General features: G+C 67.2%; 49 protein-coding genes. 32 read left to right on the forward strand and 17 right to left on the reverse strand.

Going from position 1 to position 49,799, the window contains the following annotated elements:
* From ACW6W5_RS16125 to ACW6W5_RS16160, 8 genes are all read left to right on the forward strand, one after another.
* Positions 1-265 (forward strand): hypothetical protein (locus ACW6W5_RS16125; RefSeq protein ID WP_458233662.1); only part of this gene is annotated, 265 nt, incomplete at its 5' end.
* Between the two features lie 30 nt (positions 266-295).
* The gene (locus tag ACW6W5_RS16130) at positions 296-820 is read left to right on the forward strand and encodes a contact-dependent growth inhibition system immunity protein (RefSeq protein ID WP_152154168.1); all 525 of its coding nucleotides are present in this window, start codon (positions 296-298) and stop codon (positions 818-820) included.
* A gap of 1,035 nt (positions 821-1,855) precedes the next feature.
* Positions 1,856-2,611, forward strand: a complete 756-nt coding sequence (locus ACW6W5_RS16135) for an N-acetylmuramoyl-L-alanine amidase (protein WP_152154165.1) — start codon at positions 1,856-1,858, stop codon at positions 2,609-2,611.
* 41 nt (positions 2,612-2,652) lie between these two features.
* On the forward strand, positions 2,653-3,780 hold the full coding sequence (gene mltA / locus ACW6W5_RS16140; RefSeq protein ID WP_428999847.1) for a murein transglycosylase A: 1,128 nt from the start codon (positions 2,653-2,655) through the stop codon (positions 3,778-3,780).
* Positions 3,781-3,871: 91 nt separating this feature from the next.
* Positions 3,872-4,930, forward strand: a complete 1,059-nt coding sequence (locus tag ACW6W5_RS16145) for a two-component system sensor histidine kinase NtrB (protein WP_152154162.1) — start codon at positions 3,872-3,874, stop codon at positions 4,928-4,930.
* Positions 4,923-6,374: a nitrogen regulation protein NR(I) gene (ntrC, locus tag ACW6W5_RS16150; RefSeq protein WP_152154160.1), complete on the forward strand. Its 1,452-nt coding sequence runs from the start codon at positions 4,923-4,925 to the stop codon at positions 6,372-6,374. The genes ACW6W5_RS16145 and ntrC overlap by 8 nt, the downstream gene beginning before the upstream one ends.
* A 93-nt stretch (positions 6,375-6,467) precedes the next feature.
* A complete protein-coding gene (locus tag ACW6W5_RS16155; protein ID WP_152154158.1) occupies positions 6,468-7,034 on the forward strand; it encodes a superoxide dismutase family protein in 567 nt (188 codons plus the stop codon).
* A gap of 53 nt (positions 7,035-7,087) precedes the next feature.
* Positions 7,088-7,723 carry a superoxide dismutase family protein gene (locus tag ACW6W5_RS16160; RefSeq protein WP_152154155.1) on the forward strand — a complete coding sequence of 212 codons (636 nt, stop codon included), beginning with the start codon at positions 7,088-7,090 and terminating at the stop codon, positions 7,721-7,723.
* A 102-nt stretch (positions 7,724-7,825) separates the two neighbouring features.
* Here ACW6W5_RS16160 and ACW6W5_RS16165 read toward each other — a convergent pair whose 3' ends face one another.
* On the reverse strand, positions 7,826-8,713 hold the full coding sequence (locus ACW6W5_RS16165; protein WP_152154154.1) for a hypothetical protein: 888 nt from the start codon (positions 8,711-8,713) through the stop codon (positions 7,826-7,828).
* A gap of 92 nt (positions 8,714-8,805) precedes the next feature.
* On the opposite strand from ACW6W5_RS16165, the gene ACW6W5_RS16170 reads away from it, so the two are divergent.
* Positions 8,806-10,101 carry an acetyl-CoA C-acetyltransferase gene (locus ACW6W5_RS16170; protein ID WP_121044474.1) on the forward strand — a complete coding sequence of 432 codons (1,296 nt, stop codon included), beginning with the start codon at positions 8,806-8,808 and terminating at the stop codon, positions 10,099-10,101.
* A 178-nt stretch (positions 10,102-10,279) separates the two neighbouring features.
* On the opposite strand, the gene ACW6W5_RS16175 is transcribed toward ACW6W5_RS16170, so the two are convergent.
* The 3 genes from ACW6W5_RS16175 to ACW6W5_RS16185 form a co-directional block, all read right to left on the reverse strand.
* The gene (locus tag ACW6W5_RS16175) at positions 10,280-11,602 is read right to left on the reverse strand and encodes a heme biosynthesis protein HemY (RefSeq protein WP_121044471.1); all 1,323 of its coding nucleotides are present in this window, start codon (positions 11,600-11,602) and stop codon (positions 10,280-10,282) included.
* 3 nt (positions 11,603-11,605) lie between these two features.
* Positions 11,606-12,583: a uroporphyrinogen-III C-methyltransferase gene (locus tag ACW6W5_RS16180; RefSeq protein WP_152154152.1), complete on the reverse strand. Its 978-nt coding sequence runs from the start codon at positions 12,581-12,583 to the stop codon at positions 11,606-11,608.
* A gap of 109 nt (positions 12,584-12,692) precedes the next feature.
* Positions 12,693-13,469: a uroporphyrinogen-III synthase gene (locus tag ACW6W5_RS16185; protein ID WP_152154150.1), complete on the reverse strand. Its 777-nt coding sequence runs from the start codon at positions 13,467-13,469 to the stop codon at positions 12,693-12,695.
* 43 nt (positions 13,470-13,512) lie between these two features.
* On the opposite strand from ACW6W5_RS16185, the gene ACW6W5_RS16190 reads away from it, so the two are divergent.
* The 5 genes from ACW6W5_RS16190 (at position 13,513) to ACW6W5_RS16210 (ending at position 16,629) form a co-directional block, all read left to right on the forward strand.
* Positions 13,513-13,983, forward strand: coding sequence for a YiiD C-terminal domain-containing protein (locus ACW6W5_RS16190; RefSeq protein ID WP_026070058.1), 471 nt, complete (start codon positions 13,513-13,515; stop codon positions 13,981-13,983).
* Between the two features lie 30 nt (positions 13,984-14,013).
* Complete coding sequence (locus tag ACW6W5_RS16195) at positions 14,014-14,448, forward strand: hypothetical protein (RefSeq protein ID WP_121044462.1); 435 nt, start codon at positions 14,014-14,016, stop codon at positions 14,446-14,448.
* A 79-nt stretch (positions 14,449-14,527) separates the two neighbouring features.
* Positions 14,528-14,965 carry a rhodanese-like domain-containing protein gene (locus ACW6W5_RS16200; RefSeq protein ID WP_121044459.1) on the forward strand — a complete coding sequence of 146 codons (438 nt, stop codon included), beginning with the start codon at positions 14,528-14,530 and terminating at the stop codon, positions 14,963-14,965.
* Between the two features lie 105 nt (positions 14,966-15,070).
* Entirely contained in the window at positions 15,071-15,586 is a 516-nt protein-coding gene (gene secB, locus ACW6W5_RS16205) for a protein-export chaperone SecB (protein WP_019184891.1), read from the forward strand.
* Between the two features lie 17 nt (positions 15,587-15,603).
* Positions 15,604-16,629 (forward strand): NAD(P)H-dependent glycerol-3-phosphate dehydrogenase, encoded by a 1,026-nt coding sequence (locus tag ACW6W5_RS16210; protein WP_121044455.1) that lies wholly within the window; start codon positions 15,604-15,606, stop codon positions 16,627-16,629.
* A 614-nt stretch (positions 16,630-17,243) separates the two neighbouring features.
* On the opposite strand, the gene ACW6W5_RS16215 is transcribed toward ACW6W5_RS16210, so the two are convergent.
* Entirely contained in the window at positions 17,244-17,816 is a 573-nt protein-coding gene (locus ACW6W5_RS16215; RefSeq protein ID WP_183073837.1) for an OmpO family porin, read from the reverse strand.
* Positions 17,817-18,094: 278 nt separating this feature from the next.
* A complete protein-coding gene (locus ACW6W5_RS16220; RefSeq protein WP_121044447.1) occupies positions 18,095-18,733 on the reverse strand; it encodes a response regulator transcription factor in 639 nt (212 codons plus the stop codon).
* Positions 18,734-18,807: 74 nt separating this feature from the next.
* Between ACW6W5_RS16220 and ACW6W5_RS16225 the strand changes: the two genes are divergently transcribed.
* Positions 18,808-22,362: an ATP-binding protein gene (locus ACW6W5_RS16225; protein WP_152154148.1), complete on the forward strand. Its 3,555-nt coding sequence runs from the start codon at positions 18,808-18,810 to the stop codon at positions 22,360-22,362.
* Positions 22,363-22,377: 15 nt separating this feature from the next.
* On the opposite strand, the gene ACW6W5_RS16230 is transcribed toward ACW6W5_RS16225, so the two are convergent.
* The 3 genes from ACW6W5_RS16230 to ACW6W5_RS16240 form a co-directional block, all read right to left on the reverse strand.
* Entirely contained in the window at positions 22,378-22,767 is a 390-nt protein-coding gene (locus tag ACW6W5_RS16230) for a c-type cytochrome (RefSeq protein WP_152154146.1), read from the reverse strand.
* Positions 22,768-22,865: 98 nt separating this feature from the next.
* Positions 22,866-24,542 (reverse strand): electron transfer flavoprotein-ubiquinone oxidoreductase, encoded by a 1,677-nt coding sequence (locus ACW6W5_RS16235; RefSeq protein ID WP_121044437.1) that lies wholly within the window; start codon positions 24,540-24,542, stop codon positions 22,866-22,868.
* A 232-nt stretch (positions 24,543-24,774) separates the two neighbouring features.
* On the reverse strand, positions 24,775-25,128 hold the full coding sequence (locus ACW6W5_RS16240; RefSeq protein ID WP_152154144.1) for a hypothetical protein: 354 nt from the start codon (positions 25,126-25,128) through the stop codon (positions 24,775-24,777).
* A gap of 215 nt (positions 25,129-25,343) precedes the next feature.
* Between ACW6W5_RS16240 and ACW6W5_RS16245 the strand changes: the two genes are divergently transcribed.
* Both ACW6W5_RS16245 and ACW6W5_RS16250 read left to right on the forward strand, forming a co-directional pair.
* Complete coding sequence (locus tag ACW6W5_RS16245; protein WP_152154142.1) at positions 25,344-25,607, forward strand: hypothetical protein; 264 nt, start codon at positions 25,344-25,346, stop codon at positions 25,605-25,607.
* 216 nt (positions 25,608-25,823) lie between these two features.
* On the forward strand, positions 25,824-26,987 hold the full coding sequence (locus ACW6W5_RS16250) for an acyl-CoA dehydrogenase family protein (RefSeq protein WP_152154140.1): 1,164 nt from the start codon (positions 25,824-25,826) through the stop codon (positions 26,985-26,987).
* Between the two features lies 1 nt (position 26,988).
* Here ACW6W5_RS16250 and trmL read toward each other — a convergent pair whose 3' ends face one another.
* Both trmL and ACW6W5_RS16260 read right to left on the reverse strand, forming a co-directional pair.
* Positions 26,989-27,468 carry a tRNA (uridine(34)/cytosine(34)/5-carboxymethylaminomethyluridine(34)-2'-O)-methyltransferase TrmL gene (gene trmL, locus ACW6W5_RS16255; protein ID WP_152154138.1) on the reverse strand — a complete coding sequence of 160 codons (480 nt, stop codon included), beginning with the start codon at positions 27,466-27,468 and terminating at the stop codon, positions 26,989-26,991.
* A 43-nt stretch (positions 27,469-27,511) separates the two neighbouring features.
* Positions 27,512-27,991 carry an XAC0231 family protein gene (locus tag ACW6W5_RS16260; protein ID WP_152154136.1) on the reverse strand — a complete coding sequence of 160 codons (480 nt, stop codon included), beginning with the start codon at positions 27,989-27,991 and terminating at the stop codon, positions 27,512-27,514.
* Between the two features lie 342 nt (positions 27,992-28,333).
* On the opposite strand from ACW6W5_RS16260, the gene ACW6W5_RS16265 reads away from it, so the two are divergent.
* The 4 genes from ACW6W5_RS16265 (at position 28,334) to ACW6W5_RS16280 (ending at position 33,759) form a co-directional block, all read left to right on the forward strand.
* Positions 28,334-31,213 (forward strand): M16 family metallopeptidase, encoded by a 2,880-nt coding sequence (locus tag ACW6W5_RS16265; RefSeq protein WP_152154134.1) that lies wholly within the window; start codon positions 28,334-28,336, stop codon positions 31,211-31,213.
* 127 nt (positions 31,214-31,340) lie between these two features.
* Positions 31,341-31,658, forward strand: coding sequence for a DUF4156 domain-containing protein (locus ACW6W5_RS16270; protein WP_152154132.1), 318 nt, complete (start codon positions 31,341-31,343; stop codon positions 31,656-31,658).
* Positions 31,659-31,770: 112 nt separating this feature from the next.
* On the forward strand, positions 31,771-32,787 hold the full coding sequence (locus ACW6W5_RS16275; RefSeq protein WP_019184878.1) for a 3-oxoacyl-ACP synthase III: 1,017 nt from the start codon (positions 31,771-31,773) through the stop codon (positions 32,785-32,787).
* Positions 32,788-32,868: 81 nt separating this feature from the next.
* Positions 32,869-33,759: an alpha/beta fold hydrolase gene (locus ACW6W5_RS16280; protein WP_152154130.1), complete on the forward strand. Its 891-nt coding sequence runs from the start codon at positions 32,869-32,871 to the stop codon at positions 33,757-33,759.
* 42 nt (positions 33,760-33,801) lie between these two features.
* Here ACW6W5_RS16280 and ACW6W5_RS16285 read toward each other — a convergent pair whose 3' ends face one another.
* Positions 33,802-34,230 (reverse strand): YkgJ family cysteine cluster protein, encoded by a 429-nt coding sequence (locus ACW6W5_RS16285; protein WP_152154128.1) that lies wholly within the window; start codon positions 34,228-34,230, stop codon positions 33,802-33,804.
* A gap of 103 nt (positions 34,231-34,333) precedes the next feature.
* Here ACW6W5_RS16285 and oleC point away from each other — a divergent pair, with 103 nt between their 5' ends.
* From oleC to ACW6W5_RS16300, 3 genes are all read left to right on the forward strand, one after another.
* Positions 34,334-35,989, forward strand: a complete 1,656-nt coding sequence (gene oleC / locus ACW6W5_RS16290) for an olefin beta-lactone synthetase (RefSeq protein ID WP_152154126.1) — start codon at positions 34,334-34,336, stop codon at positions 35,987-35,989.
* A complete protein-coding gene (oleD, locus tag ACW6W5_RS16295; protein ID WP_152154123.1) occupies positions 35,986-36,996 on the forward strand; it encodes a 2-alkyl-3-oxoalkanoate reductase in 1,011 nt (336 codons plus the stop codon). The genes oleC and oleD overlap by 4 nt, the downstream gene beginning before the upstream one ends.
* 63 nt (positions 36,997-37,059) lie before the next feature.
* Positions 37,060-37,215, forward strand: a complete 156-nt coding sequence (locus tag ACW6W5_RS16300; protein WP_019184873.1) for a DUF1328 domain-containing protein — start codon at positions 37,060-37,062, stop codon at positions 37,213-37,215.
* Between the two features lie 81 nt (positions 37,216-37,296).
* On the opposite strand, the gene ddlA is transcribed toward ACW6W5_RS16300, so the two are convergent.
* Positions 37,297-38,403 (reverse strand): D-alanine--D-alanine ligase, encoded by a 1,107-nt coding sequence (gene ddlA, locus ACW6W5_RS16305; protein WP_121044405.1) that lies wholly within the window; start codon positions 38,401-38,403, stop codon positions 37,297-37,299.
* 102 nt (positions 38,404-38,505) lie between these two features.
* Here ddlA and ACW6W5_RS16310 point away from each other — a divergent pair, with 102 nt between their 5' ends.
* The 3 genes from ACW6W5_RS16310 to ACW6W5_RS16320 are packed head-to-tail and all read left to right on the forward strand — an operon-like array spanning position 38,506 to position 41,545.
* Positions 38,506-39,147 carry a ubiquinone biosynthesis accessory factor UbiJ gene (locus ACW6W5_RS16310; protein ID WP_121044402.1) on the forward strand — a complete coding sequence of 214 codons (642 nt, stop codon included), beginning with the start codon at positions 38,506-38,508 and terminating at the stop codon, positions 39,145-39,147.
* The gene (ubiB, locus tag ACW6W5_RS16315) at positions 39,144-40,802 is read left to right on the forward strand and encodes a ubiquinone biosynthesis regulatory protein kinase UbiB (RefSeq protein ID WP_019184870.1); all 1,659 of its coding nucleotides are present in this window, start codon (positions 39,144-39,146) and stop codon (positions 40,800-40,802) included. The genes ACW6W5_RS16310 and ubiB overlap by 4 nt, the downstream gene beginning before the upstream one ends.
* Positions 40,799-41,545, forward strand: a complete 747-nt coding sequence (locus tag ACW6W5_RS16320; protein ID WP_121044535.1) for a pseudouridine synthase — start codon at positions 40,799-40,801, stop codon at positions 41,543-41,545. The genes ubiB and ACW6W5_RS16320 overlap by 4 nt, the downstream gene beginning before the upstream one ends.
* 87 nt (positions 41,546-41,632) lie before the next feature.
* On the opposite strand, the gene ACW6W5_RS16325 is transcribed toward ACW6W5_RS16320, so the two are convergent.
* A complete protein-coding gene (locus ACW6W5_RS16325; protein ID WP_226956706.1) occupies positions 41,633-42,139 on the reverse strand; it encodes a DUF2059 domain-containing protein in 507 nt (168 codons plus the stop codon).
* Positions 42,140-42,317: 178 nt separating this feature from the next.
* Between ACW6W5_RS16325 and arfB the strand changes: the two genes are divergently transcribed.
* From arfB to dcp, 3 genes are all read left to right on the forward strand, one after another.
* Positions 42,318-42,749 (forward strand): alternative ribosome rescue aminoacyl-tRNA hydrolase ArfB, encoded by a 432-nt coding sequence (arfB, locus tag ACW6W5_RS16330; RefSeq protein ID WP_121044396.1) that lies wholly within the window; start codon positions 42,318-42,320, stop codon positions 42,747-42,749.
* 46 nt (positions 42,750-42,795) lie between these two features.
* Complete coding sequence (locus ACW6W5_RS16335) at positions 42,796-43,356, forward strand: lysophospholipid acyltransferase family protein (protein ID WP_226956705.1); 561 nt, start codon at positions 42,796-42,798, stop codon at positions 43,354-43,356.
* Between the two features lie 146 nt (positions 43,357-43,502).
* Complete coding sequence (gene dcp / locus ACW6W5_RS16340; RefSeq protein ID WP_046272277.1) at positions 43,503-45,659, forward strand: peptidyl-dipeptidase Dcp; 2,157 nt, start codon at positions 43,503-43,505, stop codon at positions 45,657-45,659.
* Positions 45,660-45,899: 240 nt separating this feature from the next.
* Here the strand turns inward: dcp and ACW6W5_RS16345 are convergent, their stop codons facing one another.
* Complete coding sequence (locus ACW6W5_RS16345) at positions 45,900-46,349, reverse strand: 3-dehydroquinate dehydratase (protein WP_152154122.1); 450 nt, start codon at positions 46,347-46,349, stop codon at positions 45,900-45,902.
* A gap of 3 nt (positions 46,350-46,352) precedes the next feature.
* Complete coding sequence (locus tag ACW6W5_RS16350; protein WP_152154120.1) at positions 46,353-46,763, reverse strand: hypothetical protein; 411 nt, start codon at positions 46,761-46,763, stop codon at positions 46,353-46,355.
* A 178-nt stretch (positions 46,764-46,941) separates the two neighbouring features.
* Between ACW6W5_RS16350 and lepB the strand changes: the two genes are divergently transcribed.
* Positions 46,942-47,574, forward strand: a complete 633-nt coding sequence (gene lepB, locus ACW6W5_RS16355; protein WP_152154118.1) for a signal peptidase I — start codon at positions 46,942-46,944, stop codon at positions 47,572-47,574.
* 132 nt (positions 47,575-47,706) lie between these two features.
* A complete protein-coding gene (locus ACW6W5_RS16360) occupies positions 47,707-48,981 on the forward strand; it encodes an MFS transporter (protein WP_152154116.1) in 1,275 nt (424 codons plus the stop codon).
* Here the strand turns inward: ACW6W5_RS16360 and ACW6W5_RS16365 are convergent.
* The coding region (locus ACW6W5_RS16365) for a LysR family transcriptional regulator (RefSeq protein ID WP_458233663.1) at positions 48,971-49,799 on the reverse strand (829 nt) is incomplete at its 5' end. The two genes, ACW6W5_RS16360 and ACW6W5_RS16365, sit on opposite strands and share 11 nt — an antisense overlap.

Here is a 49,799-nt window from a genome sequence, read left to right on the forward strand (position 1 = left end):
TGGTGGCGGCGTGCCGATGAACGAGAAGGGCGGCGACAGCAGCACCACCTACGCCACGCTGACCGAAGGCAACATCGTCATCGGCGGCCAGAAGGTGACTGCCGCCGAGCCGAAGCCGGTATCGGCTTCAAGGCTGCCAACAGCAGCGCCGACAGCAGCAGCGTGGTTTCGCAGGGTTCCACCTTTCAGGCTAGTGGGCGGGTGCCAGCATCAACCTGCATGGAGTGAGATAATGAGAGCAGTTGCGTGCACGAGAGGCAGATGATTCTATTCAGAATAATTACGGTTGAATGAGATGAATAAATTAAGGAAGACTCAATGGGCATCTGTGAAGGCCAACCAAGATTTCGTTACGGTCCAGACTTTCTCAGGCTACAGAAGTTCCCGAATGGACCCGGAAGGAGTGAGACTTATACTTCCTCCGAACGTAGAAAACGAAGCCTTGGGAACAGCAGTGCTAGCCGCGCTTGACGCAAGTAGATTTGTTCTTGCGCAGCCACGTGAGGGTGTGTGGATTCATCCAGAGGCCACATTTGATAAAAGACTCTACGATCTAGAGTTTTTGAAAAATGCGTCAGACGAGTGGGTTGGTCTGCACATGCGAAAATTTGGCTACAAGACCCGCCGCGAACTGTTCAAAGAATTATTAGATTGCAACGTTGAGCGACGTGACCAAGAGATCATAATTTCTCCAACAGTCCATGAAAAGCTTGAGGGCTGGGGCGGAGTGCCCGAAGATCAGCATGTAGTACTCCCTGGATCCGTTACGCCTGCGGAAGTCGGAGAGGGTGTCCGTCTCGCGATGTCCCGATGCAGGTAATACGAAAGGAAACTATCTGCTGATCCGCGAGTCGGCTCAGGGTTCTCTGATTAGTTCACCCGCAATGTTCAGGAAGCCGGCAGATGTTCACGTTTGAGACGTTGTAAGGGGTCGTCGAGAATGGAGCTTGAGACTGACTGTAATGAAACGTCTTTGAATGGCCGTCTGAGAGCCAGCAGCTCGCTCTCCTCCCGTAGCTGTACTACGGCGCGAGAGGCCAAGTCGCGATGCAGGACGATGCGCCCGGTCGGAGCGACATTTTTCGTTCCCTGTATTGCAGGTTCTGGGAGATCAGGATACGGGTGGCCCTGGCTTCCAGGCGCGATGTGGAATGACGTCAGGACTCAGCTATGACTGCTCAATCATCTCTTCCTATAGCGGCGAGTTTGGTCTTGGCATTCTTGCTCCTTAGGGATCGCACCCGTGCTCAAGTGATGGCGGACGCTCTGAAGTTCATCCTCGAACGAGGCAACGAGCGCGGCGGTCCGGAGCAAGACGGTCGTAGCCTCGTGTTGTTTGCACTGTGGTTACACGATCAATGTGCGGGCCGTCCATCGTCTAATCGGAGTGGCGACCTGCGCGGCTTTTGCAATTACACCGAGGTGGCGCAGAACTGGGGTCGTTGCCGAATCACTGCCTGCGTTGCGCGAGTATCACCTCAGTCGTGTTGATGACGACGGTGATGGACTAGTACCTCTTTTCAAATGGTCGCCATTTGATGGAATTCCCTTCGAGATTCTGGCGATCATCAGCCTCGACGAGGCGCGGGTGTTAATTTCGCTACTCGGGATGAGATGGTTGCGATCAATGCACTCCTTGGCGAGCAAGAAGACATCGATCTGGAATCGCATCCTCATATCCAACAGGTAGTCGGCGTATTTAACATGTACGTCTTATGAGGCTGATTGTCGGCCGCCGCCTCCGCTGAGCGTGCTTGAGGTAAGGGAAGGCCCCTGGAAAGCTCGGATTCGCCAGGCGCGACGGCCAGCGCTGCCAGCCCCACGCGGTGCTCGCAGCGCCGGGTAGAATCCCCCCATGACCCGCTATCGCCTGTCGCTGTCCGCCCTGCTGGCGCTGTCCTTGGCTGCCTGCAGCACCATCCCGCTCGAGCAGCGCAGCCCGCTCGCCACCTGGGTGCCGTCGGCGAACCACAACGCGCGCGCGCCGGTCGTGATCGTGCTTCACCACACCGATCAGCATTCCGTGCAGCAGAGCCTGGACACGCTGCGTAGCGCCAACAGCGGCGGCAAGGTCAGCTCGCACTATCTGGTCGGCGCCGATGGCCACATTTACCAGCTGGTGGGCGATGACCGGCGCGCCTGGCATGCCGGTCCCGGGCGCTGGGGCACGATCACTGATCTCAACTCGGCCTCGATCGGCATCGAGATCGACAACGATGGCGACACGCCGTTCGCACCGGCACAGATCGCGGCCTTGATCCGCCTGCTGGATGACCTGTGCACGCGCCTGCGCATCCCGCGCAGCCAGATCATCGCGCATGCCGATCTGGCCCCGTCGCGCAAGCAGGATCCCAGCCGTTTCTTCCCGTGGCAGCAGCTGGCCGAAGCCGGTTTCGGCGTATGGCCGCGCGCGACCGATGGCCCGGCGCCGATGGGCTTCGATCCCTGGATGGCCCTTCAGACCTTCGGTTACCCGATGGACGACCGGGCGGCGGCCGTCGGCGCCTTCCATCGCCGCTTCCGCGGCCGCGACGATCTCCCCGCAGATCTCGATGCCGAAGACGCCCGCATCCTGCACTCGCTGCTGTTGCAACAGGAACGCCGCCCATGAAGTTCACGGCCGTCCTCTCCGTACTCAAGCACGCCGCGCTGATGGGCGTGGGATTGGCGCTGTTGAGTGCCTGCGCGGTCGCGCCGCAGCGCCCGGCATCACCGCCGGTGCAAACCAGCACCTACGCGAAGGCAAACTGGAACGCATTGCCCGCCGTCGCGGATGCCGATCTGCAGGCTGGCTTCGCGGCCTGGCGCAGTGCCTGCCCGCGCCTGAAGACGGAGGCCAACTGGGCACCCACCTGCGCAGCGGCGGCCAACGTTGCCACCACACCGGCCGGCATCCGCCAGTTCTTGCAGGCCAATCTCGACGTCTATGCGCTGCGTGCCGCCGGCAACCGGGCCGACGGCCTGATCACCGGCTACTACGAGCCGATCTATGCCGGCAGCCTCACCCGCACCGCGAAGGCATCGGTGCCGGTGTACGGCGTGCCCGACGACATGGTCAGCGTCCAGCTCGACAGCCTTTACCCCGAACTCAAGGGCAAGCGCCTGCGCGGCCGCGTGGAGGGGCGCGTGCTCAAGCCGTATGACGATGCAGCGCGGATCGCCACGAACGGCGTCAAAGCCCCCGTATTGGCCTGGCTGACCAGCCCGATGGACCTGCAGTTCCTGCAGATCCAGGGCTCCGGTCGCGTGCAGCTGGCCGATGGTCGTCAACTGCGGATCGCCTACGCCGACCAGAACGGCCATCCCTACCGCCCGATCGGCCGCTGGCTGGTGGAGCAGGGTGAGTTGAAGCAGGCCGACGTGAGCATGGCCGCCATCCGCGCCTGGGCCGATGCCCATCCCGCACGCGTGCCCGAGCTGCTGGCCAGCAACCCCAGCTATGTGTTCTTCACCCGTGGCCCGGACAGCGATGACGGCCCGCGCGGCTCGTTGAACGTGCCGCTGACCGCCGGCTACAGCGTCGCCGTGGACCGCAACGTCGTGCCGCTGGGCAGCCTGTTGTGGCTGTCCACCACGCGGCCGGACGGTACCGCGCTGGTGCGCCCGGTCGCCGCGCAGGACACCGGCGGTGCCATCACCGGCGAAGTGCGCGCGGACCTGTTCTGGGGCACTGGCGATGTCGCCGGCGAGCTGGCCGGGCACATGAAGCAGAAGGGCACGATCTGGATGCTGTGGCCGAAGGGTGTGGCGTTGCCGAAGGCGCCCGACCCCGCCAACTGACGGCGGGTGCACGCTGCCCGGGCGTTTGCCAGCGCGCCGCTGCGCGCAGCACAAGATCAACACGCCTGCCGTTTTGCACTACATTGGTGCAATGACCACCGCGCTCCTGCCCCCCGCCCTCGACGCCCTCGGCACTCCGGTTGCCTGGGCCGACGCCAGCGGCCGTGTGGTGGGCTGCAATCCGGCCTTCGCCCGCTGGCTGGGTGTGAGCGTGCGCCGCCTGCTGGGCCAGCCGCTGGCCTCGCTGGAGGCCCAGGGCGACGCCTTGGCCCACTTCCTCGCCCGCGATGAGCGCGACACGCTGCGCCTGCACCGGCTGGCCTTGGCGCTGCCGGGCGATGCACCCCGTTTTGCCGAGGGGTGGCTCAGCCGCTGGGACGAGGGCGGCTGGCTGCTGGAGGCGCATCCGGTCGATGAGTTCCCGGGGTTGGACCCCACCCAGGCGCTGCCCAGCGCGCTCAGTGCCGCGCTCAAAGGCCTGGCCCACGAGCTGCGCAATCCGTTGGCGGGATTGAAGGGCGCGGCCCAGCTGCTGGCACGCCGCAACGCACAGCGCGATCCGGACGAGCGTGAACTGATCGAGCTGATCGGCTCGGAAATCGAACGCCTGAACGGCCTGCTCGAGCAACTGCTGTCGCCCGCGCCGGCGGCACCGCATGCGGCGCTCAACATCCACGCCTCGTTGGAGCGAGTCCTGCGCCTGGCGGAGAGCGAGGGCGGCTGGGCGGTCCGGATCCAGCGCGATTACGACCCCAGCATTCCCGAGTTCGATGGCGATGCCGACCGCCTCACCCAGGCGGTGTGGAACCTGGTCCGCAATGCGATCCAGGCCGGTGCGGGTACCGTTACCCTGCGCACGCGCGTGGAGCACGGCGTGCGCATCACCGATCAACTGCATCCGCTGGCGCTGCGGCTGGAAATCGCCGATGACGGCCGTGGCGTGCCCGAAGACCTGGCCGAGCATCTGTTCCTGCCACTGGTCAGTGGCCGCGCCGAGGGCACCGGGCTCGGCCTGGCGCTGGCCCAGCAGGTCGCGCGCGAGCACCGCGGCACCCTGACCTACCGCTCGCGCCCGGGCCATACCGTATTCACCGTGCTGCTGCCGATCGGGCAGGGCACCCCCGCCGAGGACACTGCCGCCCATGGCTGACCAGGTCGACACCACCGCCCAGCGCGTCTGGGTGGTCGACGATGACCGCGCGGTGCGCTTCGTGCTGTGCACCGCGCTGCGCGAGGCCGGCTACCGCGTCGAAGGGTTCGACGGAGCGGCTGCCGCCTTGGCGATGCTGGCCGAGCAGGCGCCGCCGGATCTACTGTTCACCGATGTCCGCATGCCCGGCGATGATGGGCTGGTCCTGCTGGACAAGCTGAAGGCGGCGCATCCCCAGCTGCCGGTGATCGTGATGTCGGCCTATACCGATGTGGCGAGCACGGCCGGTGCCTTCCGCGGCGGTGCACAGGAGTTTCTGTCCAAGCCATTCGATCTGGATGACGCGGTCGCCCTGGCGCAGCGCGTCCTGCCGGCGCCGGATGTCACCTTTGCCGAGCCGAGCGAGACCGCCAGCGCGACCCCGCCCGATCAGCGTCCGCAGCTGGTCGGCGATACCCCGGCGATGCGCGCGTTGTTCCGCGCGATCGGCCGCCTGGCGCAGGCGCCACTGTCGGTGCTGATCAATGGCGAGACCGGCACCGGCAAGGAGCTGGTCGCGCATGCGCTGCACCACGAGTCGCCGCGCGTGCAGGGGCCATTCGTCGCGCTCAATACCGCGGCGATTCCCTCCGAACTGCTGGAAAGCGAACTGTTCGGCCATGAGGCGGGCGCGTTCACCGGTGCACAGCGTCGCCATATCGGCCGCTTCGAGCAGGCCAACGGTGGCACGTTGTTCCTGGATGAGATCGGCGACATGCCGTTGCCGCTGCAGACGCGCCTGCTGCGCGTGCTGGCCGAGGGCGAGTTCTTCCGCGTGGGCGGGCGCGAGCTGATCCGCGTCGATGTGCGCGTGATCGCCGCGACCCATCAGGATCTGGAAACGCTGGTGGCGCAGGGGCGCTTCCGCGCCGATCTGCTGCACCGGCTGGATGTGGTGCGGCTGCGGTTGCCGCCGCTGCGCGAGCGTCGCGACGATGTCGCGCAGCTGGCCGAGACCTTCCTGGCCGCGGCCGCACACAAACTCGATACGCCGCCCAAACGACTGACTGCTGCTGCGTTGCAGGCGCTGCGCGAACACGATTGGCCCGGCAACGTGCGTGAGCTGGAGAACGTGTGCTGGCGCATGGCGGCACTTGCCGCGGCCGACAGCATCGGCGTGGCCGACGTGGACAGCGCGCTGCATCGCGGTGCGGGTGCGCCACGCTCGCGCGGTGCCGGGGATCCGGGGCAGTGGGAAACGCTGCTTTCGGCGTGGGCGCGCCAGCGTCTGGCCGAAGGGGCCGAAGGCCTGCACGCGCAGGTGCGCGACCGGGTCGACCAGGCGCTGCTCGAAGCGGCCCTGCAGATCACCCATGGCCGCCGTGCCGAGGCCGCCGCGCGGCTGGGCATGGGCCGCAACACCCTCACCCGCAAGCTCGGCGCCGGCCGCCGTCGCGGCGGATGAACCGCATGTCCACACCGCGTGTGCGCCATGTCCGGGCCGCTTTCATGGCCTGTGGACGAGCACACGGTTAGTTTGCAACCAAGGAGTCTTCCCATGCGCAGTTCCCAAGTCGTCCTCGCTGCGGTGATCGCGGTCGGTCTGGCCGCCTGCGGCAGCACACCGCCGCCGCGCCCGGTCGCCCCCGTCGTACCGGTGGTCAGCACCGCGCAGATGGCCGAATCCAATCTGTCGCCGGCCTCGGCCAGTCTGGTCAGTGGACGCCTGGCGCTGGTGCCGGACGCCCATGGCGTGCACATCACCGGTGTCATCGGTGGTCTGCAGCCGCTGCAGGTGGCCGGGTTCCACGTGCATGAGCGCGGCGACTGCAGTGCAGTGGATGCCAGCAGCGCCGGTGCGCATTTCAATCCTGCAGGGCAACCGCATGGCCGCAACAGTGCCGGTGCGCATCACGCCGGTGACATGGACAACCTGCGCGCCGATGCGCAGGGCCGCGTCAACGTGGACATCCGCCTGCCAGCGGTTACCCTTGGCGGCGGCGCAGCCACCGATATCGCCGGACGTGCCCTGATCGTGCACGCCAACGCCGACGATTACCGCAGCCAGCCGGCCGGCAACGCCGGTGCCCGAATTGCCTGCGGCGTCATCCGGGTCGTGCGCTGATCGCGCAGTCCCATGACGTCGTTTCTTCCAACGCTACCCGCAAGGAGATCCACATGCGCCTGATCCACACCACGCTGTTCGCTGCCATCGCCGCGCTCGGCCTGACCGCCTGCAACAAGCCGGCCGACACCACCCCGGAAGCCACCCCGGCTGCCGAAGCCACGGCGTCCCAGCCAACCGCTGAAGCGACCCCCGAGGCACCGCCGGCAATGACCAGCGAAGCCCATGCCAACCACACCGCCAGTGCCGACCTTGCTGCCACCCAGGGCAACGAGGTCAAAGGCACCGTGACCTTCAGCGTCGTTGACGGCAAGGTCCACGTGAAGGGCCAGGTCAGCGGCCTGAAGCCGAACAGCGAGCACGGCTTCCACATCCATGAGAAGGGCGACTGCAGTGCGCCGGACGGCGCCAGCGCCGGTGGCCACTTCAATCCGGGCCAGGAAGACCATGGCAGCGTCGCCAGCGAGCCGCATCACGGTGGCGACATGCCCAACATCAAGGCCGACGCCCAGGGCAACGCCGTGGTCGATGCCCCGGTCTCGACCAACGTCAACATCGGCAAGGGCGATGGCTTCGACATCATCGGCCGCGGGCTGATCGTCCATGCCGATGCGGACGACTACAAGACCCAGCCGACCGGCAATGCCGGTGCTCGCCTGGCGTGCGCGGTGATCAAAGCGGCCCCGTAATCCGGGCCGTGTTTGACGAAAAACGCCGGCGAAAGCCGGCGTTTTTTTTAAATAACGGGGACGGAGGTAGTTAAGCCGCCGGCTTAACTACCTCCGTCCCTATTAACGAGCCAGCAATTCGCGCGCGTCCTGCCCGGCCTCGCAATGCACGAACAGCACCGGCAGGCCGTGCGCTTCCAGCACGGCGGCCATCTGCCGCTGGCGGATCAGGTACTGGTCGTAGATGCCCTGCAGGCGATCACAGTCGCCGGTGCCGTGGCTGTAGTACGCGCACCAGCCGGCGGGATCGAACAGCGCCATACGCACTTCGCCATCAGCGTATCGAAGCAGCGGCTCCGGCGCGGCATCCAGCCACTCTTCCACGTGCGGTGCCATCAGCGCGGTTTCGATCAGCGGCCACAGAATCGCCAGGCCCTGGTTGTCGTACTGCATGGACATCATCGCGGCGAGGTCATTCACCGTGAAATAGCGGGCGTGCTCGATCTGCGCGCCGAAGGCGTTCTTCGCCTGCAGCGCGGTATCGGCCTGCGCCATGCCCTGGGCCAGCAGCAGCTCTTCCAGCGCCTCGGCCACGGCCTGGGTCTGGACGACTTCGGTGCCGGTCAGCAGGAACGGGACGACCCGCAGGCCGCCGCCGGTGAGGCTGGCATCGGCCTGGAACGGCAGCGGGACATCGCCGTCGGCGCCGGCACCAAAGGCCAGCACGCGCGGGCCCTGGTTGCGGCCCGGGGCGCGCATCTGCAGTTCTTCCAGGCGCCGGTGCACCGGCCAGCCCGGGCGCAGGATTTCCGCCGGATCGAAATGGGCGCCGGCGAACACGAAGTCCAGCCCGCTGACGCCGGGCACCAGCTTGGCCAGATCGCGGCCGACGCGTTCGGCCAGTTCACCAGCCTGTTCGGAGGACAGCGCGGCATGGCGCGGGGCGTCGCCGCCGGCCAGTTCCAATGCCAGTACGCCAATGGCATTCATGCCGTGGTCGGGTTTGCTCATGGTTTCACGGTTGGCCCATCACAGGGCGGCAGCTACACTTGGCCCCATTATGCCTGCTCCTTCGTGCAGGCCATGTTGCAGACACCCCTCCCATGCCAGGTATCTCCATGCCCAACGCCCGTCCCGTCGCCATCCTCGGCGGCGTCCGCATTCCGTTCTGTCGCCAGAACACGGCTTATTCGGACGTCGGCAACCTCGGCATGTCGGTGCGCACCCTCGGTGCGCTGGTCGAACGCTTCGGCCTGCACGGCCAGCAGTTGGGCGAAGTGGCGATGGGCGCGGTGATCAAGCACTCCAGCGACTGGAACCTCGGCCGCGAAGCCACGCTGTCCTCGGGCCTGTCCCCGCTGACCCCGGGCATCACCATGCAGCGCGCCTGCGGCACCTCGCTGGATACGATCATCGCCGTGGCCAACAAGATCGCGCTGGGCCAGATCGATTCGGGCATCGGCGGCGGCTCGGATACCACCTCCGATGTGCCGATCGTCTACGGCAAGAAGCTGCGCGCGCGCCTGCTGGCGGCCAACCGCGCCAAGAGCACCGGCGACAAGCTCAAGGCGCTGACCCGCGGCTTCAAGCTGAGCGAGCTCAAGCCGGAATTCCCGGGCGTGGCCGAGCCGCGTACCGGCAAAAGCATGGGCGACCACTGCGAAGACATGGCCAAGGAGTGGAACATCTCCCGCGACTCGCAGGACGAGTGGGCAGTGTCCTCGCACAAGAAGCTGGCCGCCGCGTATGAGCGCGGGTTCTTCACCGATCTGATCGCGCCGTTCCGCGGCGTGGAGCGCGACAACATCCTGCGCGCCGATACCTCGCTGGAAAAGCTGGCCACGCTGAAGCCGGCCTTCGACAAGGTCTCCGGGCGCGGCACGCTGACCGCCGCCAACTCCACCCCGCTCACCGATGGTGCCTCGGCGGTGCTGCTGGCCAGTGAAGAATGGGCGCGCGCGCACGGCCATGAGCCGCTGGCCTACCTGCGTGATTCGCAGGTGGCCGCGGTGGATTTCGTGCACGGCGAAGGCCTGCTGATGGCACCGACCATCGCCGTGCCGGAGATGCTCAAGCGCAATGGCCTGACCCTGCAGGATTTCGACCTCTACGAAATCCACGAAGCGTTCGCCGCGCAGGTGCTGTGCACGCTGCGCGCGTGGGAAAGCGAAGACTACTGCCGCAACCGCCTCGGCCTGGATGCGCCGCTGGGCAGGATCGACCCGGCCAAGATCAATCCGCTGGGCTCCTCGCTGGCCACCGGCCACCCGTTCGCCGCCACCGGTGCCCGCGTGATCGCCACGGCGGCCAAGCAGCTGGCCGAACGCGGCGGTGGCCGCGCGCTGGTCTCGATCTGCACCGCCGGTGGCATGGGTGTGGTGGCGATCGTCGAGCGCTGATCGCCCTGCGCTTCATTGAACGAAGAAGGCCGCCCAAGGGCGGCCTTCTTTTTTGTATCCGGCGGAGGTGTGCACCCTTCGGCTCTGGTAGTGCCGGCCGCTGGCCGGCTCCTCAAATCCTCTCCGGGACTCCGCATTGCCGGCCAGCGGCCGGCACCACCGGGTGCCGCGTCGCACGTTACGGCAGACGTGGATTGCCGAACTCGTCGCGTTCCACGTGCAGGCGATCCTGCACCGGGGCCGGTTCGCCCATCAGCGATTGCTCTTCGATGGTGGCGCGTTCGGGCACGATCGGGTCCAGTGGCGTGGTGGTCGATGCACGGGCCAGCGCCACGCTGTCATCCCCACGCTGCTGGCGCAGGGCATTGGCGAAGCACTGCGAGGCCAGCGCGGTCTCGCCGCGATCCAGGAACACCTCGCCCAACGCTTCCCACGCGGCCGGGCCGGCGCCGGCGGCAATCGCGCGGTGCAGGTAATCCTCGGCCAGCGTGTGCTGGCGCTGACGGGCGGCAATGCGGCCCAGCGCCAGCAGCAATGCGGGGCTGGCGGGCTGCGTGGTCAACCAGCGTTGCAGGTTGGCCTGGCGCGTGGCCAGCTTTTCGACCGGCATCTGGCCGTAAAGCGTCACCACCGATTCGTCCCAGCGCGTGTCCAGGGCCTGTTCGAGGTTGAGCAGAGCCGGTTCGTCCCAGTCCAGTGCCACTGCGCGCAGCGCATAGGCGGAGACGACATCGGGATCGCTGCGCAATGCCTTCGGCGTGGCTTCCCACTGGGCGGCCAGCGCGTTGACGTCACCGGCTTCCAGCAGCGACTGTGCGGCCAGGCGGATTTCCAGCTCGGCCACGGCCGCATCCGGCAGGACCTTCTGCTTGCGCAGTGCGCCCAGCTGGCCATAGGCCTCATGCGCGCGATCGGCACGTGCCAGCGCTTCGGTGCGAAGCCACAGGCCACGCGGCGGCAGCGGCTGGATCGCGGCAACGTCCAGCACGTTGATCGCATCGACCGGGCGTTCCTGTGCCAGCAGGCGTTCGGCCAGCAGCAGGGCGTGGCTGGTGGCATCTTCGGTGGCCAGGCGCTGCAGGTACTGATTGACCGCAGCATCGTCATCGCGCGCCTGCGCACTGCGCACGGCGGTGACCAAGGCGACCGCGCTTACTTCCTTGTCCTCAGCAGCGCTGGTCAGCAGCTTTTCCGCGCGCTGCCAGTGGCCCTGTTCATGGGCCTGCAGGCCTTCGGTCAGGCGGGCGCGGCCCTGCTTGCGGCGGTAGCGGCCCCAGGCGCGGAACGGCGAGGCCAGCAGACTCCACAGCAGCCACAGCACCAGCACCCCGACCAGCACCATCAGCGCGACCTGGGGCACGGTAGAGCGGTAGTCGGTGCCGCCGTAGCGGTAGATCACTTCGCCGAACTGGCGCAGCTGTTCGGTGCCGAGCCACTGTGAGGCGATCACGCCCAAGGCCACGGCCAGGAGCAGGACCACCAGAGATTGAAAGGGCTTCATCGATTATCTCCCGTTACGCATCGAGCGCAGTTGCTGCAGGGTGCTGCCCAGTTCGGGCAGCGATGGACGCAGCTCGCAGGCGCGTAGTTGCTGCAGTTCAGCACGTTGCTCGCGCAGAGCAGGTGAATCCGGCCACAGCCGCGGCAACCACAGTGCAACGCGGTCCAACGCCTGGAGATACCCGGACGGGTCGCCGCGCTCCACCGCTGCCCGCGCCAAGGTCAGTTCCAGCTGCAGCGAATCCCACGCGGCCACGCGGTCGGCTTCGGTCAGCGGGCCCTGCAGGCGGGTGGGGGTGATGGTCACGAACGGCGCCAGCACCTGGTGCCACCATGGCGTGCCGGCAGTCGTATCGGCCGGGGCGTCGATCTGTTCGGGCAGGGTGGTCAGGGCCTGGGCGAACCGGCCCAACCGTGCCTGGGTCTGCGCGCGCACTCCGGGGCCGAGCGCCTCCACCGCATTGCGCTCCTGCATCAATGCCTGCCGCAGGTTCAGATACTCGTTGCCCTGCACGTCGTCCAGCGAGGCGGACGCCAACGCGTACAGGCGCTTGGCGCCCTCGACGTCATCGGCATAGGCCAGCCGCTGCCCGGCCTGGCTCAGCAGTAGCTCGGCTTCTTCCAGCTGCAGTGCCTGCGCGCCGTGGCGGGTGCTGTCGGCCAGCTTGGCCAGGTTCTCTTCGAGCAGCGCATTGCGCTGGCTCAGGCCGAGCATTTCATCGCGCAGCACGCGGTTGGTGGCGGCGGCGTCCTGCACGCGCTGGGAGGTCGAACGCTGGTCGCGGCGCAGTGCTTCCACGCTGTCCAGCAGGCCCTGCACCTGCAACTGGTCGTTCTGTTCGCGCAGTCGTTCCTGCGCCTGTCGCGACTGCCACTGCGTCCAGCCCCAGGCGCCGCCGCCGGCCAACACGACGAGCGCCGTGATCGGCACGATCCAGCGCAGGGGGCGGCTCGGAGAGGGGAGCGAAACAGGGTCATTCATACGGGCATCCTTGTCGCGCGCGCCGGGCAATCCGCTTGGCTGGCGAGCGACGTGGCACACAGCATCGCCCGCCGCCCAAGGCCCCTGCAAGACCGTCCCGGCTCCCTGTTCAGGAAGATGCGGGCGCGATGAGGGCGGCGTGTGCAGCCGCGACCAGCTGTGCCGGCAACGGCCCGGCTGCGACCCGTACCTGCCCGAAGCCTGCGGCGCGCGCCTGTGCGGCCAGCCGCTCGCTGGCGGCCACCACGGTGGCCGCGCGCAGCGGTGCCTGCAGATCGTCGGGTAACTGCACCAGCAACAGCGCCAGGGCCTCGCCGCTGCTCAGTGCCAGCACCCAGGGCATGGCCGCGCGGCGCAGGCGCTGCAGGGCGCGCGGGGCCAGCGGCAGCGGCTGGCGCGCATACACGTTGGCGCGCAGCAGTTGGGCACCGCGTTGCTCAAGGGTCTGCGCGATCACCCCGCGGCCGCCCGGGGCGGTAACCAGGCCCGCGCGCAGGCCGTGCAGGTCAGCCAATGCCGGCAACGCAAGCAGGCCCTCGCTGTCCATCCGTGCCGGTGCGGCGATGTCCTGCGCGCCCTGGCGGTGCAGCGCCGCCGCCGTGCCGGCGCCCACGGCAAGCCACTGCCCCGGGTGGGGCGCGGCCAGATCCACCAGGCGCGCGGCGGCCTGCACCGCGGCAGGGCTGCTGAAGACCACGCGCTCGGCCGCCAGCGCGGCGGTGAGGTCGGCGTGGGTGGCAGCATCGCGCTGGGCCTGCAGCGCCCACGGCGACAGCGCGATGAGGTGGGCGCCAGCCGCCTTCGCCGCACGGCGCAGCGGCGCATGCTGGCCACGCGGGCGCAGCGAGATCAGGGTCCAGGGCGCGACTTTCGTTTCGGTGTTCATTGCGGGCATTATGCGAGCCCTTCGATGTGACGTGATCAGCCAGATGTCCGCAACCGATTCCCTGCCGGCGCAATTGTCTGCGCTGCAGCATGTCCTGGATGCCATGCCGCCGGTGGCGGCCATGCAGATCCGGGTCCACGACTACCGCGATGGCGTCCTGCACATCCACGCTCCGCTGGCAGCCAACGTCAACGACAAAGGCAATGCCTTCGGCGGCAGCCTGGCCTCGGCGCTGACCCTGTCCGGATGGGCGCTGGTGACCCTGCGCCTGCGCCTGGCCGGGTTCGATGCGGATGTCTACGTGGCCGACAGCCATATCCGCTACCTCGCCCCGGTCTATGGCGATCTGCACGCACAGGCCCAGGCCGATGCGGAAACCGACTGGGACAGCTTCCTGGCCACCTTCGCCCAGCGCGGCAAGGCCCGCATCAGCCTCACCGCCCGCCAGCCGGGCGAAGGCGACAAGGCCGCCGCGGAACTGAGCGGCCGTTTCGTGGCCTTCGCCAGGCGGTAGGATGGGCGCCTTGCCTATTGGGGAATTCGCATGCGCCGTACGCTTCAGATCCTGCTGATCGCCTTGTTCGCGCTGACCAGCGTGAGCGCACTGGCCGCCGAGCAGAAGACCACCAGGAAGCAGCGCAAGGAACTGGAGGAGACCCAGGTCAAGTACGACGCCACGATGCGCTGGGGCACCGTCGAGGACGCGCTGCCCTACCTGGATCCCGACTATGCCCGCGCCCACCCGATGACCGACCTGGAACTGCGCCGCTTCGAGCAGGTGAAAATCTCCAGCTATCGCGCCGGCGACAACGTGCCGTTGCCCGATGGCCGGGTCGGGCGCAACGCCGAGGTGCGGGTGATCAACAACAACACCCAGTCCGAGCGGACGGTACGGGTCCGGGAGATCTGGCGCTGGGACGCCGAGGGCAAGCGCTGGCTCCAGGCCAACGGCCTGCCGGACCTCTGGCAGGAACGCTGACCCCCCGCCCGCACGGGGCTGGACGCCGATTCGCCCGCATGTGCGACAATCGGCGCCCGCTTATCGACCCGTGATCTTAGTGAATTACGAAGAGTTGCTGGCCTTTGCCGGCCGAAACCCGATGTTGTCGATGGCCCTGGTCGGCCTGACCGTGGCCATCATCGTGACCGAAGTCCGCCGCCTGTTCCGCGGCTTCAAGTCGCTCAAGCCAGCGGAACTGACCCAGCTGATGAATGCCGGTGGCGCCATCGTGGTCGATCTGTCTTCGAGCAGCGATTTCGAGAAGGGCCATATCGCGGGCAGCCGCAACGTGCAGCCGGCGCAGTTCGGTCCGGAGCACAAGCTGGTCGCCAAGGCCCAGCAGAGCCCGGTGGTGCTGGTGTGCCGCAGTGGCAATGCCTCCGAGACGGCCGCCAAGGCGCTCAAGAAGGCCGGTTTCACCCAGGTCAACGTGCTCGACGGTGGCATCCCGGCGTGGCAGCAGGCCGAGTTGCCGCTGGTCAAGGGCCGCAACTGATCCCCCTCGGATTGCAGCGCACGCCTTGTGCGCGGCCCACAGCGCCCCCATCGCAGGGCATGTAACAATCCGTTTTTACAGCATTCATTTTTGGAGCAACAGGAAATGTCCGAAGAGAACACCAACGGCGCCGTCGCGCCGGTCGACGCCGCTACCGGTCCCTCGTTCACCGTCGAGAAGATCTACGTCAAGGACGTTTCGTTCGAATCGCCGAACGCTCCGGCCGTCTTCAATGACGCCGTGCAGCCGGAACTGCAGCTCAACCTGAACCAGCGCGTGCAGCGCCTGGGCGAGAGCGCCTTCGAAGTCGTGCTGGCCGTGACCCTGACCTGCAAGGCCGGCGAGAAGACCGCCTACGTGGCCGAAGTGCAGCAGGCCGGCGTGTTCGGCCTGGTCGGCCTGGACCCGCAGTCGATCGACGTGCTGCTCGGCACCCAGTGCCCGAACATCCTGTTCCCGTACGTGCGTTCGCTGGTGAGCGAGCTGATCCAGGCCGGCGGCTTCCCGCCGTTCTTCCTGCAGCCGATCAACTTCGAAGGCCTGTACGCCGAAACCCTGCGCCAGCGTCAGGAACAGGGCGAGACCTCGCTCGCCGATTCCGAGCCGGCCGGCAACGCCTGATCGGCGCTGCAGTACGGATGAGCAACCACGCAGACAAAATCGCGGTTCTCGGCGCCGGCTCCTGGGGCACCGCCCTGGCGAGCCTGCTCGCGCGGCATGGTCATCCGACCGTGCTGTGGGGGCGCGATGCGGCGATGGTCGAGGCCATCGACCAGCGCCACGAGAACACCCGTTATCTGCCGGGCATTCCGCTGCCCGAGTCGCTGCGCGCGACCACCGATCTGGCCGCTGCCGTCAAGGACGCTGCCTGGATCCTGGTGGTGGTGCCCTCGCATGCCTTCGGTGAAACCGTGCGTGCGCTGGCACCGTTGCGGCCGGCCGATGCCGGCGTGGCCTGGGCGACCAAGGGCTTCGAACCAGGCTCCGGTCGGTTCCTGCACGAAGTGGCGCGTGAGGTCCTTGGGCCGGACGTGCCGCTGGCGGTGGTGACCGGCCCGTCGTTCGCCAAGGAAGTCACCCAGGGCCTGCCGACCGCGATCACCGTGCACGGTGACGCGCCGGACTTCGCCCAGCAGGTGGCCGATGCCATGCACGGTCCGGCGTTCCGCGCCTACACCGGCGATGACATGGTCGGTGCCGAGCTCGGCGGTGCGATGAAGAACGTGCTGGCCGTCGCCACCGGCGTCGCCGATGGCATGCAGCTGGGCCTCAATGCCCGTGCCGGCCTGATCACCCGTGGCCTCAACGAAATGCTGCGGCTGGCCGCGGCGATCGGTGCCAAGCCGGAAACCCTGATGGGGTTGGCCGGTCTGGGCGATCTGGTGCTGACCTGCACCGGCGATCTGTCACGCAACCGACGCCTGGGCCTGGCCCTGGGCCGCGGCCAGACGTTGACCGATGCGGTGCGTGAGATCGGCCAGGTGGTGGAATCGGTGCAGACTGCCGATGAGGTGATGCGCCAGGCGCGGCGTCACGGCATCGACCTGCCGATCTCTGATCGGGTGCGCGCGGTGCTGCACGGTGAGCAGACGCCGGAAGAGGGATTGCGTGCGCTGTTGGCGCGCGAACAGAAGCCGGAGTATCCGGACACGCTGTTCAAGTGATGCACGAAAAACCCCGGCAAGCGCCGGGGTTTTTTTGGTTCTTCTTCCATCCGCGTTGCAGGCATGAAGCGCGCTATGAGCCTCTTCAGGCGTGGCGGTGGATGGGTCGGGCGCTGGGCCGCGATGGCCTTGCCGGCGAATGTCCCCCGGCGTCGACCTGCGGCCGCCGCCTCCTCCTTTATTTCGCCCACAAGGCCATCGCGACCCACGTATCCAGACCACTTGGCGCCGACAGAAAGGCACGGTCTCCCGCACGCCTGACGCACGCTGAGTCCCCTATCGGCGGGTAGGTCCCTGGGCAAAATCAAGGAGGAGGCCGTCGCCGTCAGGCGTCGGCCGGGGGACATTTGCCAAGGGGCCTGCCCGCCGATAGGGGACCCTTACGCTCGCGGTAGACCTGAGCGGAGACAGCACCCGATCCACAATGCCCCTGAACTACCTGGTCACCGCCAGAACGAAACAACCCGGCGCAGGGCCGGGTTGTTTCGTGGCGTACCGACGAGGGCGTCGCCAAGTGCTGCATATAAGTGAAGCCCGGCGTGAGCCGGGCTTCATGGCGCAGGGGAGAGAGACCGCGCCATCCAACAACGTACCGCGGTATTGCGTCGTGCGTATTACCAGGTGAAGCGCGGACCGACGAACCATTCCTTGTCGCCGCCCTTGGCCAGCTTCACTTCGCCGGCCAGGCCCCAGTTCTGGTTGAGCTTGGCCTGGGCGCCGACGCGGCCGTAGAACTCGCCGTCCGGGTTGATGCCGTGCTTCTTGGTGTAATCCTCGTAACCGGCCATCACGTAGCCTTCGAAGTTCGGGGTGAACGCGCTGCGCACGCCGACTTCGGTCGAGTAGCCGTTGAAGTCCAGACCGTGCTTCGGATCGAACTTCTGGTAAGCAACGCGGGCGACCAGATCGGTGGTCGGGGCGATGCCGTAGTTGTAGCCGACACCGACCTTCCACTGGTCCACATCATTGCTGCCGCGCTTGGTTTCCTGCGCGTTGTAGTCACCGAAGACGTGGAAGTTCGGCGCCACGGCGACCGAGCCCTTCACCGCCCAACCGTCGGCGTCGCCGCCCTTGGCATCGGTGTTCACGTAGCCGCCTTCAACATAGTTGTACGACAGGCCATCGGTTGCCGAAGCAGCGAACGGCAGTGCAGCGAGCAGACCCAGGGCAAGCAGGGAAGTCTTCATCATCGGGGACACCTTTGTATTTTTTGGTTTTGTCCGCCAGCAGAGGGGAGGGAGATCGCTGCTGGCGACAGGTGTGAATTATCCGTTAGTCACCCCAATTAGCCCTGAATATCAAACTGAGCAGTACATAAATGCGGCCACATTCCGGGGAACTCTTCATGCGCGATCTGTTAGATGCGCGCGCAACACATCAGGCACGACGCAGCGCCATTGAAAGGGCGGTGTGGATCGCGCGTGCAGTGAAGCAAGCAGAGGTGCCGTCCGCAGGACGGCGGCGATCAGCGTTCGCCGTCGCGCAGGTAATCGAACAGCTCGGCATCGCCCTTCAGACCGAGCTTCAACATCGCATCGCCCTTCTGGCGGCTGATGGTGCTCACGCTCTTGTGCAGATGCATGGCGATCTCTTTGACCGTCATGCCGCTGCCGAGCAGGCGCAGCACTTCGACTTCGCGCGGCGATAGCGGCTTGGCCTCGCCTTCTTCCACGCTGTTCGTGCCGATCGCGTCAATGCGCTCTTTCAGTGTGAGGCTGACGTAGGCCATGCCGCGCTGCACGGTCTGGATCGCCAGCGGCAACTCGTCCATCGACGAGGTCTTGTCGACCAGGCCGAGCACACCCGTGGCGACCACCATGCGCAGGATCGCCAGGTTGTTGGAGACGCTGAGCATCAGCACCGGCAACGTGGGGAAACGCCGGCGGATCATGGCGATCATCGCAAAGCCATCGGCCTGCTGGCCGCCGGGCATGGAGTAATCGGTGACCAGGACATCGCACGGGTGATCGGACAGCGCGGCCATCAATTCGGCGACAGTACTGGCCTCGGCCACCACCTGGCCAACGCCGCTGGATTCGATCACGGCCTTCGTGCCGATCCGTACGACCGGATGGTCGTCGGCAATGATAATGCGCAGGGTCATGGACTAGTATTGCCTGTAAGGCAGCCGTCGGGCCGTGCCGGGGTGGGGACAACATTCTACGGAGATCAGGCAGCATGCGTATCCGCGTCGTTCGCTGGCTGGTGCTGCTCGTGCTTGCAATGGCAGCGGGCGTGTCGGTATCGGCCGCCAACCCCCTCGCCTTGTCGCCCCGGCAGAGCGAGTGGCTTGGCAAGCTCCCTACCATCATCCTGGGTATGTACGACAGCGGCTGGCCGCCGTTCGAATCCTTGCACGAGGGCAAGCCGGTCGGCCTGGGCTATGACTACCTGAGCCTGCTCACGCAGCAGCTGGGTGTGCAGGTGAAGGTGCGGATGTACCGCGACTGGACCGAGGTGCTGGATGCAGCATGCCGCGGCGAAGTTGATGTGGTGATGAACATCACCCTTACCGCCGACCGCACCCGCTGCATGGTCTATACCCGTCCCTACGCCGATGCGCCGCTGGCGCTGGTCGGTCGCCCCGGTGATACCCGGGCCTCGGCCGATCCGGACCTGCGCGGGCTGCGTGTGGTCACCGAGCGCGAGTTCGTCACCAGCGAAGAAGTCCGCGCGCGCTTTCCCGTTGCCCGCCGCGTGATCGCTGCAAACACCACGGCCGCGCTGGCCATGGTCGGCAAGGGCGAAGCCGATGTGTATATCGGCAATGCCTATGTAGCCACGTCGCTGATCGCCGAGCGAGGGCTCACCGATGTCGCGTTGCTGCGCCCCAGCGACCTGCCGCCGGAGCGTCTGCACTTCGGGGTGCCCAACGCCAAGCAACCCTTGGCCGAAGCGCTGGATCTGGGGTTGGCGGCGCTGGCGGACACCGAACGCGCGCGCCTGAAGCGGCGTTGGCTGCAGACGCCGGAATGGTCGGCGCAGTCGCAGATGATCCTGGGCAATGCCGAAAAGCGTGTATTGGCGACACCACTGCGGCTGGCATTCGCGCCGAATGCGGCACCGCTGGCGTTCATCGACGGCGCCGACCAGCCCAGTGGCGTGGCGGCCGAATACCTGCGCCTGCTGCGGAACGTGGGTGCCCAGCTCACCCGCGTGCCAGCGCATGACTGGTTCGAGGCGCGCGAACAACTGCGCCGTGGCGAGGTCGATGCCATCATGGGCATCCCCAATGACTCCACGTACCTGGGTGACGACTGGGTATTCAGCCAGCCCTTCATCACTGTGCCCAACGTGATCGTGACCGCCAGCGGCAGCCGGTCGGTGCTCGGCATCGGCGATCTGGACGGACGCAGCATCCTGCTGACCGATCCGGACCGGTTGCGGGGCTACATCCTGCAGCAGGCGCCGAACGCCCGCATCGTGCCGGCGCGCAGCACCGAACTGGCCTTGGCCCGGCTGGCGCATGGCGATGCCGATGCCTACATCGGCAATCTGGCCATCGTCGACCGGATCGTGCGCGAGCGCTATCCCGCGCAACTCCACGTTGCCGCACCCGCTGGCTTCAGTGATCGGTTGTCGCTGGCGGTCAAACGACGGTACGCGCCACTGGCGACCACGTTCGACCGCATGCTGGTCAACATGAGCGCGCGTGAGCACGAGGCGATCCGCAGTGACTGGCTCTCGGCCGAATACCGCAGTGACCTGGACTGGCGCGGCATTGCGCGCTGGGCGGTGCCGCTGGCGCTGGTCCTGTTGACGGCGCTGCTGGTGCACGGCTGGGGATACTGGCGGTTGCGCAATGAAGTGGCGATGCGCCGGCGGGTCGAGCAGCGCTTGGCCGAAGTCACCGACAACCTGCCGGCGATCGTCTACCAGGGCCGGCGCGAGCGCGATGGCCGCTTGTCGCTGCCGTATATCGCCGGCGACACGGACGCCCTGTTCGGGGTCACCGCAGCCGAGGCCATGGCTGACGAAAGCGCCTTGATGGACCGCATCGACGAGCGCGACCGCCCCGGTGTGCGCCAGGCCATGGAACGCGCCGCGCGCGACTTCACTCCGTTGGACATGGAGTTCCGCACCTCCCCACATGGCACGCTGCACTGGGTGCGCGCGCGCGCGCTGCCTTACGATGCCGAAGACGGCGCGCTGCTGTGGAGCGGCTACTGGGTCGATGTCACCGAGGCGCGCGCGCAGGCCGATGCGCTTGCGTTGGCCAAGGCCGCGGCCGAGCGCGCCACCGCTGCCAAATCCGAGTTCCTGGCCACGATGAGCCATGAGATCCGCACGCCGATGTCCGGGGTACTCGGCATGGTCGAGGTGCTCTCGCACACCGCGCTGGATGGGGAACAGCGCCGCATCATCAGCGTGATCGAAGACTCGGCGCAGATGCTGCGGCAGATCCTCGATGACCTGCTGGACTACTCCAAGATCGAGGCTGGCGCGCTGACGCTGCAGGCACATCCGGTGGCGCTGCGCGCATTGCTCGGCAACGTGCAGCAGCTGCTTGCACCGCAGGCAGTGGCCAAGGGACTGGACCTGCAGATCCAGATCGACGACGACGTCGCGGCCATGCATCTGGCGGACGGTATGCGCCTGCGCCAGATCGCGTTCAACCTGCTCAGCAACGCCATCAAGTTCACCCACGCCGGTGAGGTCGACATCGCACTGACGGTGCTCGGCATCGATAGCGATGGCGCGCAGCAGCTGCGGCTGACGGTGCGCGATACCGGCATCGGCATTTCGCCGGCGCAGCGCGAGCATCTGTTCGCCCCGTTCGCGCAGGCCGATGCAGCGACCAGCCGCCAGTACGGGGGCACCGGCCTGGGCCTGAGCATCTGCCAGCGCCTGGTCGCCCTGATGCACGGCACGCTCACGCTGCACAGCGTGCCCGGCGAGGGGACCTGCGTGGAGGTGCTGCTGACGGTACCCACGGTGCCGGTGGACGAACAGCCCGGCGCGGCGGAAGACCAGGCGCAGAGGCTGCCGGTGCCGGCAGCGCTGCTGCAGCGGCGGGTACTGATCGTCGAGGACCATCCCACCAACCAGGCACTGATGGGCTGGCGCATGCAGCAGCTCGGTCTGCCGCACGTGCTGGCCGAGAACGGCGAACAGGCGTTGGCGCTGCTCGCGCGGACCCGTTTCGATCTGGTCCTCACCGATTGCCGGATGCCGGTCATGGACGGCTATGCCATGACCCGGCGTATCCGTGAGCAGGAGCGCGACCGCGGCACCGCCCGGTTGCCGGTGATCGCGCTCACCGCCAGCGCGATGGAGGACGATCTGCAACGCTGCCGCGAGGCCGGCATGGATGATCTATTGGCCAAACCGGTGGCGCTGGCCGCCTTGCGCCAGGCACTGCTGCAGTGGTTGCCGGACGCGCCAGCTGCTGCGGATGTACAAGGCAGCCTCCCTGCGCCGCCCGACCGGGCCGCGCTCACGCGCCGGTTTGGATCGGCGCACGTGGCCGCGGTGTTGATCGAAAGCCTGTGCAGCGCCTCCGCGGAGGATCTGGTGCAACTGCAGGAGGCCCTGCGTGCGGCACCGGCGCTCGTGGATGTACTGCACCGGCTGGTGGGCGGGTTGGCGACGCTGGGGGCGGATGCCTTGGTGGTGGAGGCGCGCCATCTGATGGACAGCATCGACGACGACGGCGTGGCGGCGCATGCCGAGGCGGTCGGTGCGTTCGATGCGGCGTTGCGTGCCTACCTGGAACAGCTGCAGGCGTCCTGACCGGTTCCGTGGCGATCAGCGCTGCTGCTGCAGGTACTCGATCACCTGGCGCCGGCGCTCCGGGTCGGCGGTGGTATTGACCATGCGGGTGCCCGGCACCACATGCGTGGGCGAGCGCAGGAACGCATCCAGGGTCTGCTCGTTCCAGGTCAGCCCGGCCTCGCGCATCGCGTTGGAGTACGGGTAGCCGGTGACACTGCCGGCGCGCCGGCCGATCACCCCGTGCAGGTTCGGGCCGAAGCGGTGCACGCCGCCGGGGCTGACCGTGTGGCAGCCGGCGCAGATCGCGAACGCGCGCTGCAGCTCCTGCTGATGGGCCTGCTCGGGCGTCTGCGGTGCGCGCGAACACGCCGCCAGCAGCAGGCAGGCCAGTAACGGCAACGTCGATCGGAAAGCAGGGGCCATGGCGCAGCGGTCACGTCCAACAGGACGCTCAGGATAGCGAGCGCGGCGGTGACTGCCGCGCCCGATGACCTGCGACCGGTGGTCGCAGGCCGCGTCGATCACATGCCCGAATAGTTTGGGCCGCCACCGCCCTGCGGGGTCACCCAGACGATGTTCTGGGTGGGGTCCTTGATGTCGCAGGTCTTGCAGTGCACGCAGTTCTGCGCATTGATCTGCAACTGTTCGTGCCCGTCGCTGCCGACGAACTCGTACACGCCCGCCGGGCAGTAACGCGCTTCCGGCCCGGCGTATTCGCTCAGGTTGATCCGCACCGGCACACTGGCGTCCTTGAGCGTCAGGTGGCTGGGCTGGTCTTCGGCGTGGTTGGTGCTGCTCAGGAACACCGAGCTGAGGCGGTCGAAAGTGAGCACGCCATCGGGCTTGGGATAATGGATCTTCGCGTGTTTCGACGCCGGCTCCAGGCAGGCGTGGTCCGGGGTGCTGTGGCGCAGCGTCCACGGCGGGTTGCGGATGCCCAGCTTGGGCAGCAGCCACTGTTCGATGCCGGTCATCAGCGTGGCCACGGTCTGGCCCTTCTTGAACCACTGCTTGAAGTTCTTGGCCTGCTGCAGCTCGGCATGCAGCCAGCTGCTCTCGAATGCCTGCGGATAGGCGCTCAACTCATCGTGCTGGCGATCGGCGGCGAGCGCATCGAAGGCCGCATCGGCGGCGAGCATGCCGGTCTTGATCGCGGCGTGGCTGCCCTTGATCCGGCTGACGTTGAGGTAGCCGGCCTCGCAGCCGACCAGCGCGCCACCGGGGAACACCGTCCTGGGCAGCGACATCAGGCCGCCGGCGGTGATCGCACGCGCGCCGTAGCCGATGCGCTTGCCCCCTTCCAGGTGCTTGCGGATGTCCGGGTGCGTCTTGAAGCGCTGGAACTCTTCGAACGGGCTCAGCCACGGATTCTTGTAGTCCAGGCCGACCACATAGCCGATCGAGACCTTGCCACCCTCGGCGTGGTACAGGAACGCGCCACCGTAGGTGTCGTTGTCCAGCGGCCAGCCGGCGGCGTGCACCACCAGGCCCGGTTCGTGCTTGGCCGGATCGATCTGCCACAGTTCCTTGATGCCGATGCCGTAGGCCTGCGGATCCTTGTCGGCATCGAGCTGGAAGCGGGCGATCAGCTGGCGGCCGAGATGGCCGCGCGAGCCTTCGGCGAAGATCGTGTACTTGGCGTGCAGCGCCATGCCGCGCTCGAATGCCGGGCCGGGCTGGCCGTTCTTCTCGATGCCCATGTCGCCGGTGGCCACGCCGATCACCGCGCCATCGTCGCTGTACAGCACTTCCGCCGCCGGGAAGCCGGGGAAGATCGCTACCTCCAGCGCCTCGGCCTGCTGCGCCAGCCAGCGGGTGACCTCGCCCAGGCTGACGATGTAGTTGCCTTCGTTGTGGAAGCACTCCGGTAGCAGCGCGTTGGGCGTGCTGCGCGATCCGGCCTCGGTGAGGAACAGGAATTCGTCGCGGGTGACCTTCTGCTTCAGCGGTGCGCCGCGCTCGGCCCAGTCCGGGAACAGTTCGGTCAACGCGCGTGGGTCCATCACCGCGCCGGAGAGGATGTGCGCGCCGGGTTCGGACCCCTTTTCCAGGATGCAGACCGACAGCTCGCGGCCAGCCTCGATGGCGCGCTGGCGCAGCCGGATCGCCGTGGCCAGGCCCGCAGGGCCGCCACCGACGATCACCACATCGAATTCCATCACTTCACGCGGGGGCAGGACGTTGATTTCTTCGCTCATGGGGCTGCGTAACTCTTGGGTAGTGCCGCGGGTTGAACGGCGGCGGTTGCCTGGGAATCGCCCGTGTCACGTCACGGCGAAACGGTGGATCAATGCGCCAGAGTACCGGTCCTTCCCGTTCACGCCTAGGCAGCAGCCTCGCCATGGCACGCAAAGCTCGCCGCGGACGGTGGGTTGCTGCGATGCAGCATTGGTGACGGCCGCGCAGGGATCACGCCTCCTCAGGCGGCCATCACAACGGTGCGTTGCTTTGATCCTCGTCACGATAGGTGAAGGGCGCTGCGACACCTGCGCGCAGATCCACCCTGACGATGGGGACCCATCGGCCCGTCTCGTCGCGGAACCGTGATTGCAATGATCGTGCGGAACTGCGGGGCGTTTCGGTGCCGCCGTCGTACGGAAACACGCAACGAACCCTCAATGGATACCCCGAGTGGCCCGACATGTCCGCGATGAGTCCACCCTGCGTGCGATACGCCCATACTTCCTCGATGTTGAGGTCGGCACGAAGGTAGGAGAATGCCACGCCATCGCGCCGCGCTTGACCTTCAGTGGGCTCCCAGCGGCGCGCGGCACGCAGCATCACCCCGCTGCACCGATACGCCGGTAATCCCTGGGCGCATTCACCGACCCATGCCTACCGTGCCGCGCACAAGCGATAGGCCGACCAACTGCAACAGCACCTATCGATCAGTTCAAATGCGGCAGGCACCGGGAAGTGAGCGCTGCGTGCCTGAACGTTGCGTTGGAAATGGCCACCTTGATGCAGCTCCGCTTCGGAGCGAATATCAGGATCGCAACATGAACATGATCGCCTGCTGTGTCGGTGCCTCCTTGGCGCTGGCAGGACTGCTCGGTGCCAAGCCCGCCCAGGCGTACCCGGTCGGCTTGCCTGCAGCCATCAGCAGTAGTGCCGAGCTCCAGAGCTATTGGTGCTGGGGCGCGAGCCCAGGTAATCCGCAACGTTACGTGATGTCCACGTCGGTAACAGAGGCCCGATGGATCTATGCGGCGGACGTGGGCATCCCGCCCAGGCAGGCCAACTGCCGCCGACAGGATCCGTAATCCGGCCACAGCGCCCGACATCGCCACGCTCCGGGCACGCACACGTTCGTATCTGGCCGGGGCGTGGCCATAAGGGATCAGGACATCCCGGCGATCGGGTGGCCGGCTGGATCGGCGCCCGGATGGAGCAGCCAGCTCCTGCTGCGCCAGCCCTTGGCCCCTACCTGCACAACGCCCACAATGGGGCCCTGTTCCACCGCCACCTGCCGGGATGCCATGTCACTCAATCCGTTCGATCTGTTCGATATCCGTTCGCTGCTGAGCGAGGAGGAGCTCGCGGTGCAGGCGACGGTGGCGCGCTTCACTGATACCCGGGTGCTGCCGATCATCGGCGATGCATTTGATGAAGGCCGCTTTCCCGACGAACTGATCCCGGAGATCGCTGCACTGGGTCTGCTCGGCTCCAGCCTGCCCGAACAGTACGGCGGCGGCGGACTGAACGCGGTGAGCTACGGCTTGATCTGCCAGGAACTGGAGCGCGGCGATTCGGGGCTGCGCAGTTTCGTCTCGGTACAGAGCTCGCTGTGCATGTACCCGATCTACGCCTACGGCAGCGAAGAACAGCGCGTGCGCTGGTTGCCGGACATGGCCACCGGCAAGGTCATCGGCTGCTTCGGCCTGACCGAGGCGCATGGCGGCTCCGATCCGGCGGCGATGAAGACCCGCGCGGTGCGCGACGGCGGCGACTGGCTGATCAACGGCAGCAAGATGTGGATCACCAGTGGGCCGGTGGCGGACATCGCGATCATCTGGGCGCATACCGAAGACGGCATCCAGGGCTTCGTGCTCGAGAAAGGCATGCCCGGCTTCAGCACGCAGGAGATCAAGCACAAGATGAGCCTGCGCGCCTCGCTCACCGGTGCGCTGTTCTTCGACAATGTGCGCGTGCCCGACCGTAACCGGCTGCCTAACGTGCAGGGCCTGAAAGGCCCACTGGGCTGCTTGAACCAGGCACGCTACGGCATCAGCTGGGGCCCGATCGGTGCCGCGGTGGCGTGCCTGGATGAAGCGCTGGCCTACACCAAGCAGCGGGTGCTGTTCGGCCGGCCGGTGGCGGCCACGCAGAGTGCGCAGATCAAGCTGGCCGACATGGCGCGCCGGATCACCACCGCGCAGTTGCTGGCATTGCAGCTGGGGCGCCTGAAGGATGCCGGCCAGCTGCAGCCGCAGCAGGTAAGCCTGGCCAAATGGAACAATTGCCGCATGGCCATCGACATCGCGCGCGAGTGCCGTGATCTGCTCGGTGGCGCGGGCATCACCACCGAACATGTGGCGATCCGGCATGCACTCAATCTGGAATCGGTGATCACCTACGAGGGCACCGAGACCGTGCACCAGCTGGTGATCGGGCGGGAGCTGACGGGCATCAACGCTTTTTGAGTCATTGCCCGCCGGCAAACCCGTTCTGGCGCCACGCCTCGTACATCACCACCGCAACGGTGTTGGACAGATTGAGGCTGCGGTTGCCCGGTTGCATCGGCAGGCGCAGGCGGCGGCCGTGGGGCAGGCTGTCGAGCAGGTCCTGGGGCAGGCCGCGGGTTTCCGGGCCGAACAGGAAGGCATCGCCATCTTCAAATTGCTGGGTATCGTAACGCACGCTGCCGCGGGTACTCAGCGCGAACAGGCGCTTGGGCGCAATCACCTGCAGGGCGGTCTCAAGATCAGGATGGACCTGCAGTCGGGCGTATTCGTGATAGTCCAGGCCGGCGCGCTTGAGCTGCTTGTCGCTCAGGTCGAAACCGAGCGGCTCGATCAGGTGCAGCCGCGCGCCGGTGTTGGCGCAGAGGCGGATCACATTGCCGGTGTTCGGCGGGATTTCTGGTTGGAACAGAACGACATGGAACGTGGGCGTGGCAGTCATCGGCGAAGTGTACGCCGTGGCTGCGGGGGACCGCAGCTACGGCTTACTGGCGGATCAGGGTCGAGGCGGCGGCAGCGGCGGTGTCCAGCGCCAGGGCCTGCAGATCGGCAGCCGACGGACGCACCTGCAGGGTCGGCAGGTTGATGATCACTTCATTGGCGACGGCGGTGGCCGCAGCGGTGAAGGTGGCGACGTAGCCGCGGTCACGGGTCTGCTCGGCAGCCAGGGCCTGGCGCTGTTCGGCGGTCGGGCGCACTTCAACGGTGGCCAGCGTGGTGACGCGGCGGTTGGCGGCCAGTTCGGCGCGGTAGTCAGCGATCAGGCCGGCGGTCGGGCGGACTTCCACGACGGCCAGGGTCGGGATGCTGCTGGTGCGCTCAACCTCGGCCTGGGCGATCTGGTCGGCCGAAGGGCGGACCTGCACGGTGTCGAAGGTGACGATGGCGGGGGCGGCCTGCACCGACGAAGCAAATGCGGAGCCGGCGGCGAGGGCGATGGCGATGGCGAGCATCTTGGTGTTCATGGCGAGGTCCTGTTTAGTGTTGGTGAGCAGTGGTGTGGTAGTAAGGTAGTGCACCGATTCGGGGCGTGCAAGAACAATTTGATCTTTCTTGTTTTTGTTCAGCATCCAGTCAGTTTCGATTTGATCCTTGCTTCCCTTGCCCAGTACCACGCAGGACGCGTGCCAAGTTCTATCTGTTGATTTCAAAGGGTTTTTATCGATGTCGCGGTGTCCGCTGTCCGGACAGTTGTCCGCCGCAGGGCCTGCAGGCTGTCCGTTTTGCCCCCAATGACTGTTGGCCGATGCCTTTTGCCTGGGCGGCGCGCTAGCATCCGGCTTCACTTTCATGACCAAGGAACCGGAATGACCGTCCAACTCCGACCGCGTGCCGCGCTGCTGGCTGTAGCGCTCTCCGCCGCATTGGGCTCACTGGCGCCCGCACCGGTCCTGGCCAAGCCGGCCACGGTGGCCAAGGTCGACATTCCGTTCGAGCAGTTCACCCTGCCCAATGGCCTGCGCGTGGTGGTGCACACCGACCGCAAGGCGCCGATCGTGGCCGTCAACATCTGGTACCACGTCGGCAGCAAGGACGAACCCGCCGGCCGCACCGGCTTTGCGCACCTGTTCGAACACCTGATGTTCCAGGGCAGCGAGAACCACGACGGCGAGTATTTCGAGCCCTTCAAGCAGGTGGGTGTCACCGGCCAGAACGGCACCACCAACACCGACCGCACCAATTACTTCGAGAACGTGCCGACCACGGCGCTGGACATGGCGCTGTGGATGGAGTCCGACCGCATGGGCCATCTGCTCGGCGCGATCGACCAGGCCGCGCTCGACGAACAGCGCGGCGTGGTCCAGAACGAAAAGCGCCAGGGCGAGAACCAGCCGTATGGCCAGGTCTGGGAAAAGCTGACCCGCGCGATGTATCCGGAAGGCCATCCGTATCACCACAGCGTGATCGGCTCGATGAACGATCTCAACGCGGCCTCGCTGGACGACGTGAAAACGTGGTTCCGCACCTGGTACGGCCCCAACAATGCAGTGCTGGTGCTGGCCGGTGACATCGATGTGGCCACGGCGAAAGAAAAGGTCGCCAGGTACTTCGGCGACATCCCGGCCGGCCCGAGCATGGCCCAGCCCAAGGTGGACGTGGCCAAGCGTGAGAAGAGCACGCGCGAAGTGATGACCGACAAGGTGCCGCAGGCGCGCATCTACCGCGCGTGGAACGTCGCCCAGGTCGGCACCACCGACATAGACCAGCTGCAGCTGTTCGCGCAGGTTCTCGGCGGTGCGAAGTCCTCGCGTCTGGACCAGCGCCTGCTGCACCAGGACAAGCTGGTGGACAACATCAGTGCCGGCGCCTACAGCTCGCAGCTGGGCTCGAACTTCGTGATCATGGCCAGCGTCAAGCAGGGCGTGGACCCGGCCAAGGTCGAGGCGATCATCGATGAAGAGGTGAAGCGCCTGACCAAGGACGGCCCGACCGCCGATGAGCTCAGCCGCGGCAAGACCGCCTTCCGCGCCGGCTTCATCCGCGGCATCGAGCGCATCGGTGGCTTCGGCGGCAAGGCCGACGCGCTGGCCGAGTGCACCGTGTACGAAGGTGACCCGGGCTGCTTCCGCACGTCGCTGGCCACCATCGATGCGGCCACTGCCGCGCAGGTGCGCGATGTCGGTGCCAAGTGGCTGGGCGCCGGCGACCACACCATCGTGGTCGAGCCGGGCGCGCGCGTTGCCTTGGCCGAACTGCCGTCGGAAACGCCCAAGCCGTTCACCGTGCCCGCCGTGGACCCCAGCTTCACGACGCTGGCCAAGCAGGTCGACCGCAGCACCGGCGTGCCGCAGACCAAGACCTTCCCGGACCTGAAATTCCCGGAACTGCATCGCGCCACGCTGAAGAATGGCACCCAGGTGATCCTGGCCGAGCGTCACGACATCCCGGTCGTGCAGTTCAGCTATGAGTTCCCGGGTGGCTTCACCGCCGACCAGGGCCGCAAGTCCGGCACCGCCAACTTCACCATGGGGCTGCTCACCGAGGGCGCCGGCAAGCTGGGCGCGCTGCCCTTCGCCGATGCCGCCGATGCACTGGGCGCCAAGCTCGATGCCTCCGCCTCGCTGGACAGCACCAGCGTGTATCTGTCCGCGCTGAAGGAAAACTTGGCCCCGTCGCTGGCCCTGTATGCGGACATGCTGCGCCAGCCGCGCTTCGACCAGACCGAGATCGATCGTGTCAAGGCGACCTGGATCGCCGGCATCCAGCAGGAGAAGGTCAACCCCAGCGCGGTCGCGATGCGCGTGATGCCGACCCTGCTGTACGGCGCCGGTCATCCGTATGCGATCCCGTTCACCGGCAGCGGCAATGAAGTGGACATCCAGTCCATGACCCGCGAGGACCTGGTCGATTTCCACCGTGATTGGCTGCGCCCGGAGCAGGGCACCCTGATCGTGGTCGGCGACACCACGCTGAAGGACCTCGTGCCGCTGCTGGAGCGCCAGTTCGGCAACTGGAAGGCCGAGGGCCCGGCCCCGCAGGTGAAGGCCCCGGTGGACGTGGCACGGCCGACCCAGGCCCGCGTGTACCTGATCGACCAGCCGGGTGCGGTGCAGGCCAACCTGTTCGCCAGCCAGGTGGTGCCCTCGTCCAAGGACCCGGGGTCGACCCGCTTCGACATCGCCAACGGCGTGCTGGGCGGCGACTTCACCTCGCGCCTGAACATGAACCTGCGTGAGCAGAAGCACTGGTCCTACGGTGCCGGCAGCAGCGCCAGCAACACCCTGGGCCAGCGCCCGTGGGGCGCCCGCGCACCGGTGCAGATCGACAAGACCGCCGAGGCGATGCAGGAGATGCGCAAGGAGATCGCCGAGTTCGCCAGCGGTGCCAAGCCGGCAACCCCGGCCGAGGTGGCGCGCATCCGCAACATCCAGAACCTGAGCCTGCCCGGTGCCTACGAGACCGCCAGCGCGGTGATGGGCACCATCAGCGGGATCGTGCGGTACCAGCGCCCGGACGACTATGTGGTCCAGCGCAAGGCCGAGATCGAGGCAATGACCCCGGCCCAGGTGCAGCAGGCCGCGGCCACGCTGGACCCGAACGCGCTGACCTGGGTGGTGGTCGGTGATCTCAAGCAGACCGAGGCACCGGTGCGTGCGCTCAACCTCGGCCAGGTGCAGGTGATCGATGCCGAAGGCAAGGTGGTGGCTCCGGCTGCTCCGGCTGCAGCGGCACCGAAGGCCCGGTGATGCCGACAGCGGGTCAGCCATCGTGCTGACCCGCGCCTCAGGTGCCGGGAACCCTCCCGGCCCCTGATCACCCCCGATTCAGTTGTTTCCCGCACACTCCCTTACGTATTCCAGCCAGGCCTTGTCCATGCGCATTCTGCTTCTGTCCGCCCTGATCCTCAGCGTTTCCGCCTGCACCTGGGTGCCGATCGAGTCGTCCGGCAAGACGGTCCGCGTGCTGCCGGGCGGTGCGGTTCCCAGCGGCTGCCAGAGCAAGGGCGAGGTGGTGGTGACCGTGAAGAGCAAGGTCGGCTTCTACAACCGCAACCCGCTGCGCGTGCAGGAAGAGCTGGAAACCCTGGCCCGCAACGAGGCGCCCAGCGCCGGTGCCAATGCCGTGCAGGCCTCTGGCCTGCCCGTCGATGGCAGCCAGCGCTTCCTGGCCTTCCAGTGCCCGCCACGCTGAACCCTTCACCCTGCGTCCGGACCATACGCCCGGGCGTGAATTCGTAAAGGTGCGGTGAAAGCCGTGCCGGCTTACAATAACGCCCCCTTTGCCTGAGCCTTGGCGCTAACTGATGCTCTTCAAGAATGTCTCGATCGCCGGCTTGGCGCACATCGACGCGCCGCACACGCTGACGTCCAAGGAAATCAACGAACGGCTGAAGCCGACGCTGGATCGCCTTGGCATCCGTACCGATGTGCTCGGCGATATCGCGGGCATCCACGCCCGCCGCCTGTGGGATGCCGACATGCTGGCCTCCGACGCCGCCACGCTGGCTGCCCGCAAAGCACTGGAAGACGCCGGGATCGGCGCCGACAAGATCGGCCTGCTGGTCAACACCTCGGTCAGCCGCGACTACCTGGAGCCGTCCACGGCCAGCATCGTCTCGGGCAACCTGGGGGTCGGCGACGAATGCATGACCTTCGACGTCGCCAATGCCTGCCTGGCCTTCATCAACGGCATGGACATCGCCGCCCGCATGCTCGAACGCGGCGAGATCGACTACGCGCTGATCGTCGACGGTGAAACCGCCAACCTGGTGTACGAGAAGACCCTCGAGCGCATGGCCCTGCCGGGCGTGACCGCCGATGACTTCCGCAACGAGATGGCCGCCCTGACCCTGGGCTGCGGTGCCGCGGCGATGGTCATGGCGCGCACCGAGCTGGTGCCCGATGCCCCCCGTTACCGCGGTGGCGTGACCCGCTCGGCCACCGAGTGGAACCAGCTGTGCCGGGGCAACCTGGACCGCATGGTCACCGACACCCGCATGCTGCTGATCGAAGGCATCAAGCTGGCACAGAAGACCTTCGTGGCCGCCCGTGAAGCACTGGGCTGGGCCGTGGAGGAACTGGACCAGTTCGTGATCCACCAGGTCAGCCAGCCGCACACCGCCGCCTTCATCAAGAACTTCGGCATCGACCCGAAGAAGGTGATGACGATCTTCGGCGAGCACGGCAACATCGGCCCGGCCTCGGTGCCGATCGTGCTGAGCAAGCTCAAGCAGCTGGGCAAGCTGAAGAAGGGCGATCGCATCGCACTGCTCGGCATCGGCTCGGGCCTGAACTGCTCGATGGCCGAAGTGGTCTGGTAAACCAGTCGCCGCAGGCTGCTGCGGCGTTGGAATTGAACATCAAGGGCCGGTTCTGCCGGCCCTTTTCACAGGTGCGTTTGCATGCCCCAGCTGCCCGGTTACCCCGCCCATCCGCACCGCTTCGAGGTGCGCCCCGGCCTGTCGATGAACTATCTCGACGAAGGCCCGCGCGATGGCGAGGTGGTGGTGATGGTCCACGGCAATCCGTCGTGGAGCTATTACTGGCGCACCCTGGTGACCGGCCTCTCGGACAAGTACCGCTGCATCGTGCCGGACCATATCGGCATGGGCCTGTCGGACAAGCCCGATGACGCGCACTACGACTACACCCTGCAGTCGCGCGTGGATGACCTGGAGGCGCTGCTCGCGCACCTGGGCATCACCGGCCCGGTGACCCTGGCCGTGCACGACTGGGGCGGCATGATCGGCTTCGGTTGGGCGTTGTCGCACCACGCGCAGGTCAAGCGCCTGGTGGTGCTCAACACCGCCGCCTTCCCGATGCCGGCCGCGAAGAAGATGCCGTGGCAGATCGCGCTGGGTCGCCACTGGAAGATCGGCGAGTGGCTCATCCGCACCTTCAACGCGTTCTCGTCCGGTGCCTCGTGGCTGGGCGTGGAACGGAAGATGCCGGCCGAGGTGCGCCGCGCTTACGTGTCGCCGTACAACAGCTACGCCAACCGCATCAGCACCATCCGCTTCATGCAGGACATTCCGCTGTCACCGGCCGACAAGGCCTGGTCGCTGCTGGAGCGTTCCGGCCAGACCCTGCCCAGCTACGCCGACCGTCCCGCCTTCATCGGCTGGGGGCTGCGTGATTTCGTGTTCGACCACCACTTCCTGAAGGGCTTCCAGGCCGCACTGCCCCAGGCGCAGGTGCATGCCTTCGAGGATGCCGGGCATTACGTGCTGGAAGACAAGCACGAGGTGCTGGTGCCGAAGATCCGCGCCTTCCTGGACGCGAACCCGATCTGATCGGCGTGACGACCAACGGTCGTCACCTGCCCATGCCGATCTTTACGCCGCGATCGGTGCCTGCGGCGGCGCCGGGGAATTGCCGTTGTCGTCAGGATGATCATCGTCATTGTCCGCCTCGTCCCGCCAGCGCCAGTCGGCCAGGGTCAGCGCCGGCATGCCGTGCGCCACGCGCGCCTTGTCGCACTGCGGGCTGGCCTTGCCGTACTCCCACGAGGCATCCACCTCGCGGCACACGCTGGGGCGGTTGGGATGGATGCTGCAGCGCGAATACACCCCGATCTCCGCATCCAGCGCCACGCAGTAGACCGGCTTGGACAGGGTGCCGCGCATGCACAGCCGGTGCGGGTCCAGCACCTGGGTGAGCTCGTGCGGGACCCCACCGGGGGTGACCTCGTCCGATTCCATCCAGTGGAAGGCCACACGGTATTGGGTGCAGCAGGCGCCGCAGGTGAGGCAGGGATGGGGCATGGGGCACCGGCCTTGGGCGGCAGCGAAGCAGGAGGGAAGGGCGCGAATTTTCCACGCCACCGGCCGGCGCGCAAGATTTTTCTGCAGCGGCGACAATGAACGGATGAACAGCGCCATCAATATCGCCGCGCGCCTGCCCGAGCTGGCCCGTGAACGCCCCGACCAGATCGCCATCCGCTGCCCCGGCAAGCCCGGGCCCGGCGGCATGGCGCGTTATGACGTCACCCTGGATTACCGCACCCTCAACGCCCGCAGCGACGCGATGGCGGCCGGCCTGGCCGCGCACGGCATCGGCCGCGGCGTGCGCGCGGTGGTGATGGTGCGGCCCTCGCCGGAGTTCTTCCTGCTGATGTTCGCGCTGTTCAAGAACGGCGCGGTCCCGGTGCTGGTCGACCCGGGCATCGACAAGCGCGCGCTGAAGCAATGCCTGGACGAGGCCCAGCCGCAGGCCTTCATCGGCATCGGCCTGGCCCACGTGGCGCGCCTGGTGCTGCGCTGGTGCCGCTCTGCGCGCCTGCTGGTGACCGTCGGCCGCCGCTGGGGCTGGGGTGGCACCACCCTGGCCCGGCTGGAAGCCCAGGGCGCCACGGCGGCGCCTGCGCTGGCCCCGACCGATGGCGAGGATGTCGCGGCGATCCTGTTCACCAGCGGCTCCACCGGCGTGCCCAAAGGCGTGGTCTACCGCCACCGTCATTTCGTCGGCCAGGTCGAGCTGCTGCGCGCCGCCTTCGGGATGGAGCCGGGTGGGGTGGATCTGCCGACCTTCCCGCCGTTCGCGCTGTTCGATCCGGCACTGGGGCTGACCTCGGTGATCCCGGACATGGACCCGACCCGCCCGGCCCAGGCCGATCCGCGCAAGCTGCATGACGCCATCAACCGCTTCGGCGTCACCCAGCTGTTCGGCTCGCCGGCGCTGATGCGGGTCCTGGCCGATCACGGCCAGCCGCTGCCGAGCGTGCGCCGGGTGACCTCGGCCGGGGCACCGGTGCCGCCGGATGTGGTCGCGCGGATCCGCCGCCTGCTGCCCGACGACGCCCAGTTCTGGACCCCCTACGGCGCCACCGAGTGCCTGCCGGTGGCGGTGATCGAAGGCCGCGAGCTGGAGAACACCCGCCAGGCCACCGAGGCCGGCGCCGGTACCTGTGTCGGCCGCGTGGTCGCGCCGAACGAGGTGCGCATCATCGCCATCGACGACGCGCCGCTGCCGGCATGGTCGCAGGCCCGTGTGCTGGCCGCCGGCGAGGTGGGCGAGATCACCGTGGCCGGCCCGACCGCCACCGACAGCTACTTCAACCGCCCGCAGGCCACCGCGGCGGCGAAGATCACCGAAACCCTGGCCGATGGCAGCACCCGGGTCGTGCACCGGATGGGCGATGTCGGCTACTTCGATGCGCAGGGCCGGCTGTGGTTCTGTGGGCGCAAGACCCAGCGCGTGGAAACCGCGCAGGGGCCGCTGTACACCGAGCAGGTCGAGCCGGTGTTCAATGCGCTGGACGGCATCGCCCGCACCGCGCTGGTCGGCGTGGGTGCGCCGGGTCGGCAGCGGCCGGTGCTGTGCTACGAACTGCAGCCCGGCACCATCGATTCGCCCGCCCTGGTCGAGCGCCTGCGTCGTGAAGCGGCCGCACATGCGCACACCGCGCGCATCGAGCAGTTCCTGCCGCACCCGGGCTTCCCGGTCGACATCCGCCACAACGCCAAGATCGGCCGCGAGAAGCTCACGGTATGGGCCACCGCGCAACTGGAGCAGCACGCATGAAGATCCTCGTGACCGGCGGCGGCGGCTTCCTCGGCCAGGCCCTGTGCAAGGGACTGATCGAGCGGGGTCACCAGGTGCTGGCGTTCAACCGCGGCCACTACCCTGCGCTGCAGGCGATGGGCGTGGGCCAGATCCGCGGCGACCTGGCCGATGCGCAGGCGGTGATGCATGCGGTGGCCGGGGTCGATGCGGTCCTCCACAACGGGGCCAAGGCCGGTGCGTGGGGCAGCTATGACAGCTACCACCAGGCCAACGTGGTCGGCACCGACAATGTCATCGCGGCCTGTCGCGCGCACGGCGTGGGCAAGCTGGTCTACACCTCCACGCCCAGCGTGACCCATCGCGCCACGCATCCAGTGGAGGGCCTGGGCGCGGACGAGGTGCCGTATGGCGAGAACTTCCAGGCGCCGTACGCGGCCACCAAGGCCATCGCCGAGCAGCGCGTGCTGGCGGCCAACGATGCGCAGCTGGCCACGGTCGCGTTGCGGCCGCGGCTGATCTGGGGCCCGGGCGACCAGCAACTGGTACCGCGTCTGGCTGAGCGCGCCCGCGCCGGCCGCCTGCGCTTCGTCGGCGATGGGCAGAACAAGGTCGATACCACCTACATCGACAACGCCGCACTGGCCCACTTCCTGGCCCTGGAGCACCTGGCCCCGGGCGCGGCCTGCGCCGGCAAGGCGTACTTCATTTCCAACGGCGAGCCGCTGCCGATGCGCGAGCTGCTCAACAAGCTGCTGGCCGCGGTGGATGCGCCGCCAGTGACAAAGTCGATCAGCTTCAAGGCGGCCTACCGGATCGGCGCGGTCTGCGAGCGGCTGTGGCCGCTGATGCGCCTGCGCGGCGAGCCGCCCATGACCCGCTTCCTGGCCGAGCAGCTGTGCACCCCGCACTGGTACAGCATGGAACCGGCCCGCCGCGACTTCGGTTATGTCCCCTTGGTCAGCATCGAAGAAGGGCTGGCCCGGCTGGCATCTTCATCGAACGCACAGGATTCCATCACTCCCTGAACACCGCAGGTTGGTGAACATGGCCCCACGCCAACTCCGGCACGCATCAACGCGAGGGTCGACATGCTGCATTACGCCGTCATCTTTTTTGTCATCGCCATCATCGCGGCGGTGCTTGGTTTCTCGGGCATTGCCGGCGCCGCCAGCAACGTCGCCTGGATCCTGTTCGTCGTTTTCCTGATCCTGGCGGTGGTTTCGATGTTCCGCAAGCGGACCTAGTGTCCGGCGCGTCCCGCGCTACCTCTCTCCGGCGTGGGACGCCCTGCGGAAATAATGACGGCCTGACATCGGCAACGATGTTCAGGCCGTCGTTGCGATGGCGCTGCGCAGATCGCGCTCACGCGCATGCCGGTCCATCGCCAGTTCCAGCAGCCGCGTGATCAGGGCGGTGTAATCCAGCCCACTGGCTGCCCACAGCTTCGGGTACATGCTGATGCGGGTGAAGCCGGGCAACGTGTTGATCTCGTTGATCACCACCTCGCCGGCCGGCGTCAGGAATACATCCACGCGTGCCAGGCCGGCACACTCCAGTGCCTGGTAGGCCTGCACGGCGATCTGCCGGATACGGGACTGCTCCGCATCGGTGATGGCCGCCGGCACCACGATGTCGGCACCGGTCTCGCTGATGTATTTGGTGTCGTACGAATAGAAATCATCGTGCACGACCACCTCGCCACAGACGCTGGCTTCGGGGTGTTCGTTGCCGAGCACCGCGCACTCGATTTCGCGGCCGTCGATCGCCGCTTCCACCAGCGCCTTGTGATCGAACGACAGCGCCAGCGCGAGGGCGGTATGGAAGTCCGCCTCGTTGCGCACCTTGCTCACACCCACCGAGGAGCCCTGGTTGGCCGGCTTCACGAACAGTGGCGTGCCCAGCGCGGCGACCAGCGCGGCGTAATCGGCCCGCGCCGCAGTGACCCGGTTGAAGCAGGCGAACGGCGCCACCGCCAGCCCGGCATCGCGCAGCAGGCGCTTGGCCACGTCCTTGTCCATCGCCACTGCCGAGCCCAACACGCCTGAGCCCACGAAGGGCAGGTTGGCCATGCGCAGCAGGCCCTGCAGCGAGCCGTCCTCGCCCAGCGTGCCGTGCACGATCGGGAACACCACGTCGATCTGCTCCAGCGCGGTGGCCGGATCGGTGGGCACCAGCTGCTGGCGCTCCAGGCCCGGCCGCACCGCCACCGCATTGCCCGAGCGGTGCAGCGCGATCCGTGCCGGGTCGCCGGCATTGAGCAGGAAGTCGCGCGGGTCGCTCACGTGCCACTGGCCCTGCTTGTCGATGCCGATCAGGCTGACCTCGAAGCGGTCCTTGTCCAGCGCATCGAGGATGTTCTTCGCCGACTGCAGCGAGACCTCGTGCTCGGCCGAACGGCCGCCGAAGATGATGCCTACCCGGGTCTTGCCCATGCCTGTTGCCGCTCCTGTCACTGTGTTGGGGTGCCATAGCATGAACCGAGTCGGCGCCCGGGAGCACGCCCGCCGTTCAAGGGCACACGGTAGAATGCGGTGATGGCCCGTTCCCTGCTCTCTTCCCTCAAGCCGCTGGCTGGCAATGCGCTGCAGCTCACGCTCAACCGCGCGCTGGCGCTGGACCCGGACACCCGCAGCGCGCTGGCCGCGCTGGATGGCCGCCACATCGCGCTGACCCTGGAATCGCCTGCGTTGGCGATGCGGATCGGGGTGGACGGGGAGCGCCTCACGGTCGGCCCGGTCGATCCGCAGCAGGTGCCGGACCTGGCCGTGCGCAGCACGCTGGGCGGGGTGCTGGCCCAGCTGCCGTTCCTGGCCAATGCACGCCGTGGCGGTGATGCGCCGGCCGGGCGGGTCAAGGTCTCCGGCGATGCCGAGCTGGCCCGCCGCCTGCAGCAGCTCGCGACCCGTTTCGATCCGGACTGGCAGCAGCCGTTCGTGCGCGTGTTCGGCGAGGTGATGGGCGTGCAGATCGCCAACACCCTGCGCTCGGCACTGCAGCACGCGCGCCGCGGCGCGTCCGACCTGGCGCACAGCGCCGCTGAATTTGTCACCGAGGAGTCGCGCGACGTGGTACCCCGAGCAGAACTGGATGCCTTCCACGACGATGTGGACGTGATGCGCGACGACGTTGAACGCATGGCCGTGCGCGTCCAGCGCCTGCGGCAGGTGGGCGCATGAAGGCGATCTTCCGCGCCAGCCGCATCGGCCGCATCATCCTGCGCTACCGCCTCGACGATCTGCTCCAGGGCACCCCGGCCGAACGCTGGCTGCGCCTGGCCAAGCCGTTCGTGCCACGCGCCTCGGCCGACATCGCCGCACAGTCGCGCGGTGCGCGCCTGCGCCTGGCGCTGCAGGACCTCGGCCCGATCTTCGTCAAGTTCGGCCAGATCCTCTCCACCCGCCGTGACCTGATCCCGGCCGACGTCGCCAACGAACTCACCCTGCTGCAGGACCGGGTCAAACCGTTTGATGGCGCTACCGCGCAGGCCATTGTCGAGCGCGCGCTCGGCCGCCCGGTGAGCGAAGCCTTCGCCAGCTTCGATCTGCAGCCGCTGGCCTCGGCCTCGATCGCACAGGTGCACGCGGCGACGCTCGCCGATGGCCGCCAGGTGGTGGTCAAGGTGCTGCGCCCGGACATCGAAAAGCAGATCGACGCCGACATCGCGCTGCTCAAGTCGGCCGCCGCGCTGATCGAACGCGCGCACCCGCGCGCCGACAAGATCCGCCCGCGCGAAGTGGTCGCCGAAGTCGAAAACACCCTGGCCGCCGAACTGGATCTGCAGCGCGAAGGCGCCAATGCCAGCGTGCTGCGCCGCAACTGGATCGACTCGGACGATCTGTACGTGCCCGAGGTGATCTGGAGCCACACCGCCGAGCGCGCGCTGACCCTGGAGCGGGTGTGGGGCATCCCGTCGGACGACATCGTCGCGCTGGACAAGGCCGGCATCGACCGCAAGGCGCTGGCCGCCAAGGGCGTGCGGGTGTTCTACACCCAGGTGTTCCGCGACAACTTCTTCCACGCCGATGCGCACGCCGGCAACATCTGGGTCGACACCGATCCGGCGCGCCGCGACAACCCGCGCTTCATCGCGCTGGATTTCGGCATCATGGGCCAGCTGTCCGAAGAAGATCAGTACTACCTGGCCGAGAACTTCATGGCCATCTTCAACAAGGACTACCGGCGCATGGCCGCGCTGCATGTGGAAGCCGGCTGGATGCCCAACAACGTGCGCATCGATGAACTCGAAGCGGCCGCGCGTTCGGTGTGCGAACCGTATTTCACCCGCCCGCTGTCGCAGATCTCGCTGGCCGAGGTGCTGATCAAGCTGTTCCGCGTGGCCCAGCGCTACGAGCTCACGCTGCAGCCGCAGCTGATCCTGCTGCAGAAGACACTGCTCAACATCGAAGGTGTCGGCCGTCAGCTCGATCCGGAACTGGATATCTGGGCGGTCGCGCGGCCGGTGCTGGAACGCATCCTGCGCGAACGCTACAGCCCGCGCCGGGTGCTGAAGGAAGTGCGCAAGCGCCTGCCCGAAATCATGACGCATACGCCGGACATGCCGCGCCTGGTCCACGCCTGGCTGCGCCAGCAGGTGGAAGGTGATCATGAACTGTCGATGCGCTCGCGTGATCTGGCGGCGCTGAACGTCAGCGTGCAGAAACTGCAGAAGCGCGCGGTGGCCGCGATTGCCGGCGTCGGCCTGATGATCGTCGCCGCGGTGCTGTATGGCCTGCAGCCGGGTGGCTGGTACTTCGGCGATGCCCCGGTGTGGAGCTGGGTGACCGGCGCGGCGGGGGTGTTCTCGCTGGCCAGTGCCTGGTGGCGCCGATGAGCGTGATCGAGCTGCCGGCAGCGGCCCTGGCCGAGCCGCCGGTGGCGCTTCCGCCCCTGCAGCTGCTGCACCTGGACGACCAGCTCGCCGTGGTCAACAAGCCCGCCGGGCTGATGGTCCACGACAGCAAGCTTGCCCGGGGCGAAGACGACTTCCTCGCCGACCGCCTGCGCGAACAGCTCGGCAAGCCGATCTTCCTCGTCCATCGTCTGGACCGCGCCACCAGCGGCTGCCTGCTGCTCGCCTTTGATCGCGAAAGCGCCAGCGTGCTCGGCAAATCGCTGATGGGCGGCGACGTCACCAAGGATTACCTCGCGATCTGCCGCGGCTGGCCGGCCGATGAGGCCTTCACCGTCGACCACGACCTCGATGGCGGCCCCGGCAAACCGGTCAAGAAGCAGGCGATCACCCACTTCCAGCGTGTCGCCGTGGGCGAGATCGCGATTCCGATGGGCGAGTTCGAGACCTCACGCTACGCCCTGCTGCGCTGCCAGCCGCAGACCGGCCGGTTCCGCCAGATCCGCCGCCACCTCAAGCACCTCTCGCATCACCTGATCGGTGACACCAGCCACGGCGACGGCCGCCACAACCGCAGCTTCCGCATGCAGGGCATCCACCGCATGCTCCTGCACGCCGAGCGCCTGCGCTTCCCGCATCCGGATGGCACGCCGATGGACATCAGCGCGCCGGTGGACGGCGAATTCCGCAAGGCGATGGATCTGTTCGACTGGGAAGTGCGCTGACCTGGGCTGCCCGGCTTACTCATCCATGGAAAACGAACAGCTGCCGTACGCGGACTGACACGTAACCCTCTGTGATCCCGAGCCCGATTACTTCTTCGCCGGTGCGGCCGCAGGCGCCGGCTCGTTCACGATCGCCTCCAGGTCCTTCTGCAGATCCACGAACAGCGGCTGCATCTTGGCCTGGATCGCCACCATCACGTTCTGCATCAGCGCCGGCGTCTTGTCCAACAGGCTCTGCCCCGCCGAGCTCTCATAGAACTCCGCCATCGCCAGCACGTCTTCCTTGCTGAAGGTCTGCTTGTACAGATCCACATACATCGGCCGCAGCTCCTTCCAGGACAGCGCCTGGCGCACCGTCTGGCTGGTCCGTTGCTCGATCCGCTGCAACTGCGCCTGCTGCGTCGCATCCAGCTGACGCTGCTGCGCCACCTGCTGGAACTGCTGGCGCTGCATCGCCTCGATCTGCGGCAGCATCGTATCGAGCATGCTCTGCGCGCGCGAGGCGGCCAGCAGGCGGTTGATGTCGGCATCCGAAGGCGGCGCGGCGATGGCCGGCGCGATCGCGCCCAGGCCCAGCGCCAGGGCGAATGTCATGCGGATCAGGCCACGGCGGGCCATCGGGCGGATCGGGAACATTGCGGAGCATCCTGCGTTGCGGGAAACCGGAGAATACCTGCGATGGCGTCATCAGACCGTAATTGAGGACGTTATCGGCGACATCCACGCACGTTGCAGTCACCCGGCCGGCGGTCCTCCCCTTACAATGCCGCCCATGGGCAACGGGCCAGTCACCATCAGCGCGCACCTGACGATTCCGGATACGGAACTCGTCGAGCGGTTCGTGCGCGCCAGCGGCGCCGGTGGCCAGAACGTCAACAAGGTCTCCACCGCCGTCGAGCTCCGCTTCGACGTGGCTGGCTCGCCTTCGTTGCCCGAGCCGTTGCGCGCGCGCCTGCTGGCCCGCCGCGACCGGCGCATGACCGGCGAAGGCGTGCTGGTCATCGATGCACAGCGTTTCCGTACCCAGGACCGTAACCGCGAGGACGCGCGCGATCGACTGGCCGCCTTCATCCAGGCGGGGCTGAGCGTGCCCAAGGCACGCGTGGCCACCAAGCCGACCTACGGGTCGAAACTGCGTCGTCTGGACGCCAAAAAGGGGCGCGCGCAGATCAAGCGCGGGCGCACCACACGCAATTGGGAGTGATTGCTTGAACAACCGAAGTCCGTTGTTGCCGGTGGTTCCGCCGAACATGCCGCAGGTCAAACCGAACCGCTTCCTCCGCTGGCTGGCCCGCTGCACGCTTCGCCTGGGCGGCTGGAAAGTGACCGGCACCCTGCCCGATGTGCCCAAAGTGGTGTTCATCATCGCCCCGCATTCGTCCAACTGGGACGGCTTCTGGGGCATGGCGGCGAAGATCGCGCTGGGCATGCAGGTCAAGGTGCTGGGCAAGGCCTCGCTGTTCTGGTGGCCACTGGGGCCGCTGCTGCGCAAGCTCGGCGTCATCCCGCTGGACCGCAGCTCACCGCAGGGCACCGTGGAGCAGGCAGTCAGCCTGATCCGTGGCTCGGACCGCCTGTGGTACGCGATCACCCCGGAGGGCACGCGCAAGGCAGTGCAGCACTGGAAGGCCGGCTTCCTCAAGATCGCGCGCATGGCCGATGTGCCGGTGCTGGCCGCGTACTTCCACTACCCGGAAAAGACCATCGGCATCGGCCCGTTGTTCCATCCCACCGGCAACGACGCGGCCGACATGGCCGCGATCCGCGCGTACTACCGCCCCTGGCAGGGCAAGACCCGCGGCACCGTCTGAGCGCCGCCGGGCGGGCCGGACCGGGTAGCCCCCACGGCCCGCACAGCCACGCGCCACGACCGGCACATGCCGCCTGCGGGCTTTGGGAGTAGGGTGATCGGCTGCGGGATTTCACGTCCCGCGCCCTCATCCAAGGAGCCCGTTTCATGTCGCGTACCGTAGTTTTGGCCGCTGCCATCAGCCTGGCGCTGGCGGCCTGTTCCGGCAAGGAGTCCACCCCCGTGACCGATACCCAGCCCGCCCCGACCCAGCAGCCGGCCGATGCGTCCGCCAACCCGCTGTTGAGCGCCAGCACGCTGCCGTTCCAGGCGCCGCCGTTCGACAAGATCAAGGACAGTGACTACCTGCCGGCCTTCAACGAAGGCATGAAGCAGCACCTGGCCGAAGTCCGCAAGATCGCCGACAACCCCGAGCCGGCCACCTTCGACAACACCATCGAAGCGCTGGAGCGCAGCGGCGAGACCCTGACCCGCGTGTCGCGCATCTTCTTCGGCCTGGTCCAGGCCGACACCAACGATGCACGCCAGAAGGTGCAGGAAGAAGTCGCCCCGAAGCTGGCCGAGCACCAGGACGAGATCAACCTCGACCCGAAGCTGTTCGCCCGCATCAAGACCATCTACGACCAGCGCGATGCGCTGGGCCTGGACCCGGTGCAGAAGCGCCTGGTCGAGCGTGATTACCAGGAGTTCGTGCGTGCCGGTGCGCAGTTGAACGATGCCGACAAGGCCTCGCTGCGCAAGCTCAACGTCGAAGAAACCACGCTGGCCACGCAGTTCCACACCCGCCTGGTCGCCGCGACCGCCGCCGGTGCCGTGGTCGTCGATGACAAGGCCAAGCTGGCCGGCCTGGATGAGGATGCGATCAACACCGCCGCCGCCGATGCCAAGGCCCGCAATCTTGATGGCAAGTACCTGCTGCCGCTGCAGAACACCACGCAGCAACCGGTGCTCGGCTCGCTGAGCGACCGCGAGCAACGCGCCGCCGTGCTCAAGGCGTCGGAGACCCGTGCTGAAAAGGGCGACGCCAACGACACCCGCGAGACCATCCAGCGCCTGGCCCAGCTGCGCGCGCAGAAGGCCAAGCTGCTCGGCTTCGAGAACTACGCCGCCTACAGCCTGGCCGACCAGATGGCCAAGACCCCGGCCGCCGCGCTCAAGCTGCTGACCGACACCGTGCCGGCCGCGACCGCCAAGGCGCGTGGCGAGATCAGCGAAATGCAGAAGGTGATCGACGCGCAGAAGGGCGGTTTCAAGCTCGCTGCCTCCGATTGGGACTTCTACGCCGAACAGGTGCGCAAGGCGCAGTACGACCTGGACGAATCGCAGATCAAGCCGTACTTCGAGATGGACAACGTGCTGCAGAACGGCGTCTTCTACGCCGCCACGCAGCTGTACGGCATCACCTTCAAGCCGCGTACCGACATCCCCACCTACCACCCGGACATGAAGGTCTACGAAGTGTTCGACAAGGACGGCACCTCGCTGGCCCTGTTCTACACCGACTACTTCAAGCGTGACAGCAAGTCCGGCGGCGCCTGGATGGATGTGTTCGTCGAACAGGACGGCCTGACCGGTGCCAAGCCGGTGGTCTACAACGTGTGCAACTTCACCAAGCCCGCCGCCGGCCAGCCCGCGCTGCTGAGCTTCGATGATGTGACCACGATGTTCCATGAGTTCGGCCATGCGCTGCACGGCATGTTCTCGAAGGTGAAGTACCCGTCCATCGCCGGTACCAGCACCTCGCGCGATTTCGTCGAGTTCCCCTCGCAGTTCAACGAGCACTGGGCGCTGGACCCGAAGGTCTTCGCCAACTACGCCAAGAACTACAAGACCGGCGAGCCGATGCCGCAGGCGCTGGTCGACAAGATCCTCAAGGCCCGCACCTTCAACCAGGGCTATGCGACCACCGAGTACCTCTCGGCCGCCCTGCTCGACCTGGCCTGGCACACCCAGCCGGCCGACGCCAAGCTGCAGGACGTCGCGCCGTTTGAAGCGGCCGCGCTGAAGAAGTTCAAGGTCGACCTGCCGCAGGTGCCGCCGCGCTACCGCACCAGCTACTTCGACCACATCTGGGGGGGCGGTTATTCGTCCGGTTACTACGCCTACTTCTGGGCCGAAGTGCTCGACCATGACGCCTTCGAGTGGTTCAAGGAGAACGGCGGCCTGACCCCGGAGAACGGCCAGGTCTTCCGCGACAAGATCCTCTCGCGCGGCAACAGCGTGGAGCTGGCCGATCTGTACCGCGAGTTCCGCGGCAAGGATCCGTCGGTGGAACCGCTGCTGGTCAATCGTGGCCTGAAATAATCGCGGCATCCCGGTAGGTACCGACCGTTGGTCGGTACGCTTGCCACCAGTGCGCGATGATATTGAAACGGCAGGGGAAACCCTGCCGTTTTTTTGGGTTGCTGCTCCGCTGGGCCGGGCGCTGGACCCCCATGCCCTTTCCGGCGAATGTCCTCCGGCGTCGGCCTGCGGCCGCCCCTCCCCCTTTATTTCGCCTCCAAGGGCATGGGGGCCCAGCGCCCGCCCCACCGGCCCCGCGCATCACGTCCCCACGTGCACGCCCTCGGCGATCTCACTGCGTCCCAGGTGATCCAGCGCGATCTCCAGCGCGTGCATGTAACTCTGTGCGCAGTACCCGCGCGCCACGCCGATGCGCTGGCCCACATGCGCCGGCAGGCATGCCTCCGGTGCACGCGCATCGTCGTCGTGCACTTCCACGTAGGCGTTATGCAGATGCGGCAGCAGGCGCTGCAGGCGCGCGCTGTCCACGCACGCACCCGGATCAAGCAGGGTGACTTCGCCGCGGCTGTGGTCGGCCACGCGCAGGGCATCCAGCAGTTCCTGCTCCGAGCCACACGCGCGGATCGCCACCGTGGTGCCCGCATCGATCGCGCGATGCACCAGGGATTTGAGAACGAGTGCCGGTAGCGGCTGTGCGGTACGGATCAGTTGCCCGGCCGCTTCCGGCCCCCGGATGATGAAGATCGACATGGCTCAGCCCTCCACGGCCTGCAGGCGATGGGCGGCGATCGCCAACGACAGGCGACACGCATCCTGGGGGCCGCTGCTGCAGACCACCCGCGCGGCCGGGGCATGCTGCGGATGCAGGTGCTCGTCCAGCGCGTCGTCGTCGTTGCTGGACATCTCGATGTACGGCATCGGCAGGTCCTCCAGCGCGGTGCGCAGCGCCTGGCCATAACGGGCCCACTGCGGCGCATCGACCGCCGCGGTGGCGATCAGGACCAGCGCCGGGCGGCTGCGCTGGGCACGCTGCAGGCAGCGCACCAGGGCCGGCAGGGAGTCGCAGTCGCGGCAGGCCAGGCGGTGCCCGGCGACCCGCGCAGGCAGCGGCGACGCGTCCGGCACGGCGTTCGACGGTGTGTGCCGGATCAGCAGGATGGTCATGGAACGTCTCTTCGAAGCGCCCTGCGGCGCGGTGTCGCCACGATGCGGCCGCGCCCCGTAAAACCACGATGCCGACCGGGCGGCCCCCGCGTAAACAGTGCGTAGCTTTTTCAGGCCCGGGCAGGGAACTTGCCCGCCGTCCGTCCGGTCACAGCCACACACTTCCTGGAGCGCCCGTATGGATACCCCCGCCGCCGCCTCTGCCCCCACCGACCATCGCCTGCTGCGCTGGCTGAAGAAGGAAGCCCTGCCGTTGCTGGTGATGCTCGGCCTGCTCGCTGCGGCGCGCGACACCTTGGCCAATCACTACCAGGTACCCAGCGGCTCGATGCAGCACACGCTGATGCCGGGCGACCGGGTGGTGGTGGACATGCGTGCCTACGGCGTGCGCCTGCCGTTCACCTCGATGGAGTTGCTGCACATCGGCCAGCCGCAGCGCGGTGACGTGGCGGTGTTCGATTCACCGCAGGACGGCACCCGGCTGATCAAGCGCATCGCGGCGGTCGGCGGGGATCGGGTCGAGCTGCACGACGGTCACCTGAGCATCAACGGCCATCCGCTGGCCCAGGCCGGGGTCGGTGAGATCGAAGACTTCGGCCAGCATCTGGCCCAGCTGGATCTGGGCCAGGGGGGTGGCCCGGACATCACCGGCTTGACCGTACCCGCCGGGCAGGTGCTGATGCTCGGCGACCACCGCGGCAACAGTGCTGACGGACGTTTCTTCGGCCTGGTCCAGGCCAGCGCGCTGTACGGCAAGGCCTCGCATGTGTACTACCGGCGCGGCGAAGGCCTGACCTGGCAGGCGCTGTAACCGCGCCCGCGATCTGAATCGATATCTGAAACATCTCGATTCAGACCTATCAGGTTATGGATCGACCTACCGACGCTGCCTATCCTGAGCGCTGACTCCTCGCTCCGGCCCGTCTACGCGGGCCTTACCGGCATGAATGGCGACACCGCAGCGGTCCCCGACCGCAGCCCCCTGACCAGCACCGCAGCGGCCGCGGGCGATCAGATCCAGCAGGGCACCCCGGCCTTCCGGCGCACGGCGGCCGCGCTGTTCCTGGCCGGCTTCTCCACCTTCGGGCTGCTGTACACGGTGCAGCCGCTGCTGCCGGAATTCAGTCGCCACTTCGGCGTCTCCGCAGCCAACAGTGCGCTGACCCTGTCGCTGACCACCGGTCTGCTGGCGGTCTCGATGCTGATCGCGGGATTGATCTCCGACCGCGTCGGGCGCCGCAGCGTGATGGTCGCAGCGCTGCTGGCCTCCAGCGTGTTGTCCGTCGCCACCGCGATGGTGGATGACTGGACCACGCTGCTGGTGCTGCGCACGCTGCTCGGCATCGCGCTCAGTGGCGTACCGGCGGTGGGCATGACCTACCTCGCCGAGGAGATGGACAGCCGCGCGCTGGGCTTGGCGATGGGCCTGTACATCGGCGGCAACGCGATCGGCGGCATGAGCGGTCGTCTCATCGCGGGCATCGTCGCCGACCATTGGGGCTGGCGCTGGGGCATTGGCGTGGTCTCGTTGATTGCGCTGCTCAGTACCGTGCTGCTTTGGATCCAGCTGCCGCCGTCACGCCACTTCCAGAGCCGTCGCGGCGGACTGCGCGAACTGCCTTCGCGCTGGCGCAGCCTGTTCGGCGATCCCGGGTTGCCGTGGTTGTTCGCCACCGCGTTCGTGTTGATGGGTGTGTTCGTCACCCTCTACAACTATCTCGGCTTCCACCTGCTGGCGCCGCCGTATGGCCTCAGCCAGACCGTGGTCGGCCTGATCTTCAGCGTGTACCTGGTCGGTACCTTCAGCTCGGCGTGGATGGGGCAGCAGGCCAACCGCCATGGCCGCAGCCGCGTGCTGGCGATCTGCTATGGACTGATCGCGCTGGGCATCGTGCTGCTGGCGATGCCGTGGCTGGGCTGCATGGCCGCTGGCATCGCCTTGGTGACGTTCGGCTTCTTCGGCGGCCACTCGGTGGCCAGCAGCTGGGTCGGCAGCCGCGCCGGTGCGATGCGCGCCGAAGCGTCCGCCCTGTATCTGTTCGCCTACTACCTGGGCTCCAGCGTGGCCGGGGTGCTTGGCGGCGTGTTCTACACCCACTGGGACTGGCTGGGCGTGTGCGGTTTCGTCGGGGTACTGACCGTGGCCGGTGGCGTGATCGCCTGGCGTCTGGGCCAGCGCGTGCAACCGGCCACCGTCGCGCTCGCGCTCAGCCGCTGACCCCCTGCAGCAGCCGGGTGAAGTGCCCGATCAACGGCGACGCCGCACCACGCCGGCAGGCCACGTGCACTTCCGAACTGGCGGCACGATCGCTGAGTGCGACGAAGCGCGCCCCGTCCACCTGGATATGGCTGCACGAGGCGGGTAGCACCGTTACCCCCAACCCTGAGGCCGCCAGGCTGATCAACGTCGAGGCTTCCCCGGCTTCCTGCACGATGCGCGGCGTGAAGCCGGCGCCCCGGCACAACGCGATGAAGTGATCGTGGATGCCCGCACCGACCTCGCGCAGGAACCCGACGAACGGCTCATGCGCGAACAGCCGCAGCGCCACCGCCGCATCGGCGGGCAGCTCACGCACCAGCGGATGCTGGCCGTGCACCACCAGCGCCAGCGGATCACTGAACAGTTTGCGTGACATCAGCGGCGCGGGCAGGGCACGTTTGCGGATCAACCCGACATCCAGTTCGCCGGCCATCAGCGCATCTATCTGCTGCAGGGTGTTCATCTCGCGCAGCTTCAACTGCACCTGCGGGAACTGCTGGCGGTAAGCGAAGATCGCGCGCGGAATCTGCGTGGACAGTGGCGTGGCCCGGGTCAGCCCGATGCGCAGCTCGCCGGTTTCCCCGCGCTGCGCGCGCTGGGTCAGATCGATCGCGGTCTCCACCCGGGCCAGCACCTCGCGCGCCTGTTCCTGCAGCACGCGCCCGGCATCGGTGAGTTCCACGCGACGGTTCGCGCGCAGGAACAACCGCGCGCCGAGCAGCGTTTCCAGCTGACGGATCTGCTGGCTGAGCGGCGGCTGCGACATCCCCAGCCGC

It is taken from the genome of Stenotrophomonas sp. IS26, assembly GCF_054188265.1.

What these genes read in the sequence shown, in the direction of transcription:
- ACW6W5_RS16130 (WP_152154168.1), top strand. Translation starts at nt 296, where the DNA reads ATGAATAAATTAAGGAAGACTCAATGGGCATCTGTGAAGGCCAACCAA.
- ACW6W5_RS16135 (WP_152154165.1), top strand. Translation starts at nt 1,856, where the DNA reads ATGACCCGCTATCGCCTGTCGCTGTCCGCCCTGCTGGCGCTGTCCTTG.
- mltA (WP_428999847.1), top strand. Translation starts at nt 2,653, where the DNA reads ATGGGCGTGGGATTGGCGCTGTTGAGTGCCTGCGCGGTCGCGCCGCAG.
- ACW6W5_RS16145 (WP_152154162.1), top strand. Translation starts at nt 3,872, where the DNA reads ATGACCACCGCGCTCCTGCCCCCCGCCCTCGACGCCCTCGGCACTCCG.
- ntrC (WP_152154160.1), top strand. Translation starts at nt 4,923, where the DNA reads ATGGCTGACCAGGTCGACACCACCGCCCAGCGCGTCTGGGTGGTCGAC.
- ACW6W5_RS16155 (WP_152154158.1), top strand. Translation starts at nt 6,468, where the DNA reads ATGCGCAGTTCCCAAGTCGTCCTCGCTGCGGTGATCGCGGTCGGTCTG.
- ACW6W5_RS16160 (WP_152154155.1), top strand. Translation starts at nt 7,088, where the DNA reads ATGCGCCTGATCCACACCACGCTGTTCGCTGCCATCGCCGCGCTCGGC.
- ACW6W5_RS16165 (WP_152154154.1), bottom strand. Translation starts at nt 8,713, where the DNA reads ATGAGCAAACCCGACCACGGCATGAATGCCATTGGCGTACTGGCATTG.
- ACW6W5_RS16170 (WP_121044474.1), top strand. Translation starts at nt 8,806, where the DNA reads ATGCCAGGTATCTCCATGCCCAACGCCCGTCCCGTCGCCATCCTCGGC.
- ACW6W5_RS16175 (WP_121044471.1), bottom strand. Translation starts at nt 11,602, where the DNA reads ATGAAGCCCTTTCAATCTCTGGTGGTCCTGCTCCTGGCCGTGGCCTTG.
- ACW6W5_RS16180 (WP_152154152.1), bottom strand. Translation starts at nt 12,583, where the DNA reads ATGAATGACCCTGTTTCGCTCCCCTCTCCGAGCCGCCCCCTGCGCTGG.
- ACW6W5_RS16185 (WP_152154150.1), bottom strand. Translation starts at nt 13,469, where the DNA reads ATGAACACCGAAACGAAAGTCGCGCCCTGGACCCTGATCTCGCTGCGC.
- ACW6W5_RS16190 (WP_026070058.1), top strand. Translation starts at nt 13,513, where the DNA reads ATGTCCGCAACCGATTCCCTGCCGGCGCAATTGTCTGCGCTGCAGCAT.
- ACW6W5_RS16195 (WP_121044462.1), top strand. Translation starts at nt 14,014, where the DNA reads ATGCGCCGTACGCTTCAGATCCTGCTGATCGCCTTGTTCGCGCTGACC.
- secB (WP_019184891.1), top strand. Translation starts at nt 15,071, where the DNA reads ATGTCCGAAGAGAACACCAACGGCGCCGTCGCGCCGGTCGACGCCGCT.
- ACW6W5_RS16210 (WP_121044455.1), top strand. Translation starts at nt 15,604, where the DNA reads ATGAGCAACCACGCAGACAAAATCGCGGTTCTCGGCGCCGGCTCCTGG.
- ACW6W5_RS16215 (WP_183073837.1), bottom strand. Translation starts at nt 17,816, where the DNA reads ATGAAGACTTCCCTGCTTGCCCTGGGTCTGCTCGCTGCACTGCCGTTC.
- ACW6W5_RS16220 (WP_121044447.1), bottom strand. Translation starts at nt 18,733, where the DNA reads ATGACCCTGCGCATTATCATTGCCGACGACCATCCGGTCGTACGGATC.
- ACW6W5_RS16225 (WP_152154148.1), top strand. Translation starts at nt 18,808, where the DNA reads ATGCGTATCCGCGTCGTTCGCTGGCTGGTGCTGCTCGTGCTTGCAATG.
- ACW6W5_RS16230 (WP_152154146.1), bottom strand. Translation starts at nt 22,767, where the DNA reads ATGGCCCCTGCTTTCCGATCGACGTTGCCGTTACTGGCCTGCCTGCTG.
- ACW6W5_RS16235 (WP_121044437.1), bottom strand. Translation starts at nt 24,542, where the DNA reads ATGAGCGAAGAAATCAACGTCCTGCCCCCGCGTGAAGTGATGGAATTC.
- ACW6W5_RS16245 (WP_152154142.1), top strand. Translation starts at nt 25,344, where the DNA reads ATGAACATGATCGCCTGCTGTGTCGGTGCCTCCTTGGCGCTGGCAGGA.
- ACW6W5_RS16250 (WP_152154140.1), top strand. Translation starts at nt 25,824, where the DNA reads ATGTCACTCAATCCGTTCGATCTGTTCGATATCCGTTCGCTGCTGAGC.
- trmL (WP_152154138.1), bottom strand. Translation starts at nt 27,468, where the DNA reads ATGACTGCCACGCCCACGTTCCATGTCGTTCTGTTCCAACCAGAAATC.
- ACW6W5_RS16260 (WP_152154136.1), bottom strand. Translation starts at nt 27,991, where the DNA reads ATGAACACCAAGATGCTCGCCATCGCCATCGCCCTCGCCGCCGGCTCC.
- ACW6W5_RS16265 (WP_152154134.1), top strand. Translation starts at nt 28,334, where the DNA reads ATGACCGTCCAACTCCGACCGCGTGCCGCGCTGCTGGCTGTAGCGCTC.
- ACW6W5_RS16270 (WP_152154132.1), top strand. Translation starts at nt 31,341, where the DNA reads ATGCGCATTCTGCTTCTGTCCGCCCTGATCCTCAGCGTTTCCGCCTGC.
- ACW6W5_RS16275 (WP_019184878.1), top strand. Translation starts at nt 31,771, where the DNA reads ATGCTCTTCAAGAATGTCTCGATCGCCGGCTTGGCGCACATCGACGCG.
- ACW6W5_RS16280 (WP_152154130.1), top strand. Translation starts at nt 32,869, where the DNA reads ATGCCCCAGCTGCCCGGTTACCCCGCCCATCCGCACCGCTTCGAGGTG.
- ACW6W5_RS16285 (WP_152154128.1), bottom strand. Translation starts at nt 34,230, where the DNA reads ATGCCCCATCCCTGCCTCACCTGCGGCGCCTGCTGCACCCAATACCGT.
- oleC (WP_152154126.1), top strand. Translation starts at nt 34,334, where the DNA reads ATGAACAGCGCCATCAATATCGCCGCGCGCCTGCCCGAGCTGGCCCGT.
- oleD (WP_152154123.1), top strand. Translation starts at nt 35,986, where the DNA reads ATGAAGATCCTCGTGACCGGCGGCGGCGGCTTCCTCGGCCAGGCCCTG.
- ACW6W5_RS16300 (WP_019184873.1), top strand. Translation starts at nt 37,060, where the DNA reads ATGCTGCATTACGCCGTCATCTTTTTTGTCATCGCCATCATCGCGGCG.
- ddlA (WP_121044405.1), bottom strand. Translation starts at nt 38,403, where the DNA reads ATGGGCAAGACCCGGGTAGGCATCATCTTCGGCGGCCGTTCGGCCGAG.
- ACW6W5_RS16310 (WP_121044402.1), top strand. Translation starts at nt 38,506, where the DNA reads ATGGCCCGTTCCCTGCTCTCTTCCCTCAAGCCGCTGGCTGGCAATGCG.
- ubiB (WP_019184870.1), top strand. Translation starts at nt 39,144, where the DNA reads ATGAAGGCGATCTTCCGCGCCAGCCGCATCGGCCGCATCATCCTGCGC.
- ACW6W5_RS16320 (WP_121044535.1), top strand. Translation starts at nt 40,799, where the DNA reads ATGAGCGTGATCGAGCTGCCGGCAGCGGCCCTGGCCGAGCCGCCGGTG.
- ACW6W5_RS16325 (WP_226956706.1), bottom strand. Translation starts at nt 42,139, where the DNA reads ATGACATTCGCCCTGGCGCTGGGCCTGGGCGCGATCGCGCCGGCCATC.
- arfB (WP_121044396.1), top strand. Translation starts at nt 42,318, where the DNA reads ATGGGCAACGGGCCAGTCACCATCAGCGCGCACCTGACGATTCCGGAT.
- ACW6W5_RS16335 (WP_226956705.1), top strand. Translation starts at nt 42,796, where the DNA reads ATGCCGCAGGTCAAACCGAACCGCTTCCTCCGCTGGCTGGCCCGCTGC.
- dcp (WP_046272277.1), top strand. Translation starts at nt 43,503, where the DNA reads ATGTCGCGTACCGTAGTTTTGGCCGCTGCCATCAGCCTGGCGCTGGCG.
- ACW6W5_RS16345 (WP_152154122.1), bottom strand. Translation starts at nt 46,349, where the DNA reads ATGTCGATCTTCATCATCCGGGGGCCGGAAGCGGCCGGGCAACTGATC.
- ACW6W5_RS16350 (WP_152154120.1), bottom strand. Translation starts at nt 46,763, where the DNA reads ATGACCATCCTGCTGATCCGGCACACACCGTCGAACGCCGTGCCGGAC.
- lepB (WP_152154118.1), top strand. Translation starts at nt 46,942, where the DNA reads ATGGATACCCCCGCCGCCGCCTCTGCCCCCACCGACCATCGCCTGCTG.
- ACW6W5_RS16360 (WP_152154116.1), top strand. Translation starts at nt 47,707, where the DNA reads ATGAATGGCGACACCGCAGCGGTCCCCGACCGCAGCCCCCTGACCAGC.